Annotated in this window: 65 protein-coding genes, 1 tRNA gene and 2 pseudogenes (1 of these 68 only partly in view); 25 read left to right on the forward strand and 43 right to left on the reverse strand. The window is 60.7% G+C overall.

The genetic code is table 11. From position 1 onward, the window contains the following. A protein-coding gene (locus CW305_RS06175) for a quinone-dependent dihydroorotate dehydrogenase (RefSeq protein ID WP_104097361.1) crosses the window boundary here: on the forward strand, positions 1–207 show its end. The gene continues 825 nt to the left of window position 1, outside the view; 207 of the gene's 1,032 nt are visible here — the last part of the coding sequence; its start codon lies off the left edge, out of view; its stop codon occupies positions 205–207. Positions 208–299: 92 nt separating this feature from the next. On the opposite strand, the gene rmf is transcribed toward CW305_RS06175, so the two are convergent. Next, positions 300–515 (reverse strand): ribosome modulation factor, encoded by a 216-nt coding sequence (gene rmf / locus CW305_RS06180; protein WP_003280740.1) that lies wholly within the window; start codon positions 513–515, stop codon positions 300–302. Between the two features lie 359 nt (positions 516–874). On the opposite strand from rmf, the gene rlmKL reads away from it, so the two are divergent. Continuing rightward, positions 875–3,055, forward strand: coding sequence for a bifunctional 23S rRNA (guanine(2069)-N(7))-methyltransferase RlmK/23S rRNA (guanine(2445)-N(2))-methyltransferase RlmL (gene rlmKL / locus CW305_RS06185; protein ID WP_104097362.1), 2,181 nt, complete (start codon positions 875–877; stop codon positions 3,053–3,055). Positions 3,056–3,099: 44 nt separating this feature from the next. On the opposite strand, the gene dacB is transcribed toward rlmKL, so the two are convergent. Continuing rightward, positions 3,100–4,557, reverse strand: a complete 1,458-nt coding sequence (gene dacB, locus CW305_RS06190) for a D-alanyl-D-alanine carboxypeptidase/D-alanyl-D-alanine endopeptidase (protein ID WP_042925075.1) — start codon at positions 4,555–4,557, stop codon at positions 3,100–3,102. Positions 4,558–4,833: 276 nt separating this feature from the next. Between dacB and CW305_RS06195 the strand changes: the two genes are divergently transcribed. After that, a complete protein-coding gene (locus tag CW305_RS06195; RefSeq protein ID WP_014820690.1) occupies positions 4,834–5,178 on the forward strand; it encodes a YggL family protein in 345 nt (114 codons plus the stop codon). Here CW305_RS06195 and CW305_RS06200 read toward each other — a convergent pair. From CW305_RS06200 to CW305_RS06225, 6 genes are all read right to left on the reverse strand, one after another. Then, on the reverse strand, positions 5,162–6,256 hold the full coding sequence (locus tag CW305_RS06200) for an FUSC family protein (protein ID WP_014820689.1): 1,095 nt from the start codon (positions 6,254–6,256) through the stop codon (positions 5,162–5,164). The genes CW305_RS06195 and CW305_RS06200 overlap by 17 nt on opposite strands. Before the next feature lie 5 nt (positions 6,257–6,261). Continuing rightward, complete coding sequence (locus CW305_RS06205) at positions 6,262–7,593, reverse strand: deoxyguanosinetriphosphate triphosphohydrolase (RefSeq protein WP_104097363.1); 1,332 nt, start codon at positions 7,591–7,593, stop codon at positions 6,262–6,264. A gap of 164 nt (positions 7,594–7,757) precedes the next feature. Then, entirely contained in the window at positions 7,758–8,078 is a 321-nt protein-coding gene (locus tag CW305_RS06210) for a hypothetical protein (RefSeq protein WP_023445188.1), read from the reverse strand. Then, the gene (locus CW305_RS06215; RefSeq protein WP_003298343.1) at positions 8,075–8,455 is read right to left on the reverse strand and encodes a phage holin family protein; all 381 of its coding nucleotides are present in this window, start codon (positions 8,453–8,455) and stop codon (positions 8,075–8,077) included. The genes CW305_RS06210 and CW305_RS06215 overlap by 4 nt, the downstream gene beginning before the upstream one ends. Before the next feature lie 14 nt (positions 8,456–8,469). After that, positions 8,470–8,871: an ElaB/YgaM/YqjD family protein gene (locus tag CW305_RS06220; RefSeq protein WP_003298345.1), complete on the reverse strand. Its 402-nt coding sequence runs from the start codon at positions 8,869–8,871 to the stop codon at positions 8,470–8,472. 200 nt (positions 8,872–9,071) lie between these two features. Continuing rightward, the gene (locus CW305_RS06225; protein WP_104097364.1) at positions 9,072–10,367 is read right to left on the reverse strand and encodes an OprD family porin; all 1,296 of its coding nucleotides are present in this window, start codon (positions 10,365–10,367) and stop codon (positions 9,072–9,074) included. A 422-nt stretch (positions 10,368–10,789) separates the two neighbouring features. On the opposite strand from CW305_RS06225, the gene CW305_RS06230 reads away from it, so the two are divergent. Beyond that, positions 10,790–11,035 (forward strand): glutaredoxin family protein, encoded by a 246-nt coding sequence (locus CW305_RS06230; RefSeq protein ID WP_104097365.1) that lies wholly within the window; start codon positions 10,790–10,792, stop codon positions 11,033–11,035. A gap of 83 nt (positions 11,036–11,118) precedes the next feature. Here CW305_RS06230 and CW305_RS06235 read toward each other — a convergent pair. The 3 genes from CW305_RS06235 to mobA all read right to left on the reverse strand — a co-directional run bounded on the left by CW305_RS06235 (position 11,119) and on the right by mobA (position 12,221). Then, positions 11,119–11,195, reverse strand: a tRNA-Pro gene (locus CW305_RS06235). Positions 11,196–11,348: 153 nt separating this feature from the next. Next, positions 11,349–11,570 carry a YgdI/YgdR family lipoprotein gene (locus CW305_RS06240; protein WP_104097366.1) on the reverse strand — a complete coding sequence of 74 codons (222 nt, stop codon included), beginning with the start codon at positions 11,568–11,570 and terminating at the stop codon, positions 11,349–11,351. Between the two features lie 45 nt (positions 11,571–11,615). Then, positions 11,616–12,221 (reverse strand): molybdenum cofactor guanylyltransferase MobA, encoded by a 606-nt coding sequence (mobA, locus tag CW305_RS06245; RefSeq protein WP_104097367.1) that lies wholly within the window; start codon positions 12,219–12,221, stop codon positions 11,616–11,618. Positions 12,222–12,452: 231 nt separating this feature from the next. On the opposite strand from mobA, the pseudogene CW305_RS06250 reads away from it, so the two are divergent. Both CW305_RS06250 and metE read left to right on the forward strand, forming a co-directional pair. Then, positions 12,453–12,740, forward strand: a pseudogene (locus CW305_RS06250) (acyltransferase family protein); the annotation flags it as partial. 259 nt (positions 12,741–12,999) lie between these two features. Next, positions 13,000–15,309 (forward strand): 5-methyltetrahydropteroyltriglutamate--homocysteine S-methyltransferase, encoded by a 2,310-nt coding sequence (metE, locus tag CW305_RS06255; RefSeq protein WP_104097368.1) that lies wholly within the window; start codon positions 13,000–13,002, stop codon positions 15,307–15,309. 48 nt (positions 15,310–15,357) lie between these two features. Here the strand turns inward: metE and glpD are convergent, their stop codons facing one another. Further along, on the reverse strand, positions 15,358–16,902 hold the full coding sequence (gene glpD / locus CW305_RS06260; protein WP_104097369.1) for a glycerol-3-phosphate dehydrogenase: 1,545 nt from the start codon (positions 16,900–16,902) through the stop codon (positions 15,358–15,360). Between the two features lie 72 nt (positions 16,903–16,974). Here glpD and ybaK point away from each other — a divergent pair, with 72 nt between their 5' ends. Then, positions 16,975–17,445: a Cys-tRNA(Pro) deacylase gene (gene ybaK / locus CW305_RS06265; RefSeq protein ID WP_104097370.1), complete on the forward strand. Its 471-nt coding sequence runs from the start codon at positions 16,975–16,977 to the stop codon at positions 17,443–17,445. Between the two features lie 80 nt (positions 17,446–17,525). On the opposite strand, the gene CW305_RS06270 is transcribed toward ybaK, so the two are convergent. Beyond that, entirely contained in the window at positions 17,526–18,050 is a 525-nt protein-coding gene (locus CW305_RS06270; RefSeq protein WP_104097371.1) for an ankyrin repeat domain-containing protein, read from the reverse strand. A gap of 240 nt (positions 18,051–18,290) precedes the next feature. On the opposite strand from CW305_RS06270, the gene CW305_RS06275 reads away from it, so the two are divergent. Continuing rightward, complete coding sequence (locus CW305_RS06275) at positions 18,291–18,518, forward strand: DUF3820 family protein (protein WP_003280237.1); 228 nt, start codon at positions 18,291–18,293, stop codon at positions 18,516–18,518. Between the two features lie 20 nt (positions 18,519–18,538). On the opposite strand, the gene CW305_RS06280 is transcribed toward CW305_RS06275, so the two are convergent. After that, positions 18,539–19,072 carry a hypothetical protein gene (locus CW305_RS06280; RefSeq protein ID WP_104097372.1) on the reverse strand — a complete coding sequence of 178 codons (534 nt, stop codon included), beginning with the start codon at positions 19,070–19,072 and terminating at the stop codon, positions 18,539–18,541. 257 nt (positions 19,073–19,329) lie between these two features. Between CW305_RS06280 and CW305_RS06290 the strand changes: the two genes are divergently transcribed. From CW305_RS06290 to CW305_RS06300, 3 genes are all read left to right on the forward strand, one after another. After that, complete coding sequence (locus tag CW305_RS06290; RefSeq protein WP_023446287.1) at positions 19,330–19,980, forward strand: c-type cytochrome; 651 nt, start codon at positions 19,330–19,332, stop codon at positions 19,978–19,980. Continuing rightward, entirely contained in the window at positions 19,977–20,897 is a 921-nt protein-coding gene (locus CW305_RS06295; RefSeq protein ID WP_104097373.1) for a c-type cytochrome, read from the forward strand. Before CW305_RS06290 ends, CW305_RS06295 begins: the two co-directional genes overlap by 4 nt. 251 nt (positions 20,898–21,148) lie before the next feature. Next, positions 21,149–22,270 carry a beta-ketoacyl-ACP synthase III gene (locus CW305_RS06300; RefSeq protein ID WP_104097374.1) on the forward strand — a complete coding sequence of 374 codons (1,122 nt, stop codon included), beginning with the start codon at positions 21,149–21,151 and terminating at the stop codon, positions 22,268–22,270. A gap of 15 nt (positions 22,271–22,285) precedes the next feature. On the opposite strand, the gene CW305_RS06305 is transcribed toward CW305_RS06300, so the two are convergent. The 14 genes and pseudogenes from CW305_RS06305 to CW305_RS06365 form a co-directional block, all read right to left on the reverse strand. Then, a complete protein-coding gene (locus CW305_RS06305) occupies positions 22,286–22,693 on the reverse strand; it encodes a SufE family protein (protein WP_104097375.1) in 408 nt (135 codons plus the stop codon). After that, a complete protein-coding gene (locus tag CW305_RS06310) occupies positions 22,690–23,895 on the reverse strand; it encodes an aminotransferase class V-fold PLP-dependent enzyme (RefSeq protein ID WP_104097376.1) in 1,206 nt (401 codons plus the stop codon). Before CW305_RS06310 ends, CW305_RS06305 begins: the two co-directional genes overlap by 4 nt. Positions 23,896–23,969: 74 nt before the next feature. Continuing rightward, a complete protein-coding gene (gene dapD / locus CW305_RS06315; RefSeq protein WP_014821069.1) occupies positions 23,970–25,004 on the reverse strand; it encodes a 2,3,4,5-tetrahydropyridine-2,6-dicarboxylate N-succinyltransferase in 1,035 nt (344 codons plus the stop codon). A 42-nt stretch (positions 25,005–25,046) separates the two neighbouring features. After that, the gene (locus CW305_RS06320; protein WP_104097377.1) at positions 25,047–25,424 is read right to left on the reverse strand and encodes an ArsC family reductase; all 378 of its coding nucleotides are present in this window, start codon (positions 25,422–25,424) and stop codon (positions 25,047–25,049) included. Positions 25,425–25,469: 45 nt separating this feature from the next. Next, positions 25,470–26,567: a phage integrase Arm DNA-binding domain-containing protein gene (locus CW305_RS06325; protein ID WP_104097378.1), complete on the reverse strand. Its 1,098-nt coding sequence runs from the start codon at positions 26,565–26,567 to the stop codon at positions 25,470–25,472. After that, complete coding sequence (locus CW305_RS06330; protein ID WP_020308886.1) at positions 26,548–26,760, reverse strand: excisionase; 213 nt, start codon at positions 26,758–26,760, stop codon at positions 26,548–26,550. The genes CW305_RS06325 and CW305_RS06330 overlap by 20 nt, the downstream gene beginning before the upstream one ends. A gap of 3 nt (positions 26,761–26,763) precedes the next feature. After that, a complete protein-coding gene (locus CW305_RS06335; protein WP_104097379.1) occupies positions 26,764–27,003 on the reverse strand; it encodes a hypothetical protein in 240 nt (79 codons plus the stop codon). Positions 27,004–27,027: 24 nt separating this feature from the next. Further along, positions 27,028–27,366, reverse strand: a complete 339-nt coding sequence (locus tag CW305_RS06340) for a hypothetical protein (RefSeq protein ID WP_146067138.1) — start codon at positions 27,364–27,366, stop codon at positions 27,028–27,030. Positions 27,367–27,539: 173 nt separating this feature from the next. Then, a pseudogene (locus tag CW305_RS06345) lies at positions 27,540–27,881 on the reverse strand (hypothetical protein); the annotation flags it as partial. Between the two features lie 45 nt (positions 27,882–27,926). Then, positions 27,927–28,079: a hypothetical protein gene (locus CW305_RS23365; protein WP_181063849.1), complete on the reverse strand. Its 153-nt coding sequence runs from the start codon at positions 28,077–28,079 to the stop codon at positions 27,927–27,929. Next, positions 28,076–28,522, reverse strand: coding sequence for a hypothetical protein (locus CW305_RS23180; protein WP_146067139.1), 447 nt, complete (start codon positions 28,520–28,522; stop codon positions 28,076–28,078). The genes CW305_RS23365 and CW305_RS23180 overlap by 4 nt, the downstream gene beginning before the upstream one ends. A 29-nt stretch (positions 28,523–28,551) precedes the next feature. Then, on the reverse strand, positions 28,552–28,875 hold the full coding sequence (locus CW305_RS06355) for a hypothetical protein (RefSeq protein ID WP_181063850.1): 324 nt from the start codon (positions 28,873–28,875) through the stop codon (positions 28,552–28,554). Next, positions 28,872–29,198 carry a hypothetical protein gene (locus CW305_RS06360; RefSeq protein WP_104097383.1) on the reverse strand — a complete coding sequence of 109 codons (327 nt, stop codon included), beginning with the start codon at positions 29,196–29,198 and terminating at the stop codon, positions 28,872–28,874. The genes CW305_RS06355 and CW305_RS06360 overlap by 4 nt, the downstream gene beginning before the upstream one ends. A gap of 13 nt (positions 29,199–29,211) precedes the next feature. After that, positions 29,212–29,892 (reverse strand): S24 family peptidase, encoded by a 681-nt coding sequence (locus CW305_RS06365; protein ID WP_104097384.1) that lies wholly within the window; start codon positions 29,890–29,892, stop codon positions 29,212–29,214. A gap of 91 nt (positions 29,893–29,983) precedes the next feature. On the opposite strand from CW305_RS06365, the gene CW305_RS06370 reads away from it, so the two are divergent. The 4 genes from CW305_RS06370 (at position 29,984) to CW305_RS06385 (ending at position 31,384) form a co-directional block, all read left to right on the forward strand. Beyond that, positions 29,984–30,187, forward strand: a complete 204-nt coding sequence (locus tag CW305_RS06370) for a hypothetical protein (protein WP_104097385.1) — start codon at positions 29,984–29,986, stop codon at positions 30,185–30,187. Between the two features lie 171 nt (positions 30,188–30,358). Then, positions 30,359–30,589 (forward strand): hypothetical protein, encoded by a 231-nt coding sequence (locus CW305_RS06375; RefSeq protein WP_104097386.1) that lies wholly within the window; start codon positions 30,359–30,361, stop codon positions 30,587–30,589. Positions 30,590–30,591: 2 nt separating this feature from the next. Next, positions 30,592–30,840, forward strand: coding sequence for a YdaU family protein (locus CW305_RS06380; protein WP_104097387.1), 249 nt, complete (start codon positions 30,592–30,594; stop codon positions 30,838–30,840). Between the two features lie 160 nt (positions 30,841–31,000). After that, positions 31,001–31,384, forward strand: a complete 384-nt coding sequence (locus tag CW305_RS06385; protein WP_104097388.1) for a hypothetical protein — start codon at positions 31,001–31,003, stop codon at positions 31,382–31,384. A 33-nt stretch (positions 31,385–31,417) separates the two neighbouring features. Here the strand turns inward: CW305_RS06385 and CW305_RS06390 are convergent, their stop codons facing one another. Continuing rightward, positions 31,418–32,509: an acyltransferase family protein gene (locus CW305_RS06390; protein ID WP_104097389.1), complete on the reverse strand. Its 1,092-nt coding sequence runs from the start codon at positions 32,507–32,509 to the stop codon at positions 31,418–31,420. A gap of 114 nt (positions 32,510–32,623) precedes the next feature. On the opposite strand from CW305_RS06390, the gene CW305_RS06395 reads away from it, so the two are divergent. Next, positions 32,624–33,055: a lysozyme gene (locus tag CW305_RS06395; RefSeq protein WP_104097390.1), complete on the forward strand. Its 432-nt coding sequence runs from the start codon at positions 32,624–32,626 to the stop codon at positions 33,053–33,055. Then, positions 33,052–33,579 carry a lysis system i-spanin subunit Rz gene (locus CW305_RS06400; protein ID WP_104097391.1) on the forward strand — a complete coding sequence of 176 codons (528 nt, stop codon included), beginning with the start codon at positions 33,052–33,054 and terminating at the stop codon, positions 33,577–33,579. Before CW305_RS06395 ends, CW305_RS06400 begins: the two co-directional genes overlap by 4 nt. Positions 33,580–33,920: 341 nt before the next feature. Here CW305_RS06400 and CW305_RS06405 read toward each other — a convergent pair whose 3' ends face one another. Continuing rightward, positions 33,921–34,250, reverse strand: coding sequence for a thioredoxin family protein (locus CW305_RS06405; protein WP_101274755.1), 330 nt, complete (start codon positions 34,248–34,250; stop codon positions 33,921–33,923). Between the two features lie 127 nt (positions 34,251–34,377). Between CW305_RS06405 and CW305_RS06410 the strand changes: the two genes are divergently transcribed. Beyond that, positions 34,378–34,623 carry a hypothetical protein gene (locus CW305_RS06410; protein ID WP_014821066.1) on the forward strand — a complete coding sequence of 82 codons (246 nt, stop codon included), beginning with the start codon at positions 34,378–34,380 and terminating at the stop codon, positions 34,621–34,623. A gap of 14 nt (positions 34,624–34,637) precedes the next feature. Next, complete coding sequence (locus CW305_RS23370; protein ID WP_181063851.1) at positions 34,638–34,799, forward strand: hypothetical protein; 162 nt, start codon at positions 34,638–34,640, stop codon at positions 34,797–34,799. Positions 34,800–34,838: 39 nt separating this feature from the next. Here the strand turns inward: CW305_RS23370 and dapC are convergent, their stop codons facing one another. From dapC to purM, 5 genes are read right to left on the reverse strand one after another with little or no spacing between them, the layout of a single operon-like run. Further along, on the reverse strand, positions 34,839–36,035 hold the full coding sequence (gene dapC / locus CW305_RS06415) for a succinyldiaminopimelate transaminase (RefSeq protein ID WP_104097392.1): 1,197 nt from the start codon (positions 36,033–36,035) through the stop codon (positions 34,839–34,841). 50 nt (positions 36,036–36,085) lie between these two features. After that, the gene (locus CW305_RS06420; RefSeq protein ID WP_090521390.1) at positions 36,086–36,751 is read right to left on the reverse strand and encodes a COG3650 family protein; all 666 of its coding nucleotides are present in this window, start codon (positions 36,749–36,751) and stop codon (positions 36,086–36,088) included. Between the two features lie 54 nt (positions 36,752–36,805). After that, the gene (locus CW305_RS06425; RefSeq protein ID WP_014821062.1) at positions 36,806–37,516 is read right to left on the reverse strand and encodes a DUF3108 domain-containing protein; all 711 of its coding nucleotides are present in this window, start codon (positions 37,514–37,516) and stop codon (positions 36,806–36,808) included. Between the two features lie 8 nt (positions 37,517–37,524). Further along, entirely contained in the window at positions 37,525–38,172 is a 648-nt protein-coding gene (purN, locus tag CW305_RS06430) for a phosphoribosylglycinamide formyltransferase (protein ID WP_023446277.1), read from the reverse strand. Further along, the gene (gene purM, locus CW305_RS06435; RefSeq protein ID WP_014821060.1) at positions 38,172–39,230 is read right to left on the reverse strand and encodes a phosphoribosylformylglycinamidine cyclo-ligase; all 1,059 of its coding nucleotides are present in this window, start codon (positions 39,228–39,230) and stop codon (positions 38,172–38,174) included. Before purM ends, purN begins: the two co-directional genes overlap by 1 nt. A 380-nt stretch (positions 39,231–39,610) precedes the next feature. Between purM and CW305_RS06440 the strand changes: the two genes are divergently transcribed. From CW305_RS06440 to hda, 3 genes are read left to right on the forward strand one after another with little or no spacing between them, the layout of a single operon-like run. Next, positions 39,611–40,669, forward strand: coding sequence for a DUF2066 domain-containing protein (locus tag CW305_RS06440; RefSeq protein WP_104097393.1), 1,059 nt, complete (start codon positions 39,611–39,613; stop codon positions 40,667–40,669). Between the two features lie 52 nt (positions 40,670–40,721). Further along, the gene (locus CW305_RS06445) at positions 40,722–41,813 is read left to right on the forward strand and encodes an AI-2E family transporter (RefSeq protein ID WP_104097394.1); all 1,092 of its coding nucleotides are present in this window, start codon (positions 40,722–40,724) and stop codon (positions 41,811–41,813) included. After that, positions 41,810–42,514 carry a DnaA regulatory inactivator Hda gene (gene hda / locus CW305_RS06450; protein WP_023446273.1) on the forward strand — a complete coding sequence of 235 codons (705 nt, stop codon included), beginning with the start codon at positions 41,810–41,812 and terminating at the stop codon, positions 42,512–42,514. Before CW305_RS06445 ends, hda begins: the two co-directional genes overlap by 4 nt. 138 nt (positions 42,515–42,652) lie before the next feature. Here hda and CW305_RS06455 read toward each other — a convergent pair whose 3' ends face one another. From CW305_RS06455 to arsC, 3 genes are read right to left on the reverse strand one after another with little or no spacing between them, the layout of a single operon-like run. Further along, positions 42,653–43,063, reverse strand: a complete 411-nt coding sequence (locus CW305_RS06455; RefSeq protein WP_104097395.1) for a DUF2069 domain-containing protein — start codon at positions 43,061–43,063, stop codon at positions 42,653–42,655. Beyond that, on the reverse strand, positions 43,056–43,661 hold the full coding sequence (gene wrbA / locus CW305_RS06460; RefSeq protein ID WP_023446272.1) for an NAD(P)H:quinone oxidoreductase: 606 nt from the start codon (positions 43,659–43,661) through the stop codon (positions 43,056–43,058). Before wrbA ends, CW305_RS06455 begins: the two co-directional genes overlap by 8 nt. Next, positions 43,658–44,011 (reverse strand): arsenate reductase (glutaredoxin), encoded by a 354-nt coding sequence (arsC, locus tag CW305_RS06465; RefSeq protein WP_014821054.1) that lies wholly within the window; start codon positions 44,009–44,011, stop codon positions 43,658–43,660. The genes wrbA and arsC overlap by 4 nt, the downstream gene beginning before the upstream one ends. A 166-nt stretch (positions 44,012–44,177) precedes the next feature. On the opposite strand from arsC, the gene CW305_RS06470 reads away from it, so the two are divergent. After that, positions 44,178–45,410, forward strand: coding sequence for a virulence factor BrkB family protein (locus CW305_RS06470; protein WP_014821053.1), 1,233 nt, complete (start codon positions 44,178–44,180; stop codon positions 45,408–45,410). 138 nt (positions 45,411–45,548) lie between these two features. After that, the gene (locus tag CW305_RS06475; RefSeq protein ID WP_104097396.1) at positions 45,549–45,746 is read left to right on the forward strand and encodes a hypothetical protein; all 198 of its coding nucleotides are present in this window, start codon (positions 45,549–45,551) and stop codon (positions 45,744–45,746) included. 1 nt (position 45,747) lies between these two features. On the opposite strand, the gene CW305_RS06480 is transcribed toward CW305_RS06475, so the two are convergent. Beyond that, a complete protein-coding gene (locus CW305_RS06480; RefSeq protein WP_104097397.1) occupies positions 45,748–46,140 on the reverse strand; it encodes a hypothetical protein in 393 nt (130 codons plus the stop codon). Between the two features lie 225 nt (positions 46,141–46,365). Between CW305_RS06480 and CW305_RS06485 the strand changes: the two genes are divergently transcribed. Continuing rightward, positions 46,366–46,824, forward strand: coding sequence for a TlpA family protein disulfide reductase (locus CW305_RS06485; protein ID WP_023446271.1), 459 nt, complete (start codon positions 46,366–46,368; stop codon positions 46,822–46,824). A 13-nt stretch (positions 46,825–46,837) separates the two neighbouring features. On the opposite strand, the gene CW305_RS06490 is transcribed toward CW305_RS06485, so the two are convergent. From CW305_RS06490 to CW305_RS06505, 4 genes are all read right to left on the reverse strand, one after another. Next, positions 46,838–47,410 carry a lytic transglycosylase domain-containing protein gene (locus CW305_RS06490; RefSeq protein WP_044314469.1) on the reverse strand — a complete coding sequence of 191 codons (573 nt, stop codon included), beginning with the start codon at positions 47,408–47,410 and terminating at the stop codon, positions 46,838–46,840. A 5-nt stretch (positions 47,411–47,415) separates the two neighbouring features. Next, a complete protein-coding gene (locus CW305_RS06495) occupies positions 47,416–48,348 on the reverse strand; it encodes a hypothetical protein (protein ID WP_003299042.1) in 933 nt (310 codons plus the stop codon). Positions 48,349–48,357: 9 nt separating this feature from the next. Then, positions 48,358–50,073, reverse strand: coding sequence for a proline--tRNA ligase (locus tag CW305_RS06500; protein ID WP_104097398.1), 1,716 nt, complete (start codon positions 50,071–50,073; stop codon positions 48,358–48,360). A 163-nt stretch (positions 50,074–50,236) separates the two neighbouring features. Further along, entirely contained in the window at positions 50,237–51,493 is a 1,257-nt protein-coding gene (locus CW305_RS06505) for an OprD family porin (RefSeq protein WP_104097399.1), read from the reverse strand. Positions 51,494–51,817: the final 324 nt, after the last annotated feature.

Genomic DNA, 51,817 nt, shown 5'->3' on the forward strand with positions numbered 1-51,817 from the left:
CATACGGTCAGGGTGCTGGCACAGACGCTAGGCGGACGGCTGCCGATCATTGCTGTGGGCGGCATCACCGAGGGCAGGCACGCGGCAGAGAAGATCGAGGCGGGTGCCAGCCTGGTTCAGTTGTATTCAGGTTTCATCTACAAGGGACCGGCATTGATCCGCGAGGCGGTGGATGCCATCGCGGCGCTGCGTTCAAAAGCGCATTGATGATTGCCCGGAAGGGGCTCCTGTTGGGAGCCCCTGGGCTTCTCGCCCGCCGCCCGGGTGGGGCGCGCTATCAAGTCGGGTGGATCGGTGAATTAGCCGACCGCGTGAAGTTCGTTGAGTCTATGCAGACCGGCCGTGCCGGTCAGACCATCCCAGTTGTCGCCGCGACCCTCCCGCCAGCCGTTAATCCAGGCTTGGCGAACATTGGGATGGGAAAAAGGACAGAGGTCGCGAGATTTGCCATGTATGCCGTGCTGATAACCGCGTAGAAATGCTCGTTCCATCGGATCACGCTTGAGTCTTCTCATTGGGTATTGCCCTCAGTGGTTGACTGGTGTTCCTGTGGCCTCATGGCGAGGCCGGGCAGATAGACTGCCAATGAAGCGCGCTGCCGGCGTGGCGCGCTTCGCCGGCACCATTGCGATGTCGGCCTGAGGTGAGTTCTAACGCAATGCTGAAGACGCTGGAATGATCGTTTTGTCATAAGTAGGTAACGAATCTATGGTTCTACCCATAAGCCTGAAAGGGCAAGGGATGCGAAGTGCACTGCTTGGCCACTTCTGCATGATTGCAACCATGATGTTTGTAACCTCTTTCTAATTTTCTTTGCTGGGCCTGTTCCGACGAAAGGGTCGCGACGGTCCGAAGCACCTTTTGTGGAAACTCCATGACCGACCGCCATGAACTGATCCTGACCTGTCCCAAGGGACTCGAAGGCCTGCTGCTCGAGGAAGCCACCGCGCTTGGACTGGAGGAGAGTCGCGAGCAGACATCCGCGATTCGCGGCTTCGGTACGCTGGAGGTGGCCTACCGGCTCTGCCTATGGTCGCGCCTGGCCAATCGCGTGCTGTTGGTGATCAGCCGTTTTCCCACTGTAGACGCCGAGACGCTTTACCAAGGGGTTCACGCCGTCGACTGGGCTGACCATCTGCAGCCTGCCGGCAGCCTGGCAGTGGAGTTCAGTGGTCGTGGCTCGGGCATCGACAACACCCATTTCGGTGCGCTCAAGGTCAAGGACGCCATCGTGGATCGGCTGCGAACCGCATCTGGCGAGAGGCCCAGCATCGACAAGCTCGATCCTGATCTGCGCGTGCATCTGCGCCTCGACAAGGGGCAAGCGGTGCTTTCGCTCGACCTCTCCGGGCACAGCCTGCACCAGCGTGGCTATCGACTGCAGCAGGGTGCAGCGCCGCTCAAGGAAAACCTTGCTGCCGCGATCCTGATGCGTGCCGGCTGGCCACGTATCGCCGCTGCTGGTGGCGCGTTGACAGATCCCATGTGCGGCGTCGGCACCTTTCTTGTCGAAGGGGCGATGATGGCGGCGGACATCGCGCCGAACCTCAAGCGCGAGCGTTGGGGTTTCAGTGCCTGGCTGGGGCACGTACCCGCGCTGTGGTCGCGACTGCATGCCGAAGCTCAGGCACGGGCAGAGGTTGGCTTGGCCAAGCCGCCCTTATGGATTCGCGGCTATGAGGCCGATCCGCGGCTGATCCAGCCGGGACGCAACAACATCGAACGCGCTGGGCTGGCCGGCTGGATCAAGGTCTACCAGGGTGATGTCGGCGACTTCGAGCCGCGCCCGGACCAGAATCAGAAGGGCTTGGTGATCTGCAATCCGCCCTATGGTGAGCGCCTCGGCGACGAGGCGAGCCTTCTCTATCTCTACCAGAACCTCGGCGAACGCCTGCGCCAGGCCTGCCTGGGCTGGGAAGCCGCGGTATTCACCGCCGCGCCGGATCTCGGCAAGCGCATGGGCATCCGCAGTCACAAGCAGTACGCGTTCTGGAACGGTGCGCTGCCGTGCAAGCTGCTGCTGATCAAGGTCGAGCTGGATCAGTTCGTGACAGGTCAGCGCGGCGCCGGCCATGAGGAACATTTACAGCAGCAGGTGCCGGTCGAGCAGGCACGCCTCAGCGAAGGCGGGCAGATGTTCGCCAATCGCCTACAGAAGAATCTGCGTCAGCTCGGCAAATGGGCGCGTCGTGAGGGTATCGAATGCTACCGGCTATACGACGCGGACATGCCTGAGTACGCCCTGGCGATCGATCTGTACGGTGACTGGGTGCACGTGCAGGAGTATGCGCCGCCGCGCTCCATTGATCCGGAGAAGGCCCAGGTGCGCCTGCTCGATGCATTGGCTGCCATACCGCAAGCACTGGGCATTCCTCGCGAGAAGGTGGTGGTAAAGCGCCGCGAGCGCCAGACGGGAACACGCCAGTATGAGCGTCAGGCCAGTCAGGGCGAATTTCTCGAAGTGACCGAGGGCGGCGTCAAGCTGCTGGTGAATCTCACCGATTATCTGGATACCGGCCTGTTCCTCGATCATCGCCCATTGCGCCTGCGCATTCAGCGTGAAGCGGCTGGCAAGCGTTTCCTCAACCTGTTCTGCTATACCGCAACCGCCACGGTTCATGCGGCCAAGGGTGGTGCGCGCAGCACCACCAGCGTCGACCTGTCGAAAACCTATCTGGACTGGGCGCGTCGCAATCTCTCGTTGAATGGCCTTTCGGATCGCCAGCGCCTGGAACAGGGCGACGTGATGGCCTGGCTGGAAGAAGACCGTGGTGAGTACGACCTGATCTTCATCGACCCGCCGACGTTCTCCAATTCCAAGCGCATGGAAGGCGTTTTCGACGTACAGCGGGACCATCAGGTGCTGCTCGATCTGGCGATGGCTCGATTGGCGACGGGCGGAGCGCTGTATTTCTCCAACAACTTCCGCAAATTCGTGCTGGATGCCAGCCTGAGCGACCGCTACGCCGTAGAGGAAATCAGCAGCGCAACGCTGGACGAGGATTTCCGTCGTAATCCCCGGATCCACCGCGCCTGGAAATTCCAGGCGCGGTGATCATCCGGTGATATAGGCGGGCCGTTCGGCCTGCCTGAGTCACATCAGCGTTGTGCGGTGTTCTGGTTGCGCTGACCATAGAGGCTGACCAGCACCTGATCGAGAATCGAGGCTGCGCCCCATGGGCGGGGATGGTTCAGGATCGCCACGACTGCCCAGACATTGCCGTCGCCGTCACGGCTGTAACCTGCGATGGCGCGCACGGTGTTCAGGGTTCCCGTCTTGAGGTGCGCCTTGCCGGCGACAGGTGTATTGCGCAGGCGCTTGCGCATGGTGCCGTCCACGGCGGCCAATGGCATCGACGAAATGAACTCGGCCGAGTAAGGGCTGCGCCAGGCGGCCTGCAGCAAGCTCCCCAGCTCGCGTGCGCTGACGCGTTCGGCGCGGGAAAGCCCGGAGCCGTTCTCGATCACCAGATGCGGCGAGATAAGCCCCTTCTTGGCCAGCCACTGGCGGATGACCCGCTGTGCCGCTTTGGCGTCATCGGCATCCGCCTCGTTACGGAATTCGGCGCCGAGGCTTAGAAACAGCTGTTTGGCCATGGTGTTGTTGCTGTACTTGTTGATGTCTCGAATGATCTCGGTGAGATCCGGCGAATAGGCCCTCGCCAACAGTCTTGCTTTGTCAGGCACCTGGGCCACACGGTCGATGCCGAGAATGCTGCCGCCGAGCTCGGCCCAGATAGCACGCACCGCGCCGGCGGCATAGCGCTGGTGATCGAGCAGTGAAAGGTAGGTCTGTGCGCTGCAGCCGTCGGCGAGTTTGCCGGTGACCACGACGGTCACGCCATCCCCATCCGCAACCGGGTTGTAGAGCACGTCCGGCCAGCCTGGGCATTTGCCTGCGGGCAGCGCTTTGACCCGGTTGTCTATTCGAATGCTGGCGATCGGCGGCTCGACTGCGATGTTCACCTTTCCGCCATCGTTGCGGACGATGAAGCGCAGCGCCTTGAGGTTGACCAGTAGTGAGTCGGGACCAACTAGAAAGGGCTTGTTCTTGTCATTGCCGTCGTCATCGAAGACGGGCAGGTCGGGCTGGACGAAATGGCTGCGATCGAGCACCAGGTCGCCAGTGACCTTGGTGACTCCGTTGGCACGCAAATCTCGCAGCAGCAGCCAGAGCTTCTCCATGTTCAGTTTCGGGTCGCCGCCGCCCTTGAGGTAGAGATTGCCGTTGAGGGTGCCGTCCACCAGCGGGCCGTCGGCATAGAACTCGGTCTTCCACTGGTGGTTGGGGCCGAGCAGTTCGAGGGCGGCGTAGGTGGTAACCAGCTTCATGGTGGAGGCGGGGTTGACCGATACGTCGGCGTTGACGAACGTCGGTGCGGCGTCACCGGTCAGTGGCAGCATGACTACGGACAGTGCGTCGCTGCTGATCTTGTTGGCTTTCAGTGCCTGTTCGACGCGCGGTGGCAGTGTCTGGTTCACCCCGGCTGCCTGGGCTGGCAGGGTCAAGGGCAGGGCGAAGATGGCTAAGGTGATGCCGCGGAGGATGGAGCTCATCGTACGAGCGCCTCTGGGCAAACACAGGGAGCTGCTGGCGGTTTGATTTGGCATGTGTTTCCCACTGCTCTTAGGGAACGAATGCGGGCCATTATGCCCGTGCTGTAGAGGCGTCGTGCCTCTATCCGATAAGCGTAGCTGCGGTACACAGGTTACTGCAAAGACAGATGCGCACCAGGCTGCGATGAGCTCAACCGCTGCTGTCGGTCATCGCCTTGGCGCGGGGTTGCTGTTAGAGTGCGCGCCGTCATCAAGTAGAAAAAGGATCGCCCCCAAATGGCTACCAATCGTTCGCGTCGCCTGCGTAAGAAACTCTGTGTCGATGAGTTCCAGGAACTCGGCTTCGAGGTCAATCTCACCTACCGCGAAGGTATCGAAAGCAAGGCTGTGGACGACTTCCTCGAAGCTTTTATCAGCGAAGCGATGGAAGCCAATGAACTCGGCTATATCGGTGGTGAAGACTACGGTTTTGTCTGCCTCGGCCGTCGCGGCTCGGTCAGCGAAGAGCAGCGTGCGAAAGTCGACGCCTGGTTGAAAGGCCGCAGCGAGCTGGCTGAGTACAGTGTCAGCCCGCTGATGGACGTGTGGTATCCGGAAAACCCGATCAGGGCTGAGAAGTAGTCTCTTCGTCTGATCGTTGCGATGCTGCCCGCTGGGCCTTCCTGCGCGAACGCCTGGCCAGCAGCATCTGCAACACGTGCATCAGTGTTGCGATGAATAGCGCCACAGCTACACCGATGGCAGCATTGATGAGCCGTATCTGCGGCAGGTTCCAGTCCTGGGCCAGCGTCTCTGCCAGCAGCAGGAACAGCAGCGTGGTCTGCAGGACGAATAGCCCATAGTGATTCGCCTGAAACGCTCTGCCCAGCACGATAAGCGGCAGCAGGATCATCACCATCAGTGGCGGGTCGGCCAGGCCGTGGCCAATGTAGATCAGTATGGCCGCAGCCGCCAATATTCCCAGGCTGGCCTGTAGCGCCCGCACCAGACTCCGCTCCAGATCCATCTGCAGCGTGGTGAACACCGCCAGCGTCAACCAGTAGCCTCTTGGCAGTTCAGCCATATTCACGATCACCCCACCCAATGCTCCGGCCAGGATGTAGGTCAGGGCGTGCACACGCCATTGCCGGATCGGCGTTCGGCGAGCGTGCCTGCGCAGCACCCGCAGGATGCTCATAAGCCGCGGCATATATGGCCACATGCGCAGCCCATGCATCCCCCGCAGGCCGAAGGCGAGCAAGGTAACCCAGAGCCCGCCGAGCGCGAAAAGAAAGGCTATGGCGTACGGGTTGTTGAAATCGCCAATGCCGTGCTGCCCTTGGCCGAGGCAGAGGCAGATCGCCAGACCGATACCGAGCTTTCCCGCTTCGCTGCCGTAGCGCTGTAACCAGGCCAGCAGCAGGCCGTAGAAGGCGAAAAGACCGAGACTGATCAATGGATGAGTTGCCGACCAGAAGCCCAGTCCGGCACTCCCGGCGCCCAACGCGATGAGTAACAGCATGCGCAGCATGCCGAAGCGATGAAGTGGGTTGGCCTTGGCCGCCTGAAAGGCGCCGACCGTTGCCCAGAGGAAGCCGGGATGGCCGCTGAACAGCCCCAGCAGCAACGGCAAGGCGCAACCAAAGCCGGCCACCATGGCAGCGCCCCAGGCGGGGCGCGCGGGGTGCCAGTGGATGCTTTGCCGCAGCAGGCGCTTCATGTGGGTCAAACCGGGCTGGAGCGGCCGGTCATCTCGCCGGCCATCTCCGTGGCGTAGCTATCGGTCATGCCTGCGATGAAGTCGATCATGCGCAGGAACGACTGGTAGAGCGGTAGCTCGGGCGAGGGCGCGCTGCGTCCGAGCAGGTCGAGGATCCGCTGATTCTTGAACGAGGGGGTGCCGCCGCGATGTTGTTCCAGTGCTGCGCCGCAAAATGCATTGAGCAGTATTTCCAGCGTGGTGTAGGCGCCAATCTCGTGCAGGGTTTTGCGCTTGTCCTGAAAAATCTTCTGCCGTGCCATCGCCTTCGCCTGCAGCACGCACTCTTTGGCCGGCCCATGCATATGTTCGACCAGGTCACCGTGCAACTCGCCACGAAGCAGGTTGCTCTGCTGCTCGACGAAGGCACCAGCGGCCGCATTGGTCAGGTGTTCGATCGCCTTGCCGCGCAGAATGGCCAGTTTGCGCCGCCTTGAATCCCGCGGGCCCAGCTGACGATAGGTTTCCGGAATGTCATCGCCCACCAGAGCCAGTAACAGCGCTTCAACTTCCGAATATTCCAGCAGCTCCATCTCGAGGCCGTCTTCCAGGTCGATCAGGCCGTAACAGATGTCGTCTGCTGCCTCCATGAGATAAACCAGAGGATGGCGAGCCCAGCGTTGCTCAGCGACGTTGGGTAGGTTCAGCTTCTGTGCGATCTGCTCGAGCAGTGGCTGCTCATTCTGATAGCACCCGAATTTGTGCTTCTTGTACCCCAGCGCCTCTGCATGGCGTGAAGTCCAGGGGTACTTGAGATACGTGCCGAGGGTGGCGTAGGTCAGTCGCGTTCCACCGTCGAACTGGTGGTATTCGAGTTGCGTAAGCACTCGAAATCCCTGTGCGTTGCCTTCGAAGTTGAGAAAGTCCGCGCGTTGCGCGTCGCTCATATCGTCGAGCCATCCGCGCCCTGCGGCCTGCTGGAACCAGCAGCGGATAGCATCCTCGCCGGAGTGGCCAAAGGGCGGATTGCCAATGTCGTGGGCCAAGCAGGCCGACTGGACGATCATGCCAAGGTCGGCCGGGCTGCACCATTCTGGCATGTCATCGCGCAATACTTCACCGGCACGCATACCGAGTGAGCGGCCTACGCAGCTTACCTCCAGCGAGTGGGTGAGGCGGGTATGGATGTGATCGTTGCTGGAAACTGGATGAACCTGAGTCTTGCGCCCGAGCCGGCGAAAGGCGCCCGAAAAAATGATCCGATCATGATCCTTGTGAAAAGGGCTGCGGCCCAACTCGTCGCTACTGTGGGCGGATTTTCCGAGTCGTTCGCGGGTAAGCAGTGTGTGCCAGTCCAAGGACCATCTCCGTATTGCCAATAGCGGGCTGGTGCAAAGCTACCACAACTGCCGAATCGCTGATCGGTGCTGGCGTATTAGAAGGATAACCAGTTCAGAGGCGTGGCAGGCTACCCGCGGTTGGCCGCGGGTACAGTGTTGTTCAGCCAGGGTAGGCGGCTGGGCTAGTGCAGCTTTTCCCGCAGCTTTTGCTGACCCTTGATTAGCGGATATAGCGTCAGCGCCACGCGAGCCAGCTTTCCCATTTTCCCCATCCTGCGTCCGAACAGCGCGAGTACGACAGTCGCAGCGATCATCATCGGTCCCTTGCCTGAACTGTGTTCGCTGGATGTTCGACGCGAACTTACGAAGCTCTTCATCTGCTGCAGTGGATGTGAAAGGGGTTGCGCGTGGTAGAGCATCTGTTGACGGTGCATTTCCATGCGCAGTCGCACCAGATCCTTGCGCATGCTCAGATCATTCGATGTGCTCAACGGTTGGCTCATGGCAGTAATCGCTCCCGGTTGCGCTCCAGTTCTTCAAGCGTGGCCTGGAACGGTGCGGCACATTGTTTGGCGAGCGAAGCGGCCCGGCTCACGCAGATGATCATCACCACTGCGTAGATCGCGCATAGCGTAAGAATCGCCGCGATGCGATGAGTTTCCCAGAAGGCGATGACGATAGCCGCGGAAAGCCCAACCAGGATCAGCAGGCCGAGAATCAGGCTGACACCGGCCAGGAGAAATAGCCGAAAGGTTCGGGCTTTCTCTTCCTGGACCTCTATGCCTACAAGTTCCAGGTGCCCCTGGAGCAGGCCGACGAATGCGCCGCCCAGCTTCTTCAGCGATGGCTTGGGGGCTTCGGTGCCGGGCTTCGCTTCCATTGCTGGCTCTCCCATCAGCGGCGTGAAATCAGACCGAGCAGAAAGCCGACGCCGGCAGCGATGCCGATCGATTGCCAGGGATGGGTGTGTACATATTCCTCGGTGCACTGGATGGCAGCCTGACCCTGCTCGCGCATCGAGCCTTCCCGCTCCTTGAGCATTTCACGAGCCTTGGCAATGTTTGCGTTGATCTTGCTGCGCAGCTCTTCGGTTTGGCCGCCTGCGGTTTCCTGAGTGTGCTTGAGCAGACGCTCAGTGTCGCCGATCAGAGTATGAAACTCTTCAATCAGTGCGTTCTGCGCAGCTTGCAGGTTGCGACGATGGGCAGATGTATCGATCAGGGGGCGGGTGCTCCCAGCGGGACCTTCGGGAATCGGGGTGTTATCGCTGGTGCCGAAAGTGGACTCGGTAGACATGCGCAGCTCCTCTTGATTCTTCGGGGCAAAAGGCCCCGTTGCCTCAAGTTTCGAGCACTGCGCCTCATCAAAGGTTCCCCGCTTCGTTGAGCGTTGTAGACAGCTTTCAATCGCTGGTTCTGGCAATAACGGCAAGGAACAAAAAAGAAAACCCGCCGAAGCGGGTTTCCTGTCTACAGCAGCGAATGCAGTAGCCGCTATTACATCAGCGGGATGGTGTAGCTGACGATCAGACGGTTTTCGTCGATGTTTGTGCCGCGGCTGTAGTTGTTACGCGATGTCGCATTACGCCACTTCACATTGAGGTTTTTAAGCGCGCCAGTCTGGAACGTATAGGCAATATCTGTATTGCGTTCCCACTCCTTGCCTTCAGTGCCTGCGTCTGCACCAATACGATCAAAATTGTCGCCGGTGACGTAACGAGTCATGAAGGTCAAGCCAGGGATGCCGACTGCTGCAAAATTGTAGTCATAGCGTGCCTGCCAAGACTTCTCGTCAGCGTTAGCAAAGTCGTTGACTTGAATGAAGTTCACTAGGTAAGGGTCGACGTTGCCTCCGAGATAAGCAAAGCCGGTGTCACCGCTCATCTTCTGGTAGCCAAGCCCGAAGCTATGGCCACTCAAGGAGTAAGTAACCATCGCACCGAACGACTTGTTGTCTACGTTGGAGCTACCGTCATCCTTGGAACGGGCGTAGCGCAGATCCGTCTTCAACGATTGGCCTTCGCTAATCGGCAGGACGTGAATCAGGTTAAACGCGTTTTGCTTGTAAAGATCTTCCAGTTGACTGTAGTAGTAGCTACCAGTGAGGTTCTTATTGAACTGATATGTCGCGCCCGCGAAGCGGAAATCATCAGATTCGTTCGCCGCTCCACTGGTCAGACGAATGTTGCGTGTGTTTGCGCCAGCAGAGGCTCCGTTTAAGCTAAGGACCTGATTGTCGCTGGATGCGCGCAGATTGTTGCGGTTGGCGTAACCGACATCCAGTGTCAGACCGTCGATCTCCTTCGAGACAAGATTTGCGCCTTGCATCAGAGCTGGAAGAAGGCGACTGTCACTATTTGCGACAGCTACGTTCTTAAATTGCATCGTACCGACCTTCAGCACGGTTTCTGACATCTTCGCTTTGGCTGTCAACCCTAATTCCGAAAAGTCATCTGCTGCAGTGTCACCATCGCCCGGAAGGAGCTGGGAACCGTCGCCGTAGCGACCGCCACCGGAATCTAGTTTCACGCCTAGAAGGCCTAGCGCGTCCACGCCAAATCCTACTGTCCCTTCGGTGTAGCCGGATTCAACGCGCAGCAAGAAACCTTGCGCCCACTCTTCTTGCTTGCTTTGCCCGGAACCTTCGCGATAGTCCCGGTTGAAATAGAAGTTACGCAGTTCCAGACCAGCCTTGGTGTCTTCGATGAAGGCGGCTTGGGCCATGGTTGGGATAGCCAGTGTTGCTCCCAGAGTGGCGAGGGCCACGCCCCGGGCGATGGGGGTCTTGAGCATTTATTATTTCTCCTCGTTGGATGACGCTCTGAAGTCGCTCTTTACGGCGCCATGCAATAAAACATTACAGAGGTTTTTCAACCTTTAGACTTTAGTCGCCAAGTCCCGCAAGTCAACGTGCTAGACGGTCGCAGGCATATCGTGCATGTGCGCGATATTCGCGTACGACCCGTAAAGTTGCACAAGACAACGGCCTGGCGGTTAAAGACTAAAGGGTGTGCCGGGCAATCTGCGTCGCCGCGGGTGGCAGCATCCTAGCGTTTTGCTCGGGCAGAGTCGAATGGCCATCGCATAATCGCCTGATGAGTGAGGCTGAATTCACATTTTTGCTGCTGGTGCGTCTGCCGGCCGAAGTCACTTATCAATGGCGCGCCGAATAACGCTTGCTAGAATTCGAGCACATAACATTGCGAGAACGTCAGATGTTACCGGAATGCCAACTGTTCGGGACCTTGGGCTGCCATCTATGCGAGCAGGCCGAGGAAGTGCTCATGCCTTTGGTCGAATATGGGCTGCTGGTCGAGTTGATCGATATCGCTGAGCGCCCTGATTGGGTCGAGGATTATGGTTTGCGAATCCCGGTGCTTCGTCGCGTCGATACCGGTTCCGAATTGAACTGGCCGTTCGAGGCAGAGCAGGTGGTGAGCTTTCTTCAGGGTTCGACGTGATATTGAACAAATTACAGGCATAAAAAAACCGGCATGTTTGCCGGTTTTTTGTTCAGCTAAGCAGCTAGCTGAACAGCGGGATATGGTCGGAGCGACTGGATTCGAACCAGCGACCTTCTCGTCCCGAACGAGACGCGCTACCAAGCTGCGCTACGCTCCGAAGATGGCGCGCATTCTACAGAAAAAGTTTTGTTGCACAAGGTGTTAGGAGAGGTTTTTTTGGGGGCGGCCAGCCTTTTGCGAGCTGCTAGCGGAACAATCGACCTTCGCGGCAGATAACCTAGGATCTACCTTGTGCGAAGGTCGACCTGGCTCAGAGTTCTCGTACGGTGCGAACCTGATCCTTGTTCACTTTGCCTGGCTTGCCATCGATTTGCTCATATTCGTAGAAGCCCGACTCGTCATCGAAATCGGGATGGTCCAGAGTTTGAATTTCACGACCATCGTTGAGCGTGATCACGCTGGGGTTCGCGCAGCCGGCAAGGACGGTAAAGCCCAGCGTGAGTAGCAGGGCGGGGATGATGCGTGGTTGCATGACGCTGTTCCTTCTGCGGGTTCGATACCCATGGGACGAAACCCACTAGGACGAAGTTCCCCTCGAACCAGTGATCTTGAGCAGCTCCGGTGTATTCAGGTTGGCGAGGCGGGGGTCGCCCCGGTGTACCTCAAGCGCACGGGCGTCAAGATGAAGAAGTGCACGCAAAGGGCTGCGTTCGCCAGAATGCCAGCAAGCGTCAACTTCGGCCTGTCGGCCGGTGGGAATTATGCTGAACAGGGGCTCCCACTGGCCTTCGCAGCTCAGCATGACTGGCCTGTCTGGCTCTTCGAGCGCGGTCTGGTAGAGCGACTGCAGCAAGGGGCGATCAATCAACGGGGTGTCGCACGGCAGTACGAGCATCCAGGCGTTGCGAGCAGCTGCAAGACCGCTGCGTATTCCAGCAAGGGGCCCGGGGAATCCCTGCTCTTCATCACTAATCAATCGATCGGCATAGGCCGAGTAGCGGGCTCGATTGCGGTTGCAGGACAGCAGGAGGTCGTCTGTCAATGGCTGAACGGTCTCATGCAACCATGCAATCAACGGGCGTCCCTGCCATTCGACCAGTCCTTTGTCCTGTCCTCCCATACGTTGCCCACGGCCACCCGCCAGAAGCAGGATGGAGCAGGAAGGCAGTAGCGGGTCGGGCATATCATCGCTCCAGAAAAGCTTGCATATAGCGCTCGGGCTGGCGGTCGGGCAGCGTGCGCACGGGAGGTGTGGAGGCCAGGCGCTCGGGTTATTGGAATCTGTGTCGCGCTTCGGCGACCCAGGAGTGCTTCAGCTAAACCAACGAAAAATCCTGTTGTCTATCTCCTCCATCCACTTTCTCTGGAAGAGGGTGCCGCCTGCTCATTGGCTGAATACAAGGAGAACAATCAAATGCAGGAGAGAAACGTTTGGGTTGATTATGCCAAGGCGATCGGGATCATTCTTGTTGTCTACGGGCATGTCGCGCGAGGCGTGTTCAATGCCGGGTTGCCGATGGATGAGGCGCGATTCGTGCTGGTCGACAGCATCATTTACAGCTTTCACATGCCGCTGTTCTTCTTCCTGTCGGGTTTATTCTTCTTCGATTCGTTGCAGAAGCGGGGCCGGGGCGGGTTGATCATCAACAAGGTCGACACAATCGTCTATCCCTTTATTGTCTGGTCTTTACTACAAGGTCTGTAAGCTCGCAGCGGCTAAAAACCAAGAAATGAGCGGGTGATCGGGCGGGTTTTGATCGATTTGCCGCTTTCAAAATCGGCAAGGGCTGAAGTCGGTCAAAAAACAGGCGGCTTTTTCAGACCTTCCTTAGAGGCCCGAGGCCCCGAAATGCTCCTGCATGAATATTTCTATATTTCAAATGTAATTACATGAGTTTGTTTCACGCAGTCATGGCGCGGACAATCAGCGTATTCATGCAGAACGACATTTGGAGTGAGAAATGGCTGTAGCGCACAACCTCGGTTTTCCACGCATTGGTGTGGACCGCGAGCTGAAGAAAGCCCTGGAGGCATATTGGAAGGGCGAGCTGAACGAGCAGGGGTTGCGCCTGGTTGGTCGCCAGCTGCGTGCACAACACTGGCAAGCCCAGGCCGATGCCGGTATCCAGTTGCTGCCGGTGGGCGACTTCGCCTGGTATGACCAGGTTCTTACGCACTCGCTGATGTTCGGCGTGGTGCCGCAGCGCTTCCGCCCGGCCGATGGCCAACCGACGCTGGACACGCTGTTCGCCATGGCCCGTGGCGTGACCAACAGCTGCTGCGGTGGCGGCCAGGCCCAGGAGATGACCAAGTGGTTCGATACCAACTATCACTATCTGGTACCGGAGTTCACCGTTGACCAGCAGTTCCAGCTGTCCTGGTCGCAATTGTTCGAAGAGGTCGAGGAGGCGCAGGCGCTGGGTCACACGATCAAGCCAGTGCTGGTCGGCCCGCTAACCTATCTCTGGCTGGGCAAGCTCAAGGGCGAGGCTGCCGAGCGTTTCGACAAGCTCGAGCTGCTCGAACGCCTCCTGCCGGTCTATGGCGAGGTGCTCGACCGGCTTGCGGCGCAGGGTGTCGAGTGGGTGCAGATCGACGAGCCGATCCTCGCCCTCGACCTGCCGCAGGACTGGAAGAATGCCTTCGAGCGCGCCTACAACCTGCTGCAGCGGGCCCCGCTGAAGAAGCTGGTCGCCACCTACTTTGGCGGACTGGAGGACAACCTCAGCCTGGCGGCGGCGCTGCCGGTGGACGGCCTACACATCGATCTGGTGCGTGCGCCGGAGCAGTACCCGCTGATTCTCGACTGGTTGCCGACCTACAAGGTGCTGTCACTGGGGTTGGTCAATGGTCGCAACGTCTGGCGCTGCGACCTGGAGAAGGCCCTAGAGGTGGCGCGGCATGCCGCCGAGCGGCTGGGTGACCGCCTCTGGCTGGCGCCGTCCTGCTCCCTGCTGCACAGCCCGGTGGACCTTGAGCGCGAGGACCGGCTCGATCATGAACTGAATGGCTGGTTGGCCTTTGCCGTACAGAAATGCGCCGAAGTGGCGACCCTGGCCCGAGCCATCAACGAGCCGACGAATGAGGATGTCGCGGTCGAGCTGGCGCGCAGCCGTGCGGTGCAGGCGGCACGTCAGCACTCGCCACGCATCCACAAGCCGCAGGTCCAGGCACGCCTGAATGCCATCCAGCCACAAGACAGCCAGCGTACCTCGGTGTTCGCTGCGCGCATCGAACACCAGCGCGCGCGGCTCGACCTGCCGGCGTTCCCGACCACGACCATCGGCTCGTTCCCGCAGACGCCGGCTATCCGTCTGGCGCGGCAAGCCTACAAGCAGGGCCGGTTGCCGCTCGGTGATTACACCGAGGCGATGCAGGCCGAGATCCGCCATGCGGTGGCGGTGCAGGAGCAGATCGGCCTGGACGTGCTGGTGCATGGCGAAGCGGAGCGCAACGACATGGTCGAGTATTTCGCCGAGCAGCTCGATGGCTATGCCTTTACCCGGTTCGGCTGGGTACAGAGTTACGGCTCGCGTTGCGTGAAACCGGCGGTGATCTACGGCGACCTCAGCCGCCCGCAGCCGATGACCGTCGACTGGATTCGCTACGCCCAGCAGCAGACCGACCGGGTGATGAAGGGCATGCTCACCGGCCCGGTGACCATGCTGATGTGGTCGTTCGCTCGTGAGGATGTATCGCGTGAGGTTCAGGCACGGCAGCTGGCGCTGGCGATCCGTGACGAGGTCTGCGATCTGGAAGCCACCGGCATCCGCATCATCCAGATCGATGAGGCGGCGTTCCGCGAGGGGTTGCCGTTGCGTCGCGCGCAGTGGCAGCACTATCTGGACTGGGCGGTCGAGGCGTTCCGTCTGTGTGCCAGCGGCGTGCGCGACGAGACGCAGATCCACACGCACATGTGCTACAGCGAGTTCAACGACGTCATCGAGTCCATCGCGGCGATGGATGCCGATGTCATCACCATCGAGACCTCGCGCTCGCAGATGGAGCTGCTCGAAGCCTTCCGCGCCTTCGACTATCCCAATGACATCGGCCCGGGGGTCTACGACATCCACTCGCCACGCGTTCCGGATACTGCCGAAATGGTGCAGCTGCTGGAGAAGGCCGCCGAGCGCATCCCGGCCGAGCGGCTCTGGGTCAATCCGGATTGCGGGCTGAAGACCCGCGCCTGGCCGGAGACCGAGGCAGCGCTGGTGAACATGGTGGCTGCGGCCCGTCAGCTGCGCGCCTCGCGCAACGCCAAGGTCGCCTGAGGTCGACGCGGGCGCAGCGCTCCAGTGCGGGCGCTGCGCCGTGGTGCGTCAGCCCTGGGCGACGTGGTCGAAGTGGGTCAGGCGCTCGGCTGTCCGGCTGTCCAGATAACGCTGCAGCAGTGCGACTTCCGCGGGCTGCATGAACAGGCCGAGCTTGGTGCGGCGCCAGAGGATGTCTTCTGTCGTCTGCGCCCATTCCTCGACCATCAGGTAGTCCACCTCGCGCGCATGCAGGCCGGCGCCGAAGCATTCGCCAAGGTCCTGCAGCGCATCGGTACCCTTGAGCAGCAGCCAGCTGCGGCTGCCGTAGGTGCGCGCCCAGCGCCGCGCAATCGGACCGGGCAACCATGGATAGCTGGCGCAGAGCGCGTGGGCCAACGCCGATGGCTCGTCCAGATGCTCACCGCCAGGCAGGGCGGCGTCATGCGTCCAGGGCTGTTTCATTTCGGGAAACAGCGGCGCCAGCTGTGCCAGTGCCGCTTCGGCGAGCTTGCGATAGGTGGTCAGCTTGCCGCCGAACACCGAGAGCAACGGTCCCTCACCGGCGCTATCGCTGAGTGTGAGCGTGTAGTCGCGGGTGATCGCCGAGGGCTGGTCGGACTCGTCATCGCAAAGCGGCCTGACCCCGGCATAGCTGTAGCGGATGTCGGCGCGGTGCAGCTGATGCTTGAAGTGCGCGTTGACGATGGCCAGCAGGTAGTCGATCTCCTTATCGGTGATCCGCACCTGCGCCGGGTCGCCGTGGTACGCGTGATCGGTGGTGCCGATCAGGCTGAACTGGCCGAGATACGGCGTGATGAACACGATGCGCCGATCCTCGTTCTGCAGGATGTAGGCGTGATCGCCCTCATAGAGTTTCGGCACGACGATGTGGCTGCCCTGGATCAGGCGCATGCCGTGAGGCGAAGTCTGCCGGAGCTGCTCTTCGATGAACGAGGCTACCCACGGTCCGGTGGCGTTGACCAGCGCGCGGGCGCGGATCGAAAACCGGCTGCCGTCCTGACGCTCCAGATGCAGATGCCAGAGCCCCTTGCTGCTGCGCGCGCTGACGCAGCGAGTGCGGGTGTGGATATGCGCGCCCAGCTCGCGTGCCGCCATGGCGTTGAGTACCACCAGCCGCGCATCGTCGACCCAGCAATCGGAATATTCGAAGCCGTGGGTGATTTCCTCCTTGAGCGGGCTGTCGGCACCGAAACGCAGGCTGCGCGAACCGCCGAGCTTTTCGCGCTTGCCGAGGTGATCGTAGAGAAACAGGCCAGTGCGGATCATCCACGACGGGCGCAGATGCGGACGGTAGGGCAGCACGAAGCGTAGCGGGGTGATGATGTGCGGCGCCTTGGCCAGCAGCACTTCGCGCTCGGCCAGCGCTTCGCGAACCAGGCGCAGCTCGTAGTGTTCGAGATAGCGCAGCCCGCCGTGCACCAGCTTGCTGCTGGCAGAGGAGGTGTGTTCGCCCAGGTCGCCCTGTTCGCAGAGAAACACCGACAGGCCGCGCCCGACGGCATCGGCGGCGATACCTGCGCCATTGATGCCGCCGCCAACCACGGCCAGGTCGTAGACTTCCGCGAGCGGTGCAAGAAGAGGATGATTCATGGGCGCTTATAACTACCGATTCTTTGTCGCCGTACGTTACCGCCATTCATCAATCATTAGCACTACAAAGCCATGACACCTGCCATCGACCTGTTGAAAAAAGCCCGAGCCGAGCACGCCGTACACAGTTACGAACACGATCCCAAGTCTGCGTCCTATGGACTGGAGGCGGCGGAAAAGCTCGGGCTTGATCCGGCGCGGGTATTCAAGACGCTGCTCGCCTGTAGCGAGAAGAACGAGCTACTGGTCGCCGTGGTGCCCGTCGCCGGCACCCTCGATCTCAAGGCGCTGGCCCAGGCGGCCGGCGTGAAGAAAGTGGAGATGGCCGATCCGATGGCGGCCCAGCGGGCCACCGGTTATCTGGTCGGTGGTATCAGTCCGCTGGCGCAGAAGAAGCGTCTGCGTACCTTTATCGACAGTTCTGCGCAGGCGCAGGCGAGCATCTACGTGAGCGCTGGTCGTCGCGGGTTGGAAGTCGAGTTGGCTCCAGCCGTGCTGGCTGAGCACAGCAAGGCTGTTTTTGCGTCGATCGGGCGCGGCTGATAGCCGATAGCTGATAGCTGATAGCTGCGAGGGTCCGGTCAAGCGAGGTGAAAATTTGCACTGCGCCGAAACATCGTGCGTCAGCTGGAGACCAGGCTTCGCAACAACGCCTGGGCGTCCTGAGCACCCATCATGGCTGCGGCGACCAGTGCTGTGGCGCCGTTGGCGTCGACGGCTTGCGGGTTGGCGCCCCGGGCGATCAGGTGTTCGATGATTTCGGTACGGTTGAACATGGCTGCCATCATCAGAGCGGTTTTGCCGTCCTCGCAGGGGCTCTCGACATCGGCGCCGTGCGCCAGCAGCAACTCGATCATGTTCAGGTCGCCCTTGAAGGCTGCGCCCGCCAGCGGCGTATGACCGCGAATATTGCGCAGCTGCGGATCGGCGCCATGCTCGAGCAGCACACGACTGGCGTCGAGGTGGCCGTGGTAGCTGGCGAGCATCAGTAGGCTGTCACCGGCGTGATTGCGAAGATCGGCTGGCATACCCTGCCTGAGCAGTTCACCAAGGCGCGAGCTGTCGCCGTTGCGAGCGCTGTCGAACACCTGCTCGGCGAAGGCGAGGGTGGCATCATCCAGTTCTGGCAGTTGTCTGGGCGTTTGCATCGCGGTTCTCCATGGCTGTCAGCAGTTCGCCTGCCGTGTCGAAAGCCATTGTCGTGATCGGGCTGGCGATGCGCCAACCAAGGCTTTCTATCTTGCGGATAGGCGCTCTGTATGTGCGCCCAGTCCGAGGCGATGGCCAGTCCGAAGGAATATCGGAACGCCATCGGATCAGGCTCGCATGCCAGAAGCCGGTGCGGTTGTGGCAGTATTCGACGGCCCGACACTCCGATGCCCGAAGCGATGAAGCCTGAAGATCTCGAACGCCTGGTGACCCAGACGATGCCCTACGGTAAGTACAAGGGCCGGTTGATAGCCGATCTGCCGGGTAATTACCTCAACTGGTTCGCCCGCGTCGGCTTCCCGCCTGGCAGCCTCGGCCAGCTGCTGGAGCTGATGCACGAGATCGACCACAACGGGCTTTCAGCCCTGTTGGAACCCTTGCGCCGCCGCAACGCCTCGCGCGGCTGATCGCCGGCGAGTGCCTACCGTCACGGTTGCTCGGTTTGCTCGCGCAACACCTCCAGGGCCGGCGCGGCATAGATGCCTACTTCCACCGCCAGCGCCATCAGTCGTGGCACATCGCAGGTGTAGACCAGCACCGCCTGCAGCTCATCGTCCAGCGGCTCGCTGAAGTCCACCAGCACGTAGCCACCTTTCTCCGGATACAGGCTGCTCAGCTGCACCTGAATGCGGTTCAGCGCTGTCAGCGGCTCGGTCTTGGCGAGCTGCTTGGGCTTGAGGACGAAGGTCACGCTGTCGCCGAAGGAGGCGACGATCTGTGTGAACAGCTCCTGATAATCATCAGCCTGGAACAACACCGTCTCCGGCAGGCTGCCGACCACCACCCATTCGCCGAGAGAAATGGGAAAGCTGTCGTCGTAATTGATGTCTGGGTTGGCCTGTAGAAATGCCTGCGGATCGGCGTACGCCTCCGCGGCTTCTGCCGCGACGCGGCCAATTTCGTCGTCGGTCATGCAGCCGGAGCTGATAAGGCTGATCAGTGCGGCAAGTTGGTCTTTCATGGGTGTTCCTGCGCGAGTGAGCACGCAAGGATAACCAAGGTCGTTGTCTCGTGTGCACCGCTGGTTGCGCAGCGGGCCGCTGTGTCTGGTATATGCAAAGCAGTTCTAAGCTTATTCTGTTTCTGGAGGGCTGCCGTGGCGATGTGATAGCGTCGCTTCTGCGACAAGCTGCCGCACACCATCGATAGAACCCGAGCGTCGGCGAAGACCACGCCGGTGGCGGCAAGCATAACTACAACCGCTGATGAGGCCCTTTCATGAAACTCACTCACTGGCCCCTGGCCGGTGTGGCTGCGTTGTTACTGACGATGCAGGCACAGGCTGCCGATGGGCAAAAAATCTACGCGCAGGGCGGCGCCAACCCTGCGGCGATGGCGTGTGGCACGTGCCACGGTGCCGATGCGATGGGGATGGCGGCGGCCGGCTTTCCACGCCTCGCCGGGATATCCGCCGGATACACGCGCAAGCAGCTCGAGGACTTCCGCTCCGGTGCCAGAAGCAATCCGGTCATGCAGCCAATTGCTGCGGCCTTGAGCGACGAAGAGATGGATGCCGTGGCGGCCATGCTCGAAGCCAGGCCAGCGCCGGTTTTCGCCAGTATCGGTCGGGCGGAAAAGGCGGAAGGTGTGGGGCCGCGCCTTGCCCTTCGTGGTGCCTGGGAACGCAACATTCCCGAGTGCGTGGCCTGCCATGGCCCCGCTGGCATTGGGGTCGGTGAGAGCTTCCCGCCGCTGGCCGGGCAGTCGACGCAATACCTCAGCGCGCAGCTCAATGCCTGGCGTCAGGGTACGCGCAAGAACGATCCGAACGATCTGATGGGTCATATCGCCCGCGCGATGACCGACGACGAAGTGCAGGCCGTCGCCGAGTACTTTGCCGGCCTGGAGCACAAGGGGGGCAGCCAATGAGAACCTACTGGTTGACGCTGCTGGCCATGGCGGTCAGCGGTGCGCCGCTGGCGGCCGAGATCAAGATGGACGATCAGTCCCAGCTGACACAGAAAGCTGCCAAGGGCGCAGGTGAGAACTTCTTCCAGCCCCCGCAGGAAAAGGATCTGCCGGCCAACGCCTATGGCGAACTGGTGCAGCAGGGCCGGGCGATCTTCGTCGACACTCAGAAGTACGCCGCCGAGTACGTCGGCAACGGCATGAATTGCACCAACTGCCACCTCGATCAGGGGCGCAAGGCCAACTCAGCGCCGCTGTGGGGCGCGTATCCGATGTATCCGGCTTACCGGAAGAAGAATGACAAGGTCAACAGCTACGCCGAGCGGATACAGGGCTGTTTCCAGTTCAGCATGAACGGCAAGCCGCCGGCAGCCGATAGCCATGTGATCAATGCCCTGACGGCCTATTCCTACTGGCTTTCCACTGGTGCTCCGACAGGCCAGGAGCTGCCGGGGCGGGCCTATCCTGAAGTCCCACAGCCCAAAGGTGGTTTCGATATTGCCAAGGGCAAGCAGATCTATGCCGAGCAGTGCGCGGTCTGTCACGGCGACAACGGCCAGGGCCAGCAGGCGGGTGGCGCGTATGTGTTCCCACCATTATGGGGCAAGGACTCGTTCAACTGGGGTGCCGGCATGCACCGGATCAACACCGCCGCGGCCTTCATCAAGGAGAGCATGCCGCTGGGCAAGGGTGGTTCGCTCAGCGACGAGGACGCCTGGCATGTGGCCGCATACATGAACAGCCATGAGCGGCCGCAGGACCCGCGTCTGGTCGACGGCACGGTGGAAAAGACGCGGCTTCGCTACCACGCCAACGACGGAGTGAATCTCTATGGACAGGAGGTGGATGGCGTCGTACTTGGACAGGGCATCAAATAGAGACTTAAGTACATCATTGCGGACAGAAGAGGGCGCCATTCGGCGCTCTCTTCATTTTCGGACTGGGCGGTCACCTTCAGATGTGCCAAAAGGCTTAATTACCTGTCCGTTATAAGCGCAATGTTACGGATTCTTTCAGATTTTCATGCACAATAGCCGCCATAAGAGGCGCTGGAATGATCGTGACTGGCCGAGTCCTGTTGCTGCCGTCCCAACGTCAGAAACGATCAAGCCCTTCGAGAGGAACGACCGTGTATAACGTCGTCATCAGCGGTACCGGCCTTTATACCCCTGCCAACAGCATTTCCAACGATGAACTAGCGGAGTCCTTCAACACCTATGTTCATCGCTTCAACAGCGAGAATGCCGCTGCCATCGAGGCCGGCGAGATCCAGCCGCTGCCCGAGTCCAGCTCCGCCTTCATCGAAAAGGCCTCCGGCATCAAGAGCCGCTACGTTACCGACAAGGCCGGCATTCTCGATCCCGAGCGCATGGTTCCGCGCATTCCCGAGCGCAGCAATGACGAGTGGTCGATTCTCTGCGAGATGTCGGTCAAGGCAGCCGAAGAAGCGCTGGCCCGCGCCGGCAAGACCGCTGCGGACATCGACGGCGTGATCGTCGCATGCTCCAACCTGCAGCGCGCCTATCCGGCAGTCGCCATCGAAGTGCAGGCGGCACTGGGGATCAAGGGTTTCGGCTTCGACATGAACGTGGCGTGCTCGTCGGCCACGTTCGGCATCCAGAACGCGGTCAACAGCATCAAGCTGGGCCAGGCGCGCGCGATCCTGATGGTCAACCCCGAGATCTGTACCGGGCATATGAACTTCCGCGACCGCGACAGCCATTTCATCTTCGGCGACGCCTGCACCGCGGTAATCATCGAGCGCGAAGATCTGGCGACCTCGGCGCAGCAGTGGGACGTCATCAGTACCAAGCTGGTGACCGAGTTTTCCAACAACATCCGCAACAACTTCGGCTTTCTCAACCGTGCTGCCGAAGAGCACATGAACGATCCGGACAAGCTGTTCATCCAGGAAGGTCGCAAGGTGTTCAAGGAGGTCTGCCCGATGGTGGCGGAGCTGATCGGTGAGCACCTGGCTGAGAACGACATCGCTGTGGAATCGGTGAAGCGTTTCTGGCTGCATCAGGCCAACCTGAACATGAACCACCTGATCGTGCGCCGCCTGCTGGGCCGCGACGCCACCGAGGAAGAGGCGCCGGTGATCCTCGATACCTACGCCAATACCAGTTCGGCCGGCTCGGTGATCGCCTTCCACAAGCACCAGGACGACCTGCCCAGCGGCAGCCTCGGTGTGCTCAGCTCGTTCGGTGCGGGCTACTCGATCGGCAGCGTGATCCTGCGCAAGCGCTGATTCGCCCTGGCCGGCTCAGCCGGTCAGCTCACACATTCGCTGCAGCACGGCATTCATGCCATTGCTGCGCGAAGGCGACAATTGCCGCGAAAGGCCAAGACGGGCGAACCAGTCGGCCATGTCCACTTCGGCCAGATCGGCAGCTTCCAGGCCATTGACTCTAGCCAGCAGCACCGCCAACAGGCCGCGGATGAGCCGGGCATCACTGCCGGCACGAAAATGCCAGCAGCCGTCCTGTCGTTCGCCGACCAGCCACACGCGGCTTTCGCAGCCCGATACCTGATTCGTTTCGCTGCGTTCATCTTCATCCAACGGTGCCAGCCGCTCACCCCATTGCATCAGCAAACGTGCGCGCTGCTCCCAGCCGGGCGCCTGGCTGAATGCCTCCAGCGCTTCGCCAGCGGCTTGCGGCAAGTCGCTCATCGCAGTAACTCCAGGGCCTGATCCAGCGCGCTGAAGAAGCGCTCGAGGTCGGCACTATCGTTGTACAGTCCGAGCGAGACGCGTGTCGCGCCATCCAGACCAAGGTGTTTCATCAGCGGCATGGCGCAGTGATTGCCGCTGCGCACCGCGATGCCCTGTTCGGTGAGTAGATGCCCCAAGTCGGAATGATGCACGCCTTCGACAACGAAGCTGGCCAGCGCAACCTGCGGCGAGCCGAGCAGGCGAACGCCGTTGCGTGCGGCAAGCCCGGCGAGCAGCTGGTCATGCAATGCCTGCTCGTGGCGCTCGACCGCCGCAACGTCGAGTTCAGCCAGATAGTCCAGCGTGGCGCCGAGACCGATGACGCCGGAGATCGGCGGCGTGCCGGCCTCGAAGCCCAGGGGCGCGGCATGGAACTCGGCGTGTTGATAATCGGCGATGCGTACCATCTCGCCGCCGAACTGCCAGTGACGCAGCTCCAGCAGCGATTCGCCGCGGCCGTACAGTACGCCGACGCCATCCGGCCCGTAGAGCTTATGGCTGGAGAGCACGTAGAAATCGCAACCCAGCGTGGTCATGTCGTGACGGCCGTGCACCACGCCCTGCGCGCCGTCGACGATGGTAAGCGCACCTTGGGTCTTGGCCAGGTGCAGCAGGTCGTCCAGCGGTTGCCAGCCACCCAGCACGTTGGACAGCTGACTCACCGCCAGCAGTCGGGTACGCGGCCCGACCAGCGCGGCAGCTGCGGCCAGGTCGATGCGCCCGGCGGTATCGATCGGTAGCACCTGCAGTCTGGCGTTGCGCCGTTTGGCCAGCTGTTGCCAGGGCAGCAGGTTGGCGTGATGTTCGAGGGCGCTGATGACGATCTCGTCACCGGCTCCGATCAGATGTTCCAGTCCGTAGGCGAGCAGATTCAGCGCTTCCGTCGCGCCGCGGGTGAAGACGATTTCAGTGGGCGAAGCCGCGTTCAGCCATTTCGCCACCTTGATGCGGGAGTCTTCGTAAGCGCGAGTCGCGCGTTCGGCGGGCTGGTGCTGGGCGCGGTGCACATTGGCGGCGCCGCAGGTGTAGTAGCCGCTGAGAGCATCGATCAGCGCCTGCGGCTTCTGTGCCGTGGCGGCGCTGTCGAGATAGGTCTGGCCTTGCGCTTCGAGCACCGCCAGGGCAGGGAAGTCGGCACGCCAGGGAGAAAACAGGGCCATAAGCGGCAAACCTCCAGCTGCAGGGGATGCGGCAAGGCAGGCGCTCATGGCTCGCAGCTTGCCGCTGCTCCTGCTCAGTTATGCGCGTGCAGCGCCTCGTTCAGCTCGATGGCCGACTTGTGAGTCTTGCACTCCACAGCGCCGGTCTGCGAGTTACGACGGAACAGCAGGTCGCTCTGGCCGGCCAGCTCGCGCGCCTTGACCACTTTGACCAGTTGATCGCCGTCGTCGAGCAGGCTGACCTTGGTGCCGGCCGTGATGTACAGGCCCGACTCCACGGTGTTGCGGTCGCCCAGCGGAATGCCGATGCCGGCATTCGCGCCGATCAGGCAGCCTTCGCCGACGGAGATGACGATGTTGCCGCCACCGGACAGGGTGCCCATGGTCGAGCAGCCGCCGCCGAGGTCCGAACCCTTGCCGACGAACACGCCAGCGGAGACGCGGCCTTCGATCATGCCCGGGCCGGCGGTACCGGCGTTGAAGTTGATGAATCCCTCGTGCATCACGGTTGTGCCTTCACCCACATAGGCACCGAGGCGAATGCGCGCGCTGTCGGCGATACGCACGCCGGCAGGGACCACGTAATCGGTCATCTTCGGGAACTTGTCCACCGAGAAGACTTCCAGCAGATCGCCCTTCAGGCGTGCTTCCAGCTGGCGCTCGGCCAGTTCGCTCAGGTCCACCGCGCCCTGGTTGGTCCAGGCGACGTTGGGCAGCAGCGGGAAGATGCCGGTCAGGTTCAGACCATGCGGTTTGGCCAGCCGGTGTGAAAGCAGGTGCAGCTTGAGGTAGGCCTCGGGGGTCGAGGTAAGCGGCGCGTCTTCGGCGAGCAGAGTGGCGACAAGCGGGCGCTGGCTTTCGGCCAGGCGGGTCAGCAGCGCGTACTGGGTAGCGTCGAGCGGCTTCAGGGCATCCGCCAGTTGTGCAGCCTGGGTAGTGGTGATGCTGATTGCCTGATTGCCGCCGGCATAGCCGAGCAGCGGGGCGACGGCAGCTACCAGCTCGCCGGCAGGTTGCAGCAGCGGTTGTGCGTAGAAGACTTCCAGCCAGTCGCCTTGACGGTTCTGGGTGCCAACGCCAAAGGCGAGGCTAAATAGGGTTGCGGACATAGAATTTCCTTTTTGTCGGCCGCGCCGTCTGTTGGGCGGCTATCAGTTCGGCGCTGCCACTTCGGCAGCGTAAAGATCGGGCTTGAAGCCAATCAGGGTCTTACCGCCCAAGTCGAGTACAGGGCGTTTGATCATCGACGGTTGGGCCAACATCAGCTCGATGGCCCGGGCCTGGTCAAGATCGGCCTTTGCAGCGTCGTCCAGCTTGCGGAAGGTGGTGCCTGCACGGTTGAGAACGGTCTGCCAGCCGTGTTCATTGCACCAGGCTTCCAGGTGGGTGCGGTCTATGCCGACGCTCTTGTAGTCGTGGAAGTCGTAGTCCAGTCCGTGTTCGTCGAGCCAGGTACGGGCCTTTTTCATCGTGTCGCAGGCTTTGATTCCGTATAGGTGTAAGTGCTTGATTTTACAGGGCGTTTCCATCCTCTCCAAATTCTCCCCAAAACCTCGCCAAAACTCAGTCGCGGATTATGCCACGTCGATCCACTCGGCGCCCCGGCTGTCGCGGTATAGCGCGGTCATCGCTGCCGACTTGTGGCCGAGCATCAATTGAGGATCTCGGCCTTCTGCCGCGTGCAATCTGGCAGCCAGTGAACGCATCTCGTGGAAGGTCGGCGGACTCTCTCCGAACTCTATGCCGGCCTTCTTGCCGGCGCGGTCGCGGGCTGCTGCAAATGCGCTGGTCAATGTGTCCAGCATGATTGGCATTCCCGGCGTCGCGCGGCTCACAGTGCGGCTGTGATGCACGAGATGCTTTGACACTACCGCATCCCGGCAGGCTTTAACCACCTCGCCAAGCTCGAGCCCGAGCGATTCCAGGCGTAGCTTCGTGCTAATCCGCAGCCTGGCGCCGGTCTTCGCCTGGATCACATGCAGATGGTCGTCTTGCACGTCCTTGAACAGCATTGCCGCGATATCGTCTCGCCGCTGGCCGGTCAACACTGCAAGTTCCATGGCGCGCTTCAGCCAAGGCTGTTTGGCCTCAGCATAGATCGCCTTCCATAGCTCCAGGGTCAGCCGTTCGCGCTTGACCTTCACCTTCGCGGCCCGCGTCACTTCGACCGGGTTGTCCTTCCGCCATCCCGCCGCTATCGCCTCGCGCATCAGGTCGCTCAGCAGTGAGCGCATGGCCCGCGCCATTTGCGCCTTTCCTTCATCCGTGAAGGTCTTCAGATAGCCGGCAACCTCAAACGTCCCTATGCTTGCCGTGTCGAGGTGCCCAAGAGCTTCGCTCAGGCGATTCAGCCTCATGCGCACGGTTTCCTTGCTGCGGTCAGACACGTCGCGCTCTGCGTACAGCGTGCGGTATTCATCGATCCATTCCGAGAACCTGCGGGCCGGCGCCGCTGCTATACGCTCAACCAGGGCCGGCTGCATCTTGGCGCCGGTATGGTTGGCGTGCACAGCTTCACGCACGGCCAGCGCCTTGTCGGTGCCAAGCCCGTACCACCTCCCTGACGACGGGTCGCGGTAGCTGTAATAGGTGACGCCGTTCCTGCTGTCCGTCTTGCGGTACAGGTTCGGCGGCAGGTCTTTCGAACCGGTCTTACGCGGCCTTGGCGCCATGTCGATCCCTCGCGATGCGCCCGGCAAGCGTGCCTGGCTCGATGTACTGTGCGTCTGGCTCAACATAATAGCTGCGCCCGTGCTTCACTGGGGCGGGGAAAATCTTCGCCTCCCGCGCCCATCGCCGCAGCGTGTTGAGCGTCGGCACCGGATCGAAGTTGGCTTCGGCCCATTTCTCAAGGCTCAATTTCATCCCTCACCCCCTCACCGTTACGCCGGCTGCTTCGAGCAAGCGTTTCGCATCATCACGCCATATGGCCAGGTCACCGCAGTCGTTCGGGCTGAAGCAGTCGCCCGGCTCGATGGTCACGACCAAATCCCGCCGCGACGCCAGCCACACATTCCGCATCTGGTCCTTCACGTCCTCGAACTGATCGCGGAACGGCTGCCTATCCCACCACGCCTCGAACTCCGCTATAGCCTTGTCTGTGTGCATGTCTATCTCCTGCTGCGTGTGGGGTTAGGCGGGGTGCGCTGCCGCGAAAAGAGGCTGAATTTCCACGGGGCCGATAAAGGCGACATAGCCGGGGATGAAGCGATTCAAGTATTCCGCCATCTCAATCAAAGATTGTGTGTAGCCTTCTGATTCGCTGTATTCGGCGTCAGTCAGGAAAACCGTGTTCCTATCGATCTTCTCAGGCTCTGCTCGGGATATCAGTTGAACGAGGGCTGGCGAGGCCGATCGCTCCGCCGAAACCAGATCAAAGAAGGAAGACCACAAAACCTTGGCGGGGAGGCGTCCGAGTTTTCTATGGTGTGTTGCATGGCAGCGATCACATAGAACAATCACGTCGTCCAAGGTTTCGCTAAATACGTGGTCGTACGTCCGGTGATGAACCTCTAGCTTCCCTCGCGAACCGCAGACCGAACACGAATGCCTGGCTTGGTTTAAAGCAATCCGCCTGACGACATCCCACCGGTCAGACTTCAAATAGCGCGAATAGGAATCCCATTTGATTGACATAGATCCGCCTCAGCCTGCTCCCACTCATTCAGCGGCGCCCGCACCTCATCCTTCCAAGCGTCCAGCGTGTCGCGCATCCGCTTGCGCTCGGCGTCGATCTTCTTCGGGATCTCCTTCAGCTCGGCGACCAGCTCCTTGCCTACGTTGTCGAGCGCCGTCTTGGATCGGGCGACCTTGTGGGCAATCGATGCGATGGCGTCGCGACCTTTCTTGGTCGAAACGTCCGGCACAAAGCTGTCGATTTCGGCGCGGATTTGCTGCAGGTACGGGTCAAGCCCGTTCGCCTGCTGGAACACTTGCAGGGCGGTTTCTTTCGGCGGCACGATGGCCAGTTGGGTTTCTGTAGACACATGGGCTCCCTGGCCGCGTCTCGCGCAGCCTGTCAGTAGGTTTGGTTATCCGAAGAAGTATTGAATCGCCGCCTCACCGATGAGGCCGAGAACCAGCGCCGCGGCCGGTACTGAGAAGATCCAGATGACTCTCCACGCCGCTGCGAATGAGTGGCCTGTGGGGGTGTCGTCGTAGGGGAGGGATTGGGGGCGGTTCATGGGGTCACCTTGCGGTAGCCGGCGTCATACAGGTCGGCGCAGTGCCTTTCGGCTTCCCTGTAGTCGCTGAATGACAGGAAACCCTTCATTTCAAGGATCGCCTCTCTGCGCTCCTCGGCAGCGATCTGCTCGGGCGTGCGGATAGGGCGGAAGCTGATTATCCAGCTCTCCGATACGTCTACGACTCGCTCATGGCATGACTCGCTTTCGTAGATCGCCTTGAACTTGCCCATGAACAGGATCGTGCAGCGCTCCCATTCTGGACGGTCTAGCGTGTTGTTCAGCACCTCGCACACCGTCCCGGCTGGCGGCAGGCCTTCGCCCGACCAAGCTGCTCCCTGAGCACAGTCAGGGCGATAAACAAATCCATGCTGGCCGAATGGGTCGGCGTGCGTTTCCTTCCATTCATCCTTCCCAACATGGCAAATGTGGTGCAGATACAAAAAAGCCCCGCTTGGTGCGGGGCTTGGAGTTACCTCGGAAGGTTCGCTACCAATGGCGCTAGGTATTGCTGCACTACCCACCAACCAGCGCTGAACACAACGATACCTACACCAAGGGTGTAGATTGCCATTTGGGCCTTGGTGAGCATGTTCTGCGAGATATTTTCGAGGCGCGTCTCTACCTTTCCGAGAGCAACCTTCATATCGGTCATGTCTCGCTCTAAGTCTCTTATTCGCCCGTCCATACCGTCGCCTCCAGGCGGTACCCCGCCAGAACCGTTGGAGCTGTTGCCGTTTCTCGTAGAGCCAAGCTCAGGAAAAGGAACCACATTGAAGTGATCGCTATCACTCATGAAAGTTTACTCGCCAGCTGAGCAATGCTTTCAGAGCGGTAGTGTCGCATGTAACCGCACCGGGAGCACGATGTGAAGAAGAAGAGCTGCTTTAACTCGTCGTTGCGAAACGAAGGTGCAGCCAGCAAAACAGGTTTTTCTGCGGCGTCTTCTAGAGAGCCGTCGCGGTGAACATCCCAGTGCAAGTTTCCGCAAGCCGGGCATGCATTGTTGTCTGTTGGCTGAAGGCTCCGCAACACGGCCAGGTATTGATCCATGGTGATATCGGCCGCATACAGCTTGCCGTCAGCTCTTGCCCTTAGTGGCTCGACCCCGTTCGTCATCCTGCCTCCCGCTCTAAACCCTAACCTTGCTCGGCGCCACGATGTGGCCGACGTAGTGCATTTGTTCGATCTGTTCCATCGGAATCGTGCGCCGGCTGTATGCGGGATTGAGCGACATCACGCTGACCTCTTCGTCGTTCGCGTACAGCAGCTCCTTGAGCATGCATTCGCCTTCAACTAGCCGGATCATCACGTACTCGCCAGGCACAAGCCTTCCGTTTGGCTCGCAGACCGCGATCCAGCCCGAACGGATAGCAGGAGCCATCGAATCGCCGCGCAGCCGCAGGGCGTAGGCGCCAGGGTCTTTGGATGGCACGTCAACGACGCCTTCCCCCTCATCCAGTGCATACCAATAGCCCTCGGCACCCATCTGTGCAGTGCCGACGATAGGGATAGCGCGGTACGGGCTGACGATTGGCGGGCCTTGCTCGACGTTGCTGGCGTCGTCCATATCCAGCCACGGCTTGTCCAGGCTGATGCCTTCGGGAACGGGGGCGCCCTCACCTGTAGCGAGCCAGCGAGCAGAGCAGCGGAGCGCCTTGGCGAGCGCCATAAGGTTCTCGCCGCTCAGTTTATTCACGCCTGTCTTCCAGAAAGTGATCGTCGTCCTGGAGACGTTGATCCGCTTGGCCAGCTCGCTTTGAGTCAGGCCGGTTTCCTTCAGACGCTGAGTCAATCGGTCTTTGAATTCCATGTTTAGGATTCTAAAGGCTTACGTTGTTTAGATTCCTTGCCTTTGCGTGTTAAGATGCCTAAACTGACCGCACAAATAGCGGAGAGCTGAAATGACATTCGACGAAGCATTGGCGTTCTTTGGCTCGGGTCGAGCCATTGGAGATGCGCTTGGTGTCAGCAGCGGCCGAGTTTCCCAGTGCCGTGCAGCAGGAGGTTTTTCCTACCCGATGCAGTGCGTTCTTGAGAAAGAGTCTCGCCGGAAGTTGATCGCCAAGCGTGAAGACGAGCCGGGTAGTTCTGCGGCAGTTGCATAAGAGACATCCCTGTCAGTGGTTTCCATGGTCCCCATCTTAGGACCAACGGATCGGACAGGTAAGCGAAGCGGAGAGGGTGAGGATTTATCCAGTACCTGATTCGAAGGCAACAAAAAGCCCGCCGGGCAAGGGCGGGCTCTCAACAGCGGTACAACTTCACTGGAGAAGATTATGCGCCAACAAGACTTCCACCGCAACACCATCGACCAGCAGCGTGCAAGCGCCGTTATCGCCGGCCCATGGCCTAGCTACTCCGCGCTTAAGCATCTTCCTGAGCGTGAGCGCTGGGTGCTCTACGGATCAGCCAAGGCCTACCGAGAAGCCCTTGAATGCCAGGGGATCAAGATGGCCGAAAGCTACGACGAGTTCATCAAGCGCGTCACTGACGAGCTGGAGATCTGAGCATGAATTTCTATCCATTCCATCCCGGCGATTACATGCTCCGCACTGCTCACCTTGATCTCATCGAAGACTTGGCCTACCGCCGCCTTCTGGACCTGTACTACATCAACGAGCAGCCTCTTCAAGGCGAGCCGGATGCAATCGCACGCGTTATCCGCATGCGCTCCAACGTGACCGAGGTTGCTGCTGTACTGGGCGAGTTCTTCACTCAGACCGAGGCAGGCTGGCAGCACAAGCGCGGCAACACCTGATCCAGTAGGCGCCAGTGCGATAGGTCGGGGGAATAATGTTGCGGGGCAAGGGCACGCTATCGGTAATGACAATATCGTCGCGGACGGGATTGTCATCGGTGACCACATAATTGGCGATCCTGAGTCGGTAACAATCGGCTATCAATCTAAATCGCTCCGCATGCAGAAGCCTGGCCTGTCTGGCCGGGGTTTTGTCGGGATCAACAATAGTAGAGAGCTAGAACATGAGGTCGACATCGACCTGGGCGACGGGCAGACCTGCGCCATCACGACTGATAGTTTCGGCAGTTCTCATTTTGCCCTTCGCGGCTTGAATAGCGGGGGCCTCAGTCACGCAATCCTGGACATTGAATGGACTAATCCGAACAGCGGATCGGCGGCAGGAGAAATAAAGCTGCGCGTAAACGGTCGCGCCGCCGTAGCCTTCGGCATCGAGAGCGATGGCAGCATTTACATGGAAGAACTGAAGGATGCTTTGACTGTCGCAGGGAAGAGGAAGGGCACTCTCTATGTGGATGCGGGGGTGCTTAAGGTCCAGCCATAACGGCTATGCCCCTCTATTGTGAGGGGCATACGGCTACGCAATCGCCGGGCTGCTAGCGCGTCTTCCGATCTTGATCTTGCGAATTGTTGAGTTGATCGGTTTCTCTAGGTAAAGATGACACGCTATCCCGGCTAAGTGGCATACGACTATAAACATGGAGAGGTATGCCCAAAGCGGAATGCTGTCTGCGAGAGAATAGTTATGCCAGTAGTGAAATATCACTGGGCCAATTATGTAATGAACTAAATAGAGGCTGTATGACGAGTCTCCTAGCAGGAGGAGCGTCTTGTTTTCGGATATGTATTTTTCCAAACTTAATGCCGACCAAACGATAAAAAACGCGCACCCGCCCCACATTATAGGCCTGTTGAAATGGCCGCCCCATTGAGTCAGTGATGTTACTTCAATAAAAATAAATGCGGTAAAGGCGCCTATACCAAGTAAAATAGCAAATTTCTTTTCTATAAGAACTTCGGCAGAGTAAAGCCGGTAGATGATCATTCCGAAAGCGAACTCAATAATCATCGGGGTCGCATACGCTTTTGCGAAGCTGGATGCTGAGACACCTATCGAGCTAATAAAGAAGAATAGGGCGAAAAGAGCGATAAGCCTGGCCTCTAGTTGAAACAAGGTTTCCGGCTTTGAAAGAAGTATTACAGCAATTGCTGAGTAGAACATGAATTCGACTTGCAGGGTCCAGCCTGTGCCGAGGACTGGGGCGTCTGCCCCATGGGTAAATGTCAGGGAGTCAAAAATCCACGCTAGATTTACGCGGTATGCGTTGTAGTGATATGCAAATTCGGCGCCCACGTCGGAGAACTTGCCATTGGCAACCATCCAGGACAAAACAACTACAGCAGCGGTAGCCAGGAAATACATTGGCCATATTCTGCTAACTCGCCTAGCCATGAATTCAGCAGCGCCTATCTTTGGCGCCTGCCCATGGTACTTTCCTCCGAATATAATAAACGGCATGATGAAGCCGCTTATCACGAAAAAGAGATCAACTCCAAATCCTCCCATATTCGTATACTTTGCTGAAATTCCGTACATCTGTGCGTTGGAGTGGGCAAAAATTACAATAAATGCGGCAAGAAACCTTAGATACTGGATGCTTTTTATCATGCTGGCGGTAGCCTAGGTTGCGTCATCGTGTTGTTGTCGTTCCATTCGCATAATACATGAGTATTAGTTAGCCATCAGCCCCGCCAGCCGGGGCTTTTTCTGCCTGGAGAAAACATGCACATATCACAGAAGGGGCTTGACCTGATCAAGTCCTTCGAGGGGCTGCGCCTGTCTGCCTATAAATGCCCGGCCGATGTCTGGACGATCGGCTATGGCGCCACAGCAGGCGTGAAGGCAGGCCAGACCATTACGAAGGAGCGGGCAGAAGAGCTGCTGCGCGAGGACGTGAAGCGGTTCGAGGGTTATGTGGAGCGACTGGTCAAGGTGCCGCTGACGCAGGGCCAGCACGACGCATTGACCTCATTCGTCTACAACTTGGGCGCGGGCAATCTCAGCAACTCGACACTGCTGCGTCTGCTTAATGCGGGCGACTACGCCGGGGCCGCAGCTCAGTTCGACCGCTGGAACAAGGCTGGGGGCAAGGTGCTTGCCGGTCTGGTTCGCCGCCGCGCTGCCGAGCGTGCATTGTTCGAGAGCAAACCATGATCGCCCTGCTCAAGCAGTACAAGCTGATCGCCGCAGGAGCCGCTGTGCTTGCGCTGATGGCGCTTTCTGCTGCCGGGGCGTGGCAGTGGCAGGGGAACGCCTACGGCAAGCGCTTGGCGGATCGGGCGACGGCTCACGAGACATTCCTGCGCCAGGCTGCCGAGGCCAATGCTGCGGTGATCCTCAAGCAGCAGGCCGAGCGTCAGGATCTCGAAGGCCGCCTGGCCGCAAACGACCAACAACGATACGGAGAGCTGCGCCATGCACAGCAAGAAATTGAGCGGCTGTCTGCTGCTGTCGCTGATGGCTCTCGCCGGCTGTCAGTCCGCGCCAGTTGTCCAGCCTCAGCAGGTGGCGTGTCCGCCTCCACCGGCGCTGGCCGCGTGGATGATGGAAGCCAGCGAGCCGACATTCACGAAGAGGATGCTAGACGTATTGTCGGTATCACCGGAGACGCCGACGCCTGCGCCGTGAAACTGACCGCGCTGCAGGAGTGGGCGAGGGAAGTAACGAAGGGGAATTGAGATTGCCCGGACGGGCTGAGATAGGGGAAATTCCTTCCCCAAAACGCGAACGTAAGTGTTTGATTCTGTTTGTGCGGGAGATCGCGCAAAAGAGCGGATTTCTGAGCGTGAAAACTGGCTTGAAGCCGCGCAGCACTAGGCGTTGAGCCTGATCCGTGCGGCGTCCCAGGCTTTGATTCCGTATAGGCACAACCGCTGATCTGATTCGGACATAAACGACTCTCCAAGACTCCTGCAAAACTGGACGGCGGATTATGCCACGCCTCGCCGGGCTATGGAGGCGAGCATGCCTTCTCGCCTCGAAGAGCGCTGCGCGGCAGGTGGCTCGCGAACTGTCTCTCTCATCCCTTTCCCGTCTCGCCTAGTGCCTGCTCGATCGCCTGCTCGTTCAGCGGGCGCACGACGCGCGCGAGCTCCTGGCCATTCTTCAGCAGGATCAGGGTCGGCCAGAGCTTGACCCGAAACGAGCGTCCCAGCGGGCGGCCCGGGCCGTCCTCGATCTTCAGATGACAAATGCCGCTGCGCTCAGCCAGGGCCTTTGCCAGTAGTGGCTGAGCTGCTCGGCAGTGGCCGCACCAGGCAGTGCCGAACTCCAGCAGCAGCGGCCCCTGCATGGCGTCGACCTCTGTACGGCTGGGCTCGTTTTGTACGTAGTGTTCAGTCATGTTCATGGCAGGTTCTCCGTGTGCCTTCCAACGTTCGAACTTGCCGCCGGGCCGTCGTTCGGCGAGGGCTCTCGACCTTTTACACCGATGGTGTTGTCCATTGATGACAATCGCAACGGTGAGGTGACGAGTAATGGCACGCAAGCATTTCGAGAATTTCGAAGCGATTTCTTCGGCGGTGCCTGCCGAGGATGCGTTCGAAGCGGTTATCGCCATCAAACGGCGCGACAGCGACGAGCATGTACACGTATTCAAGATCGCAGATGGCCGTCGCTACGACCTGGCCTCCGAAGCCGACGCGATTGCCGAGGCAGCTTTGACTAAAGTTATAGAGGTCAGCGACGAAGGCGAGCTGATCTGGGAAGAACACGCCATCTGAACAGGAGGCAGCATATGAGCGATCACGACGAGCGTACCGAGGAGGCGCTTGATAAGGCCAATTCCACATCCCGCGACGAGCAACAGGGCGCAGACATACCCGAGCACATGAAGCCGGAGAATCTGGAAAAACTGCGCGACTATGGCAAGGATGCGATCCCGCCGGGCGTTGCCTGAACCTCGTCAGGCCGGGCGGCCAAACCGCCCGGCGCGCAATCAGAGCGTTTCGATGAAGTGGCGAATGCGTTGCGCCGCCTCGATGCATTCGGCCAGCGGCGCAACCAGTGCCATACGCACGCGGCCGACGCCGGGTGACATGCCGTCCACTTCGCGCGACAGGTAGGAACCCGGCACCACGGTGACATGCTCGCGGGCGAACAGCTCGCGGGTGAACTGTTGATCGTCCATCGGCGTTTTCGGCCACAGATAAAAGCCACCATCGGGGCGTTGCACGTCCATGACCGGCGCGAGTATTTCCAGCACGGCATCGAACTTGGCGCGATACAGCTCTCGGTTGGCGCGCACGTGAATCTCGTCGTTCCAGGCAGCGATGCTCGCCAGCTGGGTCTGCACGGGCATGGCGCAGCCATGATAGGTGCGGTACAGCAGGAAGGACTTGAGGATCTCGGCATCACCGGCGACGAAGCCCGAACGCAGCCCCGGCAGGTTCGAGCGCTTCGACAGGCTATGGAACACCACGCAGCGCTTGTAATCGGTGAGGCCCAGTGCTGCACAGGCGGTAAGCAGCCCTGCAGGTGGATTAGCCTCGTCGAAGTACAGCTCGCTGTAGCACTCGTCGGCGGCAATGACGAAGTCGTACTGGTCGGCCAGCGCGATCAGCTTTTTCAGCGTCTCCAGCGGCACCAGCGCACCGGTCGGGTTGCCCGGTGAACAAAGGAAGAGAATCTGGCAGCGCTGCCAGACATCCGCCGGCACGGCATCGAAGTCCGGGTTGAAGCCGTTCTGCTCGAGGCATGGCAGGTAATGAGGCGTGGCGCCGGCGAGCAGGGCTGCGCCTTCGTAGATCTGATAGAACGGATTCGGGCTGACCACCAGACCGTCCGCTGAGCGATCCACCACGGCCTGGGTGAAGGCGAACAGTGCCTCGCGCGTACCGTTGACCGGCAACACGTGCTGCGCCGGGTCCAGTGCATCTGCGGCGAGGCCGAAGCGCCGCTCGCACCAGCGCACGATGGCTTCGCGCAGCGCCGGGATGCCGAGCGTGGTCGGATAGACCGCCAGCTGATCAAGGTTGTCCGCCAGTGCCTGGGCAACGAAGTCCGGCGAGCGATGCTTCGGCTCGCCAATCGACAGCGCTATGGCACGCTTGTCGGCAGGCGGCTGTGCGCCAGCGAGCAGGCCACGCAGCTTCTCGAAGGGGTATGGGTGCAGCAGATTCAGGGCGTTGTTCATGGATGCAGTTCTTTCAGGATGAGCGCGGCGAACGCCCCGCATTCGTGAGATCAGTCGTCGCGTGCGCCACCGTAGTAGGCGCAACCGCGCAATGTCTGGCCGTCCAGACGGAGCTCCGCACTGAGGTGGCTGACCGTGCCGCTGGCACTGTCGACACAGCGCTGCGGTGCAACCCACAGGTCAAGGCGCTGCTGGTTGGCCTCGCTGGTGAAACTGAGCTGGCCACCGGGAAGCTGCTCTTCCAGATAAGGCAGGGCGATCGGTGATTGCCCCGGCCGAACGAGTAGCATGCCGCGGGTGGTCACGGTCAGCATCCAGCCTGGTTCATGACCGCTGGCGCGCAGGATCAGCTGCTTGAAGTTCTCCTCGTCACAGCCGTGGCCTTCGCGCTGCAGGCGATAGATGCGGGTCAACGCGAGTTGGCCAGTACCGTCCGGTTCGGCCTGACTGAGGGTGCCGCGCAGGTCGGCGAACAGTGCATCCTGATCATCGACTCGCAGCACCTGCGCGTCGTCCTGCAACCCGGTGTCCTGGCTCAGCAGTTTCAACGTCCGTTGCCCCTGGCAGCTCTGCAACTGAAGCTGGCCGTCGACTTGTCGAACTTCACCTTGCAGGCGTTCGGTTGCTGCCTTGGCCGGAGGGCGCTCGGCGAAGAATGACTGGCAACCGGCCAGGGACAGGAGCAGTGCAATCAGCAGGGGGCGTGAAGAGGTCATCGTAAAACTCGAAGCAGGTGGGAGGCGGCGGTCGCAAAGGCCCGCCGCGATGACTCAGTTGCCTTTGACGGTCTTGCCGCCGACACGGCCTTCTTCGAGCATGATCTGGTATTCCTTGCCGTCCGTCTCGACCTGATGCAGGCGGACCAGCAGGTAGTCCCAGTCCTTGGCGAACCAGAGGATGGTTTCACGCTTGCTCTGCGTTGGGTCGCGCACGCGCTCGACCTTGATGGCATCGACCTGGCCAGCTTTGGTGCTGACCTTGTCTTCGCCCAGTACGCGGAAATCGTAGGTTTCGATCTCGTCGCCATCGACCACCTGATAGCTCATGCTCTGCTTGCCGGCCGCGACTTCGTGCTGCAGCGCCAGTTGGTAGGTGGATTTGTCCAGCAAGCCGCGATGCAGCGGCAGCTTGACCGGATCACCCCGGTCACTGCCTTCGACCTGCTTGTTGTCCCAGTCGAAGCGGTGCTCGACACGCTTGCCCTTGCCCAGGCCACTGCGCTTGAGGCGATAGGTCTGTGGCAGGAAGGTATCGCCTTCGGTGCGGAACGTGCTGCGCTCGTTGAGACTGGCGACCAGCATGGAGGCCTCGAAATCGAGCCTCCAGTTGCCATCGTCCAGCTGCTCGAGGCTGCGCTGAGCTGTGCCACTGACCGGAACCTGCTTCCAGTCGGCGGTGTAGCTAGCGGAGAAGGGCTTGAGCTCCAGGGCTTGGACCGGCAGGGTCAGCACGGCGAGAGCGAGCAGCAAAGCGCGACGCATGGTATCTCCTAGATTCTGATCTGATAGCCGGAGGCCGGCAGGTTGACGTCGTCCAGCATCGCGCCTTGTTCGGCGAGGCGCAAGCGCCCTTCGGCGAACCAGCGCATGGCCAGCGGGTAGATCTGGTGCTCGGCCGAATGCACGCGCCGCGTCAGCTGCTCGATGTTTTCACCAGGCTCCACCGCCAGCGCCGCCTGGATAGCGACCGGGCCGCCGTCCAGCTCCTCGGTGACAAAATGCACGCTGCAACCGTGTTCGCTGTCGCCCGCTTCCAGTGCTCTGCGATGGGTATCGAGGCCCTTGTGCTTGGGCAGTAGCGAAGGATGGATGTTCAGCAGGCGGCCCTGGTAGTGGCGGACGAAGCCTGGCGTGAGAATGCGCATGAACCCGGCGAGGATCACCAGATCCGGCGCATGTTCGTCGATTACTTCCATCAGTGCGGCGTCGAACGACTCACGGCCATCGAAGGCCTTGTGATCGAGCACTGCTGTGGGGATGTCGGCGTCTTGCGCCCGCGTCAGGCCGAATGCATCGGCCCGGTTGGAAATCACGGCGCGGATACGCGCCGGATTGTCTTCGGCCTGGCTGTCGATCAGCGCCTGCAGATTGCTGCCGGACCCTGAAATCAGCACCACCACATTGCAGCTTGCGGTCATCAGTGCTGTTTCAGGTTGTTCAGCTGGACTCGTTCGGCATCTTGCGCCGCGGTGGCGATCGTACCGATTACCCAGGGCGATTCGCCGGATGCGCGCAGATTGGCCAGAGCCGGCTCGACCTGATCCTGGGCGACGCAGATGACCATGCCGACGCCACAGTTGAGCACGCGGTGCATCTCGTGTTCGTCGACGTTGCCTTTTTCCTGCAGGAAGTCGAACACTGCCGGGCGCTGCCAGCTGGCGACGTCGATGATCGCCTGGGCGTTGTCAGGCAGTACCCGTGGGATGTTGTCGAGCAGGCCGCCGCCGGTGATGTGGGCCATGGCCTTGACCGCACCGGTGTCCTTGATCAGCTTGAGCAGCGGCTTGACGTAGATGCGCGTCGGCGCCATCAGCAGGTCGGCCAGCGGCTTGCCGTCCAGCTGGGTGTTCTCGATGTCGGTGCCCGATACTTCGAGGATCTTGCGAATCAGTGAGTAGCCGTTGGAGTGCGGGCCCGAGGAGGGCAGGGCGATCAGCGCGTCGCCCGCCGCGACTTTCGAGCCGTCGATGATCTCGCTCTTTTCCACTACGCCGACGCAGAAGCCGGCCAGGTCGTAGTCTTCACCCTCGTACATGCCGGGCATCTCGGCGGTTTCGCCGCCTACCAGCGAACAGCCGGCCAGTTCGCAGCCGGCACCGATGCCGGTCACCACGGTGGCGGCCACGTCGACGTTGAGCTTGCCGGTGGCGTAGTAGTCGAGAAAGAACAGCGGCTCGGCGCCACAGACCACCAGATCGTTGACGCACATGGCGACCAGATCCTGGCCGATGCTGTCGTGCTTGTTCAGATTCAGTGCCAGGCGCAGCTTGGTGCCGACGCCGTCGGTACCGGATACCAGCACCGGCTGCTTGTAGCCTGCCGGGATTTCGCACAGGGCGCCGAAGCCGCCCAGGCCGCCCATTACCTCAGGTCGTGCGGTGCGCTTGGCCACGCCTTTGATGCGTTCGACCAGCGCTTCGCCTGCATCGATATCGACGCCAGCGTCCTTGTAGCTGAGGGAGGGTTGCTTGCTCATAGAGTCCGGACCTGTGAAAGGAGTGCGGGTGTCGACCGGTCAGGTGCTGCATCCACGCCAGGGCTAACCGTTTCCGGCGACTGGTGTTGTCACCAGAGTGGCCGGTTGACGCCGGGGCTGAATCCACCTGCGTCGCGTTTGCCTGGGTACTGAATGCCGGGCTCGTACAAGCGCCGGAACCGGTCTGCGGAAAACGCGCGATTTTATCAGGCTTGCCGCGCAGCGGCCATCCCGGCAGCTGCGATGGCGCGGGCGGGGCGCATTTTGAGTCTGGCATCTGTGAGGTAGGCGGTTGCCGGCTCTGGGCCGGCTGTTTAAGGTGTAGCGTCCTGTTTCCTCTACTTCCTGCCCCGGGGTCCGGCGGCCTGCGAGAATCAATCATGCGCCTTGTCTACCGCTTACTCATTCTGTGCCTTGCGCTGGGGGCGTCATTGCCCGGTCAGGCCGAACAGCTCAAGGGCCTGTATCAGGTGCGTGAGCCTGTTTCCGGCGAGCAGAGCGAGGAGCGCGCAGCTGCGTTGCAGCGGGCTTTCGATACCTTGCTCTTGCGCCTGACCGGCGATGCGCAGGCAAGCAAGCGCGAGGCCGTCGCTGAGCTGCGCAAGGACCCGCAGCAACTGATCAGCAAGTATGGTTACGAGCACGACCATATCGTCGTCGACTTCGATCCAGGCACCACGGAGCGCAGCCTGCGTAGTGCGGGCTTGTCGCTGTGGGGGGCGAACCGGCCGACGCTTCTGGTCTGGTGGCTGAACGAGCGGGTCGAGGGCACCCAGCTGCTTGGCGACGATCAGCGCAGCGCTGCGCCAGTGCGTGCTGCCGCGCAGCACCGTGGCCTGCCGTTGCGCCTGCCGCTGGCGGATCTGTCCGAACAGCTGCTGGCAACACCGGACGCATTCGGCGCGAACAGCCGGGTGACGCTGGGCGAGGCGTCCGAGCGCTACGATGCCGACGTACTGCTGGCGGTCCATGCGCGAGAAGCCGATTCCCGCTGGCAGGCTCAGTGGAACGTCTGGCTCGACGACGAGCAGCGCGACGGCAAGGCTGAGGCGGAAACCCTCGAGGGACTGGCGGATGCGGTAATGCTGTCCGTCAGTGAGTACCTGGCGCCACGCTATGTGGTTGCGCCAGGCGCCGCGTCGGACATCACCCTGGAGATCTTAGGGGCCGATGTCGCGAGATTCGCGGAGCTGGATCGCTTGCTCGAACCCTTTGGTGGCAACCTGCTGCGGGTGGAAAGTGATCGCCTGGTATATCGCGTCAACGCCAGTCCGGAGCAGTTGCGCGCTCAGCTGGCACTGGCGCGTTTGCATGAAGTCGCCGAAGACGAGGCACCACTGGATGCACGGCAGCCGATGGATGAGGGCGGTGTGGTTGGCGAGCCCGACAATGCGCCTGCGTCGCCCGAGAGCGGCACGGTGATGCGTTACCGCTGGTGATGACGCAATTCCTATATCGGCGACTGTCCTGCACGGAAGGCATAGAGTGACCATGAACGATTCGAACCGCTGGCTCTGGCTGGCAGGCGTGCTCTTGTGCGCCTGGCTGGTATATCTGCTGACGCCGATCCTCACCCCTTTTCTCATCGGCATCCTGTTGGCCTATCTCGGAGATCCGCTGGTTGATCGCCTGGAGCGCTGGGGGCTGTCGCGTACTTGGGGGGTGATCGTCGTATTCGCCCTGTTCAGTCTACTGATGTTGCTGATATTGCTGGTGTTGCTGCCTATGCTCGGCAAGCAGCTGGTGAAGCTCTACCAGCTGGCGCCGCTGGCGCTGGACTGGTTGCAGCATCAGGCGTTGCCCTGGGTGCAAGCGCAGTTCGGGCTGGAAGACAACTTCTGGCGTCTCGATCAGCTGAAGGCCGCATTCGCTGCACACCTGGGCAGCACCACTGACGTCCTCGGCATGGTGTTGAGCCGAGCCACCGCGTCGGGGCTGGCCCTGCTGGCATGGATCGGCAACCTGCTGCTCATACCGGTGGTGAGCTTCTATCTGATGCGCGACTGGGATCTGATCATGCTCAAGCTGCGCAGCCTGCTGCCGCGCCGCGGTGAGGGCATGGTGGTGCGTCTGATGAGCGAGTGCCATGAGGTGATCGGCGCATTCCTCCGCGGCCAGTTGCTGGTCATGCTGGCATTGGCAATCATCTATGCGTCCGGCCTCATGCTGGTCGGGCTCGAACTGGGGCTGTTGATAGGCGTCCTCGCCGGCCTCGCCAGCATCGTGCCCTATATGGGCTTCGTCGTCGGCATCGGTGCGGCGGTGGTCGCTGTGCTCTTTCAGTTCGGGCTGGCACCTTATCCCCTGCTGGGCGTGGCGGCGGTATTCACGGTAGGGCAGATGCTCGAGGGGATGCTGCTGACGCCGTTACTGGTCGGCGACCGCATCGGGCTGCATCCGGTGGCGGTGATTTTTGCGGTGCTCGCCGGTGGTCAGCTGTTCGGTTTTACCGGTGTGCTGCTGGCACTGCCGGTGGCGGCGGTGATCATGGTTCTGCTGCGCCACGTGCACGATCTCTATAAACTCTCGGACCTTTACGCCGAGCCCGCCGGTGCACCGGCCGAACCACCCAGCCAGCCATGAAACCCATCCAGCTCCCCCTGGGCGTCCGTCTGCGCGACGACGCCACCTTCGCCAACTTCTACCCTGGCGCCAATGCAGCCGCACTCGGCTATGTCGAGCGGCTGTGTTCACCTGCTGCGGGCTGGTCCGATGAGTTGATCTATCTCTGGGGGCAGGCCGGTGTCGGCCGTAGCCATCTGCTGCAAGCTGCCTGCCTGCGGGTGGAGGAGCGCGGAGAGTTGGCTGTCTATCTGCCGTTGGCGGAAGTGGCCGAATATGGTCCGGCCTTGCTCGACAACCTCGAGCAGAGCGAGCTGGTCTGCCTGGACGATCTCGATGCGGTGGCCGGGGACGCGGTATGGGAGGAGGCGTTGTTCCATCTGTTCAACCGCCTGCGTGACGCCGGCCGACGGTTATTGCTGGCTGCGGACGCCTCGCCGCGCGAGTTGTCGATCGCGCTGCCCGACCTCAAATCTCGTTTGAGTCTGGCGCTGGTTTTCCAGCTGCAACAGCTGTCCGACGAGGACAAGCTACGCGCCCTGCAGCTGCGAGCCTCGCGTCGTGGGCTGAATCTGCCGGATGACGTTGGTCGCTTCATCCTGACCCGAGGCTCACGCAGCATGAACGCGCTGTTCGAGTTGCTCGATCAGCTGGATCAGGCCTCGCTGCAGGCGCAACGCAAACTGACCATCCCTTTCCTCAAGGAAACGCTCGGCTGGTAGCTTGTGGCCTGCTTGGTAAGTTCAGCGCCTTGTCTCGCAGCCACGTTCATCCGAACTTGCCTCAACCAACTCACCGCACAGGCCACTAGGCGACGTCGGCGAAAACATTGAAGCAGTTTTCGCCGTGATCAGCTGCCCTCACGCCTCGCCCGCGGCCTTGCGTTCGTACTGATAGCTCCACCGGGTGTAGAGCAGCGCCGCGATGAACAATGTCAGGCTCAGTCCGGCCTCCATCAGGCCGTAGATCATCCGCGCCGGGTCGATCGCCGCGAGCACGCCCTGAATGAAGTACAGGTTGACGATAAAGCAGAGCCAGGCGTGCGCCCTCGGGCTGCCAGCGATCATCCCTGGTGCAACCAGCAATAGTGGAATGAGCTGGATGCTGACGACAACCCAGGTTCTGGCTCCGTGCAGGTCGGCAAAGGCCAGGTTCCAGACGACCAGTAGCGCTGCGAGGCCGATGAAGCTGGCAAGGCTTATCGCTCGGCTGGATTTGACCCGCGGGGTCAGCCACTCCAGTGATGGCAGCGGTTTACGCTTCTTAGCCAAGGGACATCTCCAGCCGCTGTGCCGTGTGTGCCAGGCGCTGCCCGAGGGCGCGACAGAGGGCGATTTCATGTTCGTCGAGCAAACGCTTGCCGTCCGCACCGGCATGGTGACTAGGGCCGTAAGGCGTGCCACCACCGCGGGTTTCCAGCAGCCCGTTCTCGCTGTAAGGCAGGCCGAGCACCAGCATTCCGTGGTGCAGCAGCGGCAGCAGCATCGACAGCAGCGTGCTTTCCTGTCCGCCGTGCAAGCTGGAGGTCGAGGTGAACACGCCGGCTGGCTTGCCGACCAACTCGCCGGTCAGCCACAGGCCGCTGGTGCCGTCGAGAAAGTATTTCAGCGGCGCCGCCATATTGCCGAAGCGAGTGGGGCTACCTAGCGCAAGGCCGGCGCAATTCTTCAGGTCTTCGAGGGTCGCATACAGTGCACCGGCGTCGGGAATGGTGGGCGCGACCGCTTCGCACTCGGTGGACACGGCAGGTACGGTGCGCAGACGCGCTTCCAGCCCGGCCATTTCCACGCCGCGAGCAATTTGTCTGGCCATTTCGGCTGTAGCGCCGTGGCGGCTGTAGTACAGCACCAGAATGTAGGGCGTGCTCACGGCAAGATCTCCAGCACTTTTTCCGGCGGGCGGCCGATGATCGCCTTGTTGCCCGCGACCAGGATCGGGCGTTCGATCAGGCGAGGGTGCTCGATCATGGCGTCGATCAGTTCTGCTTCGCTGAGTTCAGGATTGGCCAGGTCGAGGCTTTTGTACTCTTCTTCGCCTGTACGCAGCAGTTGCCGGGCGGTGAGCCCCAGCTTGTCCAGCAGAGCACAGAGTTGGGCTGCGGTGGGGGGCGTTTCCAGGTAGCGCACGATTTCGGGCGTCAGACCGCGGGCTTCAAGCAGCTCCAGGGCGCCGCGCGATTTGGAGCAGCGAGGGTTGTGATACAGCGTGAGTTCGGTCATTTGTGGTTGCGTCTCGCCGGATGAGGTGGCCATTCTAACCCCCAACGTGGCGCTCACCGAAATGTGCAGCGCTGGTGATCCGGGCAGGCTTTCGGTCTGATCCGGGTCTTTTGACGATGAGCACTGTCGAGCCAACGGCTCCAGGCAGCTGTAACAAGGAGAAGGGATGCATCAGCGCATCGACAATGCCCTCGAGTTCGGTCGCTTCCTGGTTCGGCGCTTTTTGTCCGATCAAGGTCCGCATAGCGCGGCGGCCTTGACCTACACGACCCTGTTCGCCGTGGTGCCGATGATGACCGTCACGTTCGCCATGCTGTCGGCGATTCCCGCTTTCAAGGGTGTTGGCGAGCAGATCCAGTTCTACATATTCAACAATTTCATCCCGTCCACCGGCGCGACCATCCAGGAATATCTGCTCGCGTTCACCAGCCAGGCGCGGCAACTCACCTGGTTCGGGGTCGGGTTTCTCATGGCTACCGCGTTGATGATGCTGCTGACCATCGAGAAGGCCTTCAATACCATTTGGCGCGTACGACAGCCACGACGGGGGGTGTCCAGTTTTCTGCTGTATTGGGCGATTCTCAGCCTCGGGCCGCTGCTGCTCGGCGCAGGGTTTGCCACCAGTACTTACATCGCCTCGCTTTCGCTGATCTCGGGGCCGTACGCGCTCATTGGCGTCGGCACGCTGATCAAGGTCATGCCATTGCTGCTCAGCGTGGCGGCCTTCACCCTGATCTACGCCGCGGTGCCCAATACCCGTGTCCCGTTACGGCATGCGTTGGTGGGCGGTGTATTCACCGCAGTGTTGTTCGAGGCGGCCAAGCAACTGTTCGGCCTGTACGTCAGCTATTTCCCGAGCTATCAGCTGATCTACGGCGCTTTCGCGGCTGTCCCGCTGTTTCTGTTATGGGTCTATCTGTCCTGGATGATCGTGCTGTTCGGCGCCGAGCTGGTCTGCGGCCTGTCGTCGTCGCAGCAATGGCGCCGTCGGCCGCTGCCACGCCTGCTGGTCATGCTGATGCTGCTGCGCAACCTGCACCAGCGTCAGCAGGAGGGACGGGAGCTGCGCCTGCGTGATCTGCACAGGGCCGGCCTGCGCCTTCCCGAGGATGAGTGGGACGACATACTCGGCTTCTTCGAACAGGAACAGCTGGTCTGTCGGACGGGTTCCGGGGGCTGGGTGCTTTGTCGAGATCTGAATCACTACAGTCTGGATAAACTATTGCGCTGCAACCCGTGGCCACTGTCAGCGCGCGTAACGTTGCCCGAGCAGCTGAACGAACCCTGGTATCCGACTTTGCGCCAGTCACTGGAGCTACTGCAGCAGGAACAGGCCAGCCTGTTCAGTGGCAGCCTGGCCGACTGGTTGCAATCGGGCGGTGACAAAAATCGTCAGTAAGGGAGTGTTTACGTGGAGGCGCTGCGCTCGGTGGCAGGTTGTTCGAGCGATTAGATGCGTACTTACAGGCCGTGACGGCGTTTTCGAGGTGATGGCACGCTTCTGGCTATGGCTCGGAGTAGTTGAGGGGAAGACGTAATGGACGGCAAGCGCAGCACCATTCTGTATTTGCATCAGAGAGCGCCAGACGCGGCGCTCGAGGCATTGAACCGCCTTACCGGTCTTCGCTTTAGGCAATGGCCGGAATCGCTGGTCGTCAGGGATGATGCTCCAACCGGCGCGCCGCACGCCGCTCTGGCAAGCAAGCAGTTGGAGCCGAAAAAGGTCAGCGGCTGAGTCAGGCCTGGACGGCTTTCATTTCGGCGGCTACGGGCTCGACCGGGTGAGCGAACAGCTCTTCGACGGTGATTGCAGCTACCGTGGCGGCAGGACGCAGGTGAATCTGCAACTCCTCGATCTTGTGTCGGACCGGTAGCCGCGCGACGCCGGACAGCAGAATCTTGCCTGCGCCATCGGTGCGTCCGTGATCAATGATCGCTTCTCGCTGCTGCTGTCCATCGCGATATTTGGCGACGAGAGACACCATGAGCCCTGCGTGTCCCTGCAGCTGCAACCAGCTGGCGATATTGAATTCAGCTACGCGCCCGTCATAGGTAGTGAGGGCGATGGCGGCTTGCTCGACGATGCGTGAGGGTACGGTGCCGATCAGTTTGTCGTGGAGTTGGGACATGGCTTCGCTACTGGCATACGGTGGTGGGTGCGGAATTATAGGCAGTGCAGGTCCGACAAAACTGTGCACTTGAGCGCCGCCGCGCGTGATCGGACTCGCATAACGGCGAAAAGCGCGACGGTTACTTGGCGCCGCCACGGTCTGCGTCAGGATCGGGTCGTCCCAGGCGTGCCTTGACTGCAACGCAGCGGTATCCTCGGCCGTATACGTTAAGGAATGAGCACCATGACCAAACCGATCGCCTCGTTGCTGCTCCTGCTGAGCTGCCTGTTCCTGTCTGCCTGCGAAAAGGATTGGGGGATCGACCAGCACGGGCGTGAAGTGACTGCGGCACAGCTGCAGGGGCAGTGGCTGCTGATCAATTACTGGGCCGAATGGTGCGGTCCCTGCCGCACCGAGATTCCGGAGCTGAACGCCTTGGCCGAAACCGAGCAGGGACTGGCAGTGTTGGGTGTGAATTTCGACGAGTTGCGCGGCGAAGAGCTCGCTCAGGCCGCCAAGGCGCTGGGTATCGACTTCCGTGTGCTCAGTGATGATCCCGCCGAGCGTCTGCAATTGCCGCGTAGCGAGGTGCTGCCGGTGACCTATCTGGTTGACGACCAGGGGAAGGTGCGCGAGCGCCTGGTTGGCGAACAGACTGCCGAGGGCATCCTTGTGCATCTGGCGCGGCTGAAGGGCGAGTAGCCCGCCTGGTGACTCAGGGTTTGACGTACCAGAAATCCTGCCAGAAGCCGATCACCTTGACCGGATAGCGATTCTGCCCGAGGCTGCCGTTGTAGCGCGCGAGCGCCCGGTTGATGTCGCCATTTTCCTTGTTCAGGTAATAGCTGAGGATGGTGCAGCCATAGCGAAGATTGGTGGCGTTGTCGGTGAGGTTGTCTTGTGGTCGACCCAGTTCCGCTTTCCAGAATGGCATCACCTGCATCATGCCCTGCGCGCCAACGCTGGAGATTGCAAATCGGTCGAATAGGCTTTCGGCATGGATCAGCGCCAGCACCAGTTCCGGCTTCAGGCCCGCCTTGCTCGCCTCGCGATGCACCAGTCGGAGCAGCGACAGCCGCTCTTCGGCATCGGGGATGTAGCGCTTGAGTCGGCCGGACATGTCGACCAGCCAGACCTCTGCATCGAAGCGATCCTGAAAGCTGTCCGCCTCAGCGACTGTCCTCTGCATGAGGTCGCGGAGTTCGGGTTCGGGCGCTTGACGGATATTGGCTGCTGCCGGCAGGGCGCTCACCAGCAGCAATGCGAGAAGAAGAGCAGGCGTCTTCATCGGTTTCAGTTTCCGTTGCTGCCTTCGATCAGACTTTGCAGAAAGTGCTGTTGCAGCTCGGGGTCGTTGCGCGTCAGCTCTATCAGGCTCTGCTCCAGTTCGCTGGCTTCTTCTTCCAGACCAAGTTCGGACAGGCGCCGGACGCGATGCACCCATTGCGCGACGTCGTCGCCTTCCAGGTCATCGAAGATCAGGTCGTGAGCTTCTTGCAGCTTGCCGCGCAGCTTGTGGCTGACCAGCAGCGTGGCCTCGGCCCGGGTGCCATCCTGTTCATCCTCAACCGACAGCTGCAACTTGCCGATCTGCGTGACGTCCTGATCAGCGAACGGCCCGTCGAGAAGATTCAGGCGCAAGACGCCGTGACGATCGGTCGACAGCTCGTGAGTGTGCGGACCGGCGCTGACGAGCACCGGACGCTCCGCCCAAGGCAGGCTGGTGTACTCGAGCCGCGCATCCCGGCGTTGCTCGTCGAGGCTGGCCAGGTTCTGCTGCGAGCGGCCATTGGACTCGGCGTTCATGAACGGGTTGATGCCGGCGAAGCCGTAGCTGATCCAGTCGCGAGTCGCGCTCTCTGGCATGTTGCCGAGCATCACCACGTTGAGCACGTTTGCGCCTACGCCGGCGACCACTGCGACGACGCCCAGCGGAATCTCGTACAGCTCTCGCCAGGGCTGGTAAGGCGTATAGCGATCGTAACGGCGGGTTACTTCGAAATCGGTGACTTCGAATGTCATCTGCTCTTGCACGCGGATACGCCGCTGCGGCAGTTCGAGCACCTGGGGTTCACCGAGTTCGATGCGCAGGCTGTGGTCGAGCAGTTTGCGCTCGACACGCGCCTCGTGCTCGCTGCGCTGCGGCAAGTGATTGGCGCAGCCGCCAAGGAGCAACGCCGCGCAAAGCGCGGCGCTGGTTGAAACGACAAAACGTCGGTTGAGCATGATTTCCGATCAGCGATGAGCACGCAAGTTGATGAAGGACAGGATGTCAGCAGTCGCGACTGGCTGAGGCTGCGCGTCGCGGCGGTGCTTGTATTCCAGGGTGCCGTCGGCCAGCCCGCGATCACTGATGACAATGCGGTGCGGGATGCCGATCAGCTCCATGTCGGCGAATTTGACGCCGGGGCTAGTCTTTTTGTCACGATCGTCGAGCAGCACTTCGTAACCTGCTGCGGTGAGTTCGGCGTAGAGTCGGTCGGTAGCCTCACGAACCGCTTCATTTTCGTACTTCATCGGTACCAGGGCGATCTGGAAAGGCGCGAGCGCGTCTGGCCAGAGAATGCCGCGGTCGTCGTAGTTCTGCTCGATCGCCGCGGCAACCACGCGGGATACGCCGATGCCGTAGCAGCCCATGATCAGAGTGGCCGGTTTGCCGTTCTCGCCCATCACCCGGCAGTTCATCGCCTCGCTGTACTTGGTGCCCAGCTGGAAGATATGGCCGACCTCGATACCGCGTTTGATTACCAGATTCCCCTGTCCGTCCGGGCTCGGATCACCGGCAACCACATTACGCAGGTCGGCGATCTGCGGTAGCGGCAGGTCACGCTCCCAGTTCAGGCCGAAGTAGTGCTTGTCGTCGACGTTGGCGCCGGCACCGAAATCGCTCATCAGCGCGACAGAACGGTCGATCACACAGGGAATCGTCAGGTTCAGTGGGCCCAGCGAGCCGGGGCCCGCGCCAATGGCAGTACGGATTTCCGCTTCCGAGGCGAATACCAGCGGGCTGGCAACCTGCTCCAGGTTGGCGGCCTTGATCTCGTTGAGTTCGTGGTCGCCGCGTACGATGAGGGCGATCAGTTGGCCTTCTTCGACGCCATGAACGACCAGCGTTTTTACCGTTTTCTCGATGGCGAGGCCGAACTGCTCGACGAGTTCGATGATCGTCTTGGCATTCGGTGTGTCTACCAGGCGCATTTCTTCGCTTGGTGCCGCACGATCGGTTTCGCGCGGAATGGCTTCGGCCTTCTCGATGTTGGCGGCGTAGTCGGAGGTGTCGCTGAACGCGATGTCGTCTTCGCCAGACTCAGCCAGTACGTGGAACTCGTGCGAGCCGGTTCCGCCGATGGAGCCGGTGTCGGCTTGCACCGGGCGGAAGTCGAGCCCGAGGCGAGTGAAGACATTGCAGTACGCCTCGTGCATGCGGTCGTAGGTTTCCTGTAGCGATTCCTGGGACAGGTGGAAGGAGTAGGCGTCCTTCATCAGGAACTCGCGGCCGCGCATGAGGCCGAAGCGCGGACGGATTTCGTCGCGGAATTTGGTCTGGATCTGATAGAAGTTGATCGGCAGCTGCTTGTAGCTGTGAAGCTCGTTGCGTGCCAGGTCGGTGATGACCTCTTCGTGGGTCGGGCCGACACAGAATTCGCGATTGTGGCGATCCTTCAGACGCAGCAGCTCCGGGCCGTACTGCTCCCAGCGGCCGGACTCCTGCCAGAGCTCGGCTGGCTGAATGGCCGGCATCAGCACTTCCAGGGCGCCTGCCTTGTTCATTTCCTCGCGAACGATGGCCTCGGCCTTTCGCAGCGCACGCAGCCCCATCGGCATCCAGGTGTAGAGACCGGACGCCAGCTTACGAATCATCCCGGCACGCAGCATCAGTTGGTGACTGATGACCACTGCATCGGATGGGGTTTCTTTGAGGGTCGAGAGCAGGAACTGACTGGTGCGCATGTGGCCGTTGTGTCCTTGCAGAAGAGGCTGGAATTTGGCTCGGCATTGTACGGCGCGCGCATTGCGGCGTACAGGCGCGGGGCGCCGCGCTGGATGTGCGGCGAAACGAAAGAGCCCGGCTTTTGCCGGGCTCCGTTTGCATCGAATGGTCCGAGCGCCTGGGTTACAGGATGCTCAGCGGGTATTCGATGAATGCACGGATCTCGTTGAGGTCCGGGCTGTAGTAGTCACGCATGTCGCTGTTGGAGCGGTAGATCGAGTTGCGCAGCTTCAGCGACAGATCTTTTGCCGGGCCGCTCTGTACGACGTACTGGACCTGGTTGAAGAACTCGCGTTCCTTACCTTCGCCAGTGCCGGTGTCTACGTTGTCGCCGTAGACATAGGCGGTTTTCCAGAACAGGCCGGGAACGCCGTAACCGCCGAAGTCCAGCTCATAGCTCGCCTGCCAGGAACGCTCGTCCTTGGAGTTGAAGTCGGAGTAGTAGGAGTTAGCTACCCAAATGGAGCTGCCGCCGTCGCCGATATCGTACTCGTAGTTGCCGTCACCGGTTACGCGCTGATGGGCAAGAATGAAAGCATGCGAACCTACGGAGTACTTGGCTGAAAGGCTCCAAATAGTGGTGTCTTGGGTCTCGTCGAAGGCTTGTTTGTCGTACTTGTTATCGTAGATGTTGAAGTCAAAGGCCAGAGACTGGGCGTCAGCGAAAGGCATGACGTAATTAATGTTAGCGTACTTCTTCTTGGCAACGTCTTCGTTATCTGCGTAGTACAGAGAGGCGCTCAGATTGTCATTGAATGCATAGGTGCCGCCTACGACATCGATACTCTTCAGAGTTTGGCCGAGGTAGTTAACCGAGTCGCGACTAGAGGTTTGCATCGCACTGTCTGCAGTGAAGCGACCAGCATTCAGTTCCAGACCTTCGATTTCATTGCTGGTGATCAAGGTGCCGGTGAAAGATTCGGGCAGCAGGCGAGAATCATCGTATGCCAGGACTGGCATGGACGGGAACTGGTTGCCGTACTTGATCACTGTATTGGAGAACTGGGCTTTGATGGCTGCGCCGGCCTGAGAAAGGTCGCGCTCCGGATCGCCGTTGGAGTCGCGCTCGAACATTGCGCCATAGGTATAGCCGCGGCCACCATCCAGGCGAACGCCCAGCAGGCCATAGGCATCAACGCCTACACCGATGGTTCCTTGGGTGAATCCTGATTCAAAAGTGGTAATGAAGCCTTGGCCCAGGCTGCGTGCATCGCCTCTGCCGTCTTTGTAATCACGGTTGAAATAAGTGGTTCGCAGCAACAGATCTAGGCTCGCATCTTCCACGAACCCCTTGGACTCCGACTGCTGGCTGGCCAACGCCATCTGGGAGGTGCCCGCCGATACGGCCAGGGCGATTACGCTCCACTTCATCACTTTCATTGTGATTGCTCCTTTGGTTTAAAAACGGTGCTTACCTTGCCGCGCATGGGCGGAAAGGGTGCAACTTCTTAGTCCCGCATCAGGCTTTAGCCAATTTTGGCTGCTCTCGCGAAAAGCCATCCAGAGAATGTACTGTTTAGCTCTAGTGCAGCGCTAGAGCAAGCTGTGTGACGCTGATTGCGGTGTTTTGAAGCCGCCCCTAGTGGCCTGAGCGGTTAGTTCAATAATCTATTTTTCATCGCGCCAAGTTTAGCTTTGTGGACTGAGCTGATGATCGATTCAGCCGTTTTGTTCCATTTGAATGGCTTGGCGGAGAGCTCGTTG

It is taken from the genome of Stutzerimonas kunmingensis (assembly GCF_002929225.1).
GTDB lineage: Bacteria > Pseudomonadota > Gammaproteobacteria > Pseudomonadales > Pseudomonadaceae > Stutzerimonas.

What these genes read in the sequence shown, in the direction of transcription:
- rmf (WP_003280740.1), bottom strand. Translation starts at nt 515, where the DNA reads ATGAGAAGACTCAAGCGTGATCCGATGGAACGAGCATTTCTACGCGGT.
- rlmKL (WP_104097362.1), top strand. Translation starts at nt 875, where the DNA reads ATGACCGACCGCCATGAACTGATCCTGACCTGTCCCAAGGGACTCGAA.
- dacB (WP_042925075.1), bottom strand. Translation starts at nt 4,557, where the DNA reads ATGAGCTCCATCCTCCGCGGCATCACCTTAGCCATCTTCGCCCTGCCC.
- CW305_RS06195 (WP_014820690.1), top strand. Translation starts at nt 4,834, where the DNA reads ATGGCTACCAATCGTTCGCGTCGCCTGCGTAAGAAACTCTGTGTCGAT.
- CW305_RS06200 (WP_014820689.1), bottom strand. Translation starts at nt 6,256, where the DNA reads ATGAAGCGCCTGCTGCGGCAAAGCATCCACTGGCACCCCGCGCGCCCC.
- CW305_RS06210 (WP_023445188.1), bottom strand. Translation starts at nt 8,078, where the DNA reads ATGAGCCAACCGTTGAGCACATCGAATGATCTGAGCATGCGCAAGGAT.
- CW305_RS06215 (WP_003298343.1), bottom strand. Translation starts at nt 8,455, where the DNA reads ATGGAAGCGAAGCCCGGCACCGAAGCCCCCAAGCCATCGCTGAAGAAG.
- CW305_RS06220 (WP_003298345.1), bottom strand. Translation starts at nt 8,871, where the DNA reads ATGTCTACCGAGTCCACTTTCGGCACCAGCGATAACACCCCGATTCCC.
- CW305_RS06225 (WP_104097364.1), bottom strand. Translation starts at nt 10,367, where the DNA reads ATGCTCAAGACCCCCATCGCCCGGGGCGTGGCCCTCGCCACTCTGGGA.
- CW305_RS06230 (WP_104097365.1), top strand. Translation starts at nt 10,790, where the DNA reads ATGTTACCGGAATGCCAACTGTTCGGGACCTTGGGCTGCCATCTATGC.
- CW305_RS06240 (WP_104097366.1), bottom strand. Translation starts at nt 11,570, where the DNA reads ATGCAACCACGCATCATCCCCGCCCTGCTACTCACGCTGGGCTTTACC.
- mobA (WP_104097367.1), bottom strand. Translation starts at nt 12,221, where the DNA reads ATGCCCGACCCGCTACTGCCTTCCTGCTCCATCCTGCTTCTGGCGGGT.
- metE (WP_104097368.1), top strand. Translation starts at nt 13,000, where the DNA reads ATGGCTGTAGCGCACAACCTCGGTTTTCCACGCATTGGTGTGGACCGC.
- glpD (WP_104097369.1), bottom strand. Translation starts at nt 16,902, where the DNA reads ATGAATCATCCTCTTCTTGCACCGCTCGCGGAAGTCTACGACCTGGCC.
- ybaK (WP_104097370.1), top strand. Translation starts at nt 16,975, where the DNA reads ATGACACCTGCCATCGACCTGTTGAAAAAAGCCCGAGCCGAGCACGCC.
- CW305_RS06270 (WP_104097371.1), bottom strand. Translation starts at nt 18,050, where the DNA reads ATGCAAACGCCCAGACAACTGCCAGAACTGGATGATGCCACCCTCGCC.
- CW305_RS06275 (WP_003280237.1), top strand. Translation starts at nt 18,291, where the DNA reads ATGAAGCCTGAAGATCTCGAACGCCTGGTGACCCAGACGATGCCCTAC.
- CW305_RS06280 (WP_104097372.1), bottom strand. Translation starts at nt 19,072, where the DNA reads ATGAAAGACCAACTTGCCGCACTGATCAGCCTTATCAGCTCCGGCTGC.
- CW305_RS06290 (WP_023446287.1), top strand. Translation starts at nt 19,330, where the DNA reads ATGAAACTCACTCACTGGCCCCTGGCCGGTGTGGCTGCGTTGTTACTG.
- CW305_RS06295 (WP_104097373.1), top strand. Translation starts at nt 19,977, where the DNA reads ATGAGAACCTACTGGTTGACGCTGCTGGCCATGGCGGTCAGCGGTGCG.
- CW305_RS06305 (WP_104097375.1), bottom strand. Translation starts at nt 22,693, where the DNA reads ATGAGCGACTTGCCGCAAGCCGCTGGCGAAGCGCTGGAGGCATTCAGC.
- CW305_RS06310 (WP_104097376.1), bottom strand. Translation starts at nt 23,895, where the DNA reads ATGGCCCTGTTTTCTCCCTGGCGTGCCGACTTCCCTGCCCTGGCGGTG.
- dapD (WP_014821069.1), bottom strand. Translation starts at nt 25,004, where the DNA reads ATGTCCGCAACCCTATTTAGCCTCGCCTTTGGCGTTGGCACCCAGAAC.
- CW305_RS06320 (WP_104097377.1), bottom strand. Translation starts at nt 25,424, where the DNA reads ATGGAAACGCCCTGTAAAATCAAGCACTTACACCTATACGGAATCAAA.
- CW305_RS06325 (WP_104097378.1), bottom strand. Translation starts at nt 26,567, where the DNA reads ATGGCGCCAAGGCCGCGTAAGACCGGTTCGAAAGACCTGCCGCCGAAC.
- CW305_RS06330 (WP_020308886.1), bottom strand. Translation starts at nt 26,760, where the DNA reads ATGAAATTGAGCCTTGAGAAATGGGCCGAAGCCAACTTCGATCCGGTG.
- CW305_RS06335 (WP_104097379.1), bottom strand. Translation starts at nt 27,003, where the DNA reads ATGCACACAGACAAGGCTATAGCGGAGTTCGAGGCGTGGTGGGATAGG.
- CW305_RS23365 (WP_181063849.1), bottom strand. Translation starts at nt 28,079, where the DNA reads ATGAACCGCCCCCAATCCCTCCCCTACGACGACACCCCCACAGGCCAC.
- CW305_RS06355 (WP_181063850.1), bottom strand. Translation starts at nt 28,875, where the DNA reads ATGAGTGATAGCGATCACTTCAATGTGGTTCCTTTTCCTGAGCTTGGC.
- CW305_RS06360 (WP_104097383.1), bottom strand. Translation starts at nt 29,198, where the DNA reads ATGACGAACGGGGTCGAGCCACTAAGGGCAAGAGCTGACGGCAAGCTG.
- CW305_RS06365 (WP_104097384.1), bottom strand. Translation starts at nt 29,892, where the DNA reads ATGGAATTCAAAGACCGATTGACTCAGCGTCTGAAGGAAACCGGCCTG.
- CW305_RS06370 (WP_104097385.1), top strand. Translation starts at nt 29,984, where the DNA reads ATGACATTCGACGAAGCATTGGCGTTCTTTGGCTCGGGTCGAGCCATT.
- CW305_RS06375 (WP_104097386.1), top strand. Translation starts at nt 30,359, where the DNA reads ATGCGCCAACAAGACTTCCACCGCAACACCATCGACCAGCAGCGTGCA.
- CW305_RS06380 (WP_104097387.1), top strand. Translation starts at nt 30,592, where the DNA reads ATGAATTTCTATCCATTCCATCCCGGCGATTACATGCTCCGCACTGCT.
- CW305_RS06385 (WP_104097388.1), top strand. Translation starts at nt 31,001, where the DNA reads ATGCAGAAGCCTGGCCTGTCTGGCCGGGGTTTTGTCGGGATCAACAAT.
- CW305_RS06390 (WP_104097389.1), bottom strand. Translation starts at nt 32,509, where the DNA reads ATGATAAAAAGCATCCAGTATCTAAGGTTTCTTGCCGCATTTATTGTA.
- CW305_RS06395 (WP_104097390.1), top strand. Translation starts at nt 32,624, where the DNA reads ATGCACATATCACAGAAGGGGCTTGACCTGATCAAGTCCTTCGAGGGG.
- CW305_RS06400 (WP_104097391.1), top strand. Translation starts at nt 33,052, where the DNA reads ATGATCGCCCTGCTCAAGCAGTACAAGCTGATCGCCGCAGGAGCCGCT.
- CW305_RS06405 (WP_101274755.1), bottom strand. Translation starts at nt 34,250, where the DNA reads ATGAACATGACTGAACACTACGTACAAAACGAGCCCAGCCGTACAGAG.
- CW305_RS06410 (WP_014821066.1), top strand. Translation starts at nt 34,378, where the DNA reads ATGGCACGCAAGCATTTCGAGAATTTCGAAGCGATTTCTTCGGCGGTG.
- CW305_RS23370 (WP_181063851.1), top strand. Translation starts at nt 34,638, where the DNA reads ATGAGCGATCACGACGAGCGTACCGAGGAGGCGCTTGATAAGGCCAAT.
- dapC (WP_104097392.1), bottom strand. Translation starts at nt 36,035, where the DNA reads ATGAACAACGCCCTGAATCTGCTGCACCCATACCCCTTCGAGAAGCTG.
- CW305_RS06420 (WP_090521390.1), bottom strand. Translation starts at nt 36,751, where the DNA reads ATGACCTCTTCACGCCCCCTGCTGATTGCACTGCTCCTGTCCCTGGCC.
- CW305_RS06425 (WP_014821062.1), bottom strand. Translation starts at nt 37,516, where the DNA reads ATGCGTCGCGCTTTGCTGCTCGCTCTCGCCGTGCTGACCCTGCCGGTC.
- purN (WP_023446277.1), bottom strand. Translation starts at nt 38,172, where the DNA reads ATGACCGCAAGCTGCAATGTGGTGGTGCTGATTTCAGGGTCCGGCAGC.
- purM (WP_014821060.1), bottom strand. Translation starts at nt 39,230, where the DNA reads ATGAGCAAGCAACCCTCCCTCAGCTACAAGGACGCTGGCGTCGATATC.
- CW305_RS06440 (WP_104097393.1), top strand. Translation starts at nt 39,611, where the DNA reads ATGCGCCTTGTCTACCGCTTACTCATTCTGTGCCTTGCGCTGGGGGCG.
- CW305_RS06445 (WP_104097394.1), top strand. Translation starts at nt 40,722, where the DNA reads ATGAACGATTCGAACCGCTGGCTCTGGCTGGCAGGCGTGCTCTTGTGC.
- hda (WP_023446273.1), top strand. Translation starts at nt 41,810, where the DNA reads ATGAAACCCATCCAGCTCCCCCTGGGCGTCCGTCTGCGCGACGACGCC.
- arsC (WP_014821054.1), bottom strand. Translation starts at nt 44,011, where the DNA reads ATGACCGAACTCACGCTGTATCACAACCCTCGCTGCTCCAAATCGCGC.
- CW305_RS06470 (WP_014821053.1), top strand. Translation starts at nt 44,178, where the DNA reads ATGCATCAGCGCATCGACAATGCCCTCGAGTTCGGTCGCTTCCTGGTT.
- CW305_RS06475 (WP_104097396.1), top strand. Translation starts at nt 45,549, where the DNA reads ATGGACGGCAAGCGCAGCACCATTCTGTATTTGCATCAGAGAGCGCCA.
- CW305_RS06480 (WP_104097397.1), bottom strand. Translation starts at nt 46,140, where the DNA reads ATGTCCCAACTCCACGACAAACTGATCGGCACCGTACCCTCACGCATC.
- CW305_RS06485 (WP_023446271.1), top strand. Translation starts at nt 46,366, where the DNA reads ATGACCAAACCGATCGCCTCGTTGCTGCTCCTGCTGAGCTGCCTGTTC.
- CW305_RS06490 (WP_044314469.1), bottom strand. Translation starts at nt 47,410, where the DNA reads ATGAAGACGCCTGCTCTTCTTCTCGCATTGCTGCTGGTGAGCGCCCTG.
- CW305_RS06495 (WP_003299042.1), bottom strand. Translation starts at nt 48,348, where the DNA reads ATGCTCAACCGACGTTTTGTCGTTTCAACCAGCGCCGCGCTTTGCGCG.
- CW305_RS06500 (WP_104097398.1), bottom strand. Translation starts at nt 50,073, where the DNA reads ATGCGCACCAGTCAGTTCCTGCTCTCGACCCTCAAAGAAACCCCATCC.
- CW305_RS06505 (WP_104097399.1), bottom strand. Translation starts at nt 51,493, where the DNA reads ATGAAAGTGATGAAGTGGAGCGTAATCGCCCTGGCCGTATCGGCGGGC.